Here is a 53,016-nt window from a genome sequence, read left to right on the forward strand (position 1 = left end):
GCCGAAACCCCGAGCAGTACGAGCAGAAGAGGAAGACGACATGAACAGGAAACTGGCCCTCGTCGCCGGTATTGCCGCCGCCCTTTCCGGCCTTGTCATCCCGTCCGCCCCCGCCTCGGCCGGCAGCCTCCAGTGCAACAGCGGCCGGGCCCCGGAGGACGGCTACGTCGGCCGGGCCGACTGCCACAACCCCACCGGACAGACCTGGGTGTACCGCGCCGTGATCACCTGCGGCTGGAGCCCGGACGTCGTCGGCCCGTGGGTCACTCTCGGCCCCGGCGGCTCGGGCAGGTCCGAGGGCAAATGCGCAAGCTGGGGCAGCGGCGTCGGCGCTGTCGGCGTCGACGAACGCCAGGCCTGACCCCGACGAACCAGCACTCCTCGCCAGGCCCGCCCGGCCCGATCTGACGCGGCCGCGATAAAGCGCGACGGGCGGGGGATCGGTTTCGTCGTGCAAGAGCCGGGACGCGGTCGAGGTGGGCGGCACCTCGCCGGACATCCGTGCGAAGCGCCCCCCTTGCGCGGCGCGCGGGTGTCCACCGCGTTCCCCCTTGCGCCACGCACGGGTGCGCACCGCGTTCCTTCGCGGGTCACCGCGTTTCTTTGCGTGGCGCAAAGGGTGTCCGCGTTCTCCTCGTGCGGTGGACGGGTGTCCGCCGCGCTCCCTTTGTCTGCCCCAGAGCTACCCGCTCTGTCCCTTTCGTCACTGCGCTGGCGCCGACTGCGCGACACCCCCTCTGGTGGTGCGCAGACGTCCGCGACGGACCTCCTCTGCCGCTGCGCCGGCGTCCGCCGCGGACACCCCTCCGTCGACTGCGCGAATGCCCGAAGCCGGGCGGCCTTTCCCTCGTTGCGTGCCTGGTCCAGGCGTTCGCGTGGGCAAAGGACGGCTGCTACTGTGGCGAGGGCCTCCGCAGGTGATTCCCCAGGCGAGACCTAGGTGGCATGATCGGATTTCGATTGTCGGAGGTACCTGGGGCATACTGGTGGCACCCGCCCGATCAGGTGAGTTACTAATGTGCTCCCAGCTTCGGGTATCCTCTACGGGCCGGGAGTTTCCGGCCAAGGCGGAGTAGCTCAGTCAGGCAGAGCAAACGGCTCATAATCGTTGTGTCGCCGGTTCAAGTCCGGCCTCCGCTACTACCCAATCCCAGGTCAGTCGGCCTGGGTACGGGTGTGTCCATGTCCCGAACGTAGAAAGGCACTCCCAAGTGGCTGCCACCGACGTTAGGCCGAAGATCACGCTGGCCTGCCAGGAGTGCAAGCACCGCAACTACATCACGCGGAAGAACCGGCGCAACGACCCGGATCGGCTTGAGCTGAAGAAGTACTGCCCGAACTGCCGCTGCCACCGCGCGCACCGTGAGACCCGCTAGCGGTACTTCTGCCTCCACATCGCGCAACCGGCGTCCCGTCTGGGGCGCCGGTTTGTCGTGTTCTCACTGCCTTGAGCGTCCTGCCTGGGCGCTTTCGCCCTGGTATGGGCGCCCATCCTGGGCACTGACCCAGGCCCCGGCAAAAAGCACGCCATGAGCGGCGACAGCCGAACCTTGTTCTGTTACCGTCTGCCTCAGCAGCGCTCGTTGAAGACATACGAGGGAGCACTGATGGCCTTGAACCGTGACTTCGTGGGCAGGACCTACCCATCCGCCGCCCCGTACGAGGTCAGCCGGGGGAAGATCAAGGAGTTCGCGGCCGCGATCGGCGACCACAACCCGGTCTACCGCGACAGGGAGGCCGCCAGGGCCGCCGGATACCCCGACGTGATCGCGCCGCCCACGTTCCCCATCGTGTTCAGCCTGCAGGCGGGCGGCGAGGCGCTGGTCGATCCCGAGCTGGGTCTGAACCTGGCGATGGTGGTCCACGGCGAGCAGCGGTTCGAGTACGTCAGGCCCATCTGCGCGGGCGACGAGCTGGTCACCACCGCGACGATCACCGACATCCGGAGCGCGGGACGCAACGAGCTGCTGACGATCAGGAGCGACGTGACGACGGCCGCCGGAGAGCCGGTCTGCACCACCTACAACACGATCGTCGAGCGCGGAGGGGCGGGCTGAGATGGCGGCCACGGTGAGGTACGACGAGGTCGAGGTCGGGCAGGAGCTCCCCGTCGTGGACTACAACGTCCGGCGGCTGAACCTGGTCATGTACGCCGGCGCCTCCGGCGACTTCAACCAGATCCACTGGAACGAGCGCTTCGCCAGGACGGTCGGGCTGCCCGACGTGATCGCGCACGGCATGTTCACGATGGCGCAGGCGGGCCGGTACGTCACGGACTGGGCGGGCGATCCGGGCGCCGTGGTGGACTTCGGCGTGCGGTTCTCGTCGATGGTGATCGTGCCGGACGACGACCACGGGGCGACGATCTCGGTCGGCGGGGTCGTGGAGGAGAAGCTTGAGGACAAGCGGGTGGTCGTCGGGCTGACGGCCAAGGCGGGCGACGCGGAGGTCCTGTCGAAGGCGCGCGCGGTGATACAGCTCTCCTGATGCCGTGATATGTCGGGCAGGTCGCGGGTAGCCCGTGTTGTTATGAGTGAAGTTGCGCGACAGGTCTGGCCCACCGTCCGTTCCATCCCCGTGTCGTCCGTGACCGACACCAAGCCGCCCGCTCACCTGCGTCCCGCGTCCCCTGAACAGGTGGGGGGCAGCAGCGGCAGCGGACGGGACACCACCGGCGGCTCCGCCACCGGGGTCGGCACCGGACGGGCCCGGCCCAGAGGCGTGGGCGCGCACGGGAACCCCGCCGCCGCGCTGGGCTTCTCGGGCGACCCCGGCCAGCACGGCGACCCCGACGACACGATGCTGCACGCCCAGCGCGTCTGGGACGCCACCCTCGCCACGAACCGCATGGATGACCTGGGCGTCAACACCGAGCGCCAGCGCGTCGAGACCAGGGACGTGACGGTCTCCGTCGGGCTGCTCGTGGACGGCCGGCCTGAGGACGTGCTGGCGTGCGTCCAGTCGGTGATCGACCACACGCACACCCGGATCCTGGCCCTCGACCTGGGGAACGTCGACGGCGCGGGAGACGTCCTGGACGAGCTGGCCGCGCGGTACCCGGAGCGGATCGCGGTGTGGCACGTCGCTGAGACCTCGCGGGCGGACGGGGGCACGGCGGGGTGGGGTGAGGGGCGTACCAAGCTGTTGCGGCTGGACGAGTCCGAGGTGCACGTGCTGATGGAGACCTCGCTCGCGCTGACCGGCGACGCGGTGACGCCGCTGGTGGCGGCCATCGTGGAAGGGGCGGTGGCGGCGGGCTGGCGGGCGGCCGAGGCCGAGGAGCCCGGCAGGGTCCAGGCGTTGCGCTGCGACCTGATGGCGGTGCGCAGGGCGGCGGCGCTGGGCGCGTTCCCCGAGGACGCGGAGCGCGGCGAGGACGCCGACCTGGAGTTCTCCCACGCGCTTGAGGGCAGCCTCGTGGTGCCCGAAGGTCCGCTCCCGGTCCTCCGGCTCGACTCCGAGCACCACGGCGAGCAGGCCCTCCACGGCTGAGCCCACCCCAAGCCCCTAACCTCCGAAGGCCCCCACCCCCGAACGGGCGGACGCCCCCACGGGAAGGGGGGCCGCCCGGATGGGGTGCTGGGTGGGCTGGGGGGCTCATAAGCTTGGGGCTCATGGAGATGCTCGCGCCGCACACCACCCTGGGCCTGGGCGGCCCCGCCCGCGACTTCGCCGAGGCAGTCACGGCGGAGCAGCTCGTGTCCCTCGTCGCCGAGGCCGACATGAACGGGGTGCCGACCCTGGTGCTCGGCGGCGGCAGCAACGTGGTGATCGGTGACGACGGCTTCGACGGGCTGGTCGTCAAGGTGGCCACCGAGGGCGTGACGGTCTCCAGGGACGGCGAGCAGGTGCTGCTCACGGTCGAGGCGGGCCAGGACTGGGATGTGCTGGTCGAGCGGGCCGTGGCCGAGGGATGGTCCGGCATCGAGTGCATGTCCGGCATCCCGGGCCTGGTGGGCTCGACCCCGATCCAGAACGTCGGCGCGTACGGCCAGGAGGTGGCGCAGACCATCAGGTGCGTACGGGCCTACGACCGGCTCACCCGGCAGGTGGTCGACCTGGAGGCGCGCCAGTGCGGGTTCTCCTACCGCGACAGCGCCTTCAAGCGAGACCTGTCGCGGCACGTGGTGCTCGCGGTGACGTACGCGCTGGACGTGTCGGACCTGTCCGGGCCGGTGGCCTACCAGGAGCTGGCCGGGCGGCTCGGGGTGGAGCTCGGCGGCCGCGTGCCTCTCGGCCTGGCCCGTGAGGGCGTCCTGGGGCTGCGGCGGGGCAAGGGCATGGTCTTCGACCCGGCGTCCGACCCCGACAGCCGCAGCGCGGGCTCGTTCTTCACCAACCCGATCCTGACCGCCGAGCACGCCGACGAGCTGGCCGGACGCGCGCCCGGCCACCCGCGCTGGGACATGCCCGACGGCCGCGTCAAGGTGCCGGCCGCCTGGCTGATCGAGCAGGCGGGCTTCCCCAAGGGCTACGAGCGCGGCCCGGTGCGCATCTCCACCAAGCACACGCTGGCCCTCACCAACCCGGTGGGCGCCGCCACCACGGCCGACCTGCTGGCGCTGGCCGCGGAGGTGCGCGACGGGGTGCGGGAGAAGTTCGGCGTCACGCTCGTCAACGAGCCGGTGCTGGTCGGCTGCACGCTGGCGGACGACCTGGGGGAATGACGGCTCTGCGTGGGCTGTTATGGTGTGTTGGTAATTCCGAAGGGGAGTAGTCCCAATCGTGTGATCGACATACTGGCGCGTGATCGCGCCCGGTCACACGGGCCTGAACGGGCGGACGAGACCTTCGGCCTGGCAGTCATGACACAAAGACGCTGCCGGGCCGAAAGTCGTGCCCGAAGATCCCCCGGGTGCCTGCTTCCGGTCTGGTCGCGCGGAAGAGGACCGGTTGGACGCGTTCTGGATCAGTCTCGCGGTCATTTTCGTGGCCGAGCTCGGTGACAAGAGCCAGCTCATGGCGATGACGTTCGCCACCCGTTTCAAGCCTTGGCCCGTGCTCGCGGGCATCACCATCGCCACCACGGTCGTGCACCTGCTGAGCGTGGGTGTGGGCGAGCTGGTCGGGAAGGCGCTGCCGACGACGGCCATCTCGATCGTGGCCGGCATCGCCTTCCTCGGGTTCGCCCTGTGGACGTTGCGGGGCGACGAGCTGACCAAGGAGGAGGAGGACAAGGCCCGCCGTACGACCAGGAACGTCCTGGTCGCGGTGACCGTGGCGTTCTTCCTGAGCGAGCTGGGCGACAAGACGATGCTCGCCACGATCACCCTGGCCACGCAGCACGGCTGGTTCGGCACGTGGATCGGCTCGACCGTCGGCATGGTCGCCGCCGACGCCCTGGCCATCCTCGTGGGCCGCCTGCTCGGCAAGCACCTCCCCGAGAAGGTCATCCGGTACGGCGCCGCCGCCGCGTTCGCGGTCTTCGGCATCGTGCTGCTCGTCGACGCGATCCTCTAGGAGTGCGGCGGCAGCGCCTGGTGGACGTCGGCGAGCAGGCCGAGCACGGGCTCCCTGCTCTCCCGGGCGAAGGCGGCCTCCACCGCGCGCGCCACGGGCCCGCCGGCGAGCCAGGCGAGGACCTGGGCGTGGGCGGGGGCGTCGCGGTCCCAGAAGGCGTTGGTCAGCCGCCGCCCGGACAGGCCGCCGGTGACGAAGTCGTGCAGGTGGGCGATCGCCGCGTCGCTCTCCAGCCCGGCCCAGGCGTCGAGGAAGGGCGCGAGGTCCACGCCGGTGGCGGCGACGGCGCACAGCACGGTGTCGGCCGGCGGGCGGGACGGATGGCGGTGCAGCGTGTCGTGCCACCACTCGTGCAGGAACGCGGTGACGGCCGTGCGTTCGGCGGCCGGCCAGTCGTGCCAGCCCGCGACGGCGAGCTTGCCGAGGACGATCTCCGGGTCGGGATAGGAGAAGGCGTCGGCCGCCGCGCATTCGAGCAGGCGCGGGAGGAAGTAGCGGAACCCGGGGACGTCACCCCACGTGGTGAGCGCCTTGGCCGCGTAACGGGCCAGCGAGCCGGCCTCGATCGCCGAGACCGGCCCGGACAGCAGGCACGCCTCCTCGCCCGGTTCCACGCAATGGGGGCAGCCGGACACGCTCGCGGGCCGGCCGACGGCTCCGAACACCTCGTAGAGCCGCCCGAGGGCCGTCACCCTCAGTCGAGGGTGAAGTAGTCGGGGCCCGCGTAGCGGCCGGTGGCGAGCTTCTCGCGCTGCATGAGCAGGTCGTTGAGCAGCGAGGACGCGCCCAGCCTGAACCAGTCGGGGGAGAGCCAGTCGTCGCCCGCCGTCTCGTTGACCAGCACCAGGTTCTTGATGGCGTCCTTGGTCGTGCGGATGCCGCCGGCCGGCTTGACGCCCACCTGGCGGCCGGTCGCGTCGCGGAAGTCGCGCACCGCCTCCAGCATGATCAGCGTCACCGGCAGCGTGGCCGCCGGGGACACCTTGCCGGTCGAGGTCTTGATGAAGTCGGCGCCCGCGATCATGGCCAGCCAGGACGCCCGGCGCACGTTGTCGTACGTCGCCAGCTCGCCCGTCTCCAGGATCACCTTCAGGTGCGCGGGACCGCAGGCGGCCTTGATCGCGACGATCTCGTCGTAGACCTTCATGTAGTCGCCGGACAGGAACGCGCCGCGGTCGATCACCATGTCGATCTCGTCGGCGCCCGCGCCCACGGCCAGCGCCGTGTCGCTCACCTTGACCTCCAGCGAGGAGCGCCCGCTGGGGAACGCGGTGGCGACCGAGGCCACCTTGACCCCCGACCCGGCCACCGCCTGGACGGCCACCGGCACCATGTCGGGATAGACGCACACCGCCGCCACCCTGGGGGCGCCGCCGCCCGGGTGCACGGCCTTGGTGCACATGGCCCGGACCTTGCCCGCCGTGTCGGCGCCTTCGAGCGTCGTCAGGTCGACCATGGAGATGGCCAGGTCGATGGCCTGGGCCTTGGCCGTGGTCTTGATGGAACGGGTGCCGAGCATGGCCGCCCGCTGGTCGGCGCCCACCCGGTCGACTCCGGGAAGGCCGTGCAGGAAGGCGCGCAGCGTCGCGTGGGACGAGGCGACGTCCGCGAGCGAGGTAGTCACAGTTGACACCTTCACAGCATCGCCGACCAGGGCCACTACCTCCAAACCGGACGGACGGAACGCCGCCTAAGGCGGGACGGGCCCCGATCTAGGTATGTCCCGCCCTGGGTGCGCCCGCAGATAGGGCATCCACCCGATGTGCCGGGCCGGGCCTTAGGCCGAACATTGAAGATGTCAGGGAAAAGCAGCACATGTTCAGGAGAACAAGATGAACCCCGAACTCGAGTACGAGCTCATGAAGTCCTACGCCAGCGAGCTCCGGCAGGCCGCCGCCGAGCACCGCCGAGTACGCGAGGCCATGAAGGGAAACAAGACCGAGCGGCGCTCGGTCTTCGGCAAGCGCCGTTCGTCATGACCGCCCCAAGAGTGCCCGGCCGCGTCATCGCATGTGGCGGCCGGGCCTCTGCACCCCCCTAAACCCGTCGAATGCGATTGATAGGGCATGGCATGCTGAACGACATGCTGGGACGTTCGGTGAGTCCCGTCTTCGTCGGGCGGGCGGAGGAGCTCGTCGCTCTCGGAGAGAGCTTCGACGAGGCGCGTAAGGGCACGGTGACGTCCGTGCTCATGGGCGGAGAGGCTGGGGTCGGCAAGAGCCGGCTCGTGCAGCGCTTCGCCGAGACCTGCGTGGCCGATGGCGCGCAGGTGCTGGTCGGTGGCTGCGTGGAGTTGTCGGCCGAGGGTCTGGCGTACGCGCCTTTCACCGCCGCGCTCAGGCAGCTCGTCAGAGAGCAGGGCCCCGCCGCGGTGGCCGCGCTGCTGCCCGAAGGGGGCCAGCGCGATCTGGCCAGGCTGCTGCCGGAGTTCGGCGAGCCCAGCGGCGACGGCGAGACCGACACGGGCCGCGCCCGGCTCTTCGAGCAGTTCCTCACCCTCCTCGAACGCCTCGCGGACAGCCGCCCCACGATCCTCGTCATCGAGGACATCCACTGGGCCGACCGGTCCAGCCGCGACCTGATCGCCTTCCTCAGCCGCAACCTGCACGCCCCGCAGGTGCTCATCGTCATGACCTACCGCTCCGACGACCTGCACCGGCAGCATCCGCTGCGCCCGGTGCTGGCCGAGCTCGGACGCGTCAACGGCGTCCACCGCCTGGACCTGCCCCGCCTGTCGCGCGACGAGGTGGCCGCCCAGATGGCCGGCATCCTCGGCGCCGCCCCCGAATACGTGAAGGTCCAGAAGGTCTACGAACGCAGCGAGGGCATTCCGCTGTTCGTGGAGGCCCTGCTCGACAGCGGCGAGGACTGCACGTTCCCCGAGTCGATGCAGGACCTCATCCTCAACGCCGTCGAACGGCTGCCCGAGGAGACCCAGCGCGTCCTGCGCATGGCCGCGGCGGGCGGCAACCGGGTCGGTCACGCGCTGCTGGCCGCCGTCAGCGGGCTGTCGGAGATCGAGCTGGAGGCGGCCCTGCGCCCCGCCATCGCCGGGAACGTGCTGCAGATCGCCGACAACCGCGCCTACGTCTTCCGGCACGCGCTGATCCGGGAGGCCGTGCACGAGGAGCTGCTGCCGGGCGAGCACCAGCGCCTGCACTCCAGGTACGCCGAGGAGATCTCCAAGGACCGCTCGCTCGTCCCGCCCGGTCGCGCCGCCGTCGAGCTGGCCCACCACTGGTACGGGGCCCGCAACGACCTCTGGGCCCTGGTGTCGGCCTGGGAGGCCGCGCAGAAGTCGTTCAAGGCGTACGCCTACACCGAGGCCGTGCCGCTGCTGGAACGTGTGCTCATGCTCTGGGACCGGGTCCCCGACGCCGCCCGGCGCATCGGCGTGGACCACACCGCCGTGCTCGAACGCGCCTCCGAGGCCGCGAACGCCGGCGGCGAGGTGGACAAGGGCGTGAAGTTCGTCAAGGCCGCCCTCGCCGAGCTGGACGAGAACGAGGAACCGGACCGGGTGGCCCAGCTCATCGTGCGCCAGGCGTCGTTCAAGGTGTCCAAGGGCCAGATGGGCGTCATCGAGCTGCTCCGGCACGCCCTGCGACTGGTGCCCGAGCCGTGCCCGGTGCGCGCGGAGGTCGTCATGACGCTGAGCAGGCAGCTCATGCTGCGCGGCCACGTCGCCGAGGCCGACGAGCTGATCGTCGAGGGCCTCGACCTGGTCAGGCGGTCCGGCGACCGGTGCCTCGAAGCCGACCTGCTGATGAACATGGCGCTCGGCCACTCGCTGCGGGGTGAGCTGGAGCGGGTCATCGCCGTCAACGAGCAGGCGATCGGCCTCGGCAAGGACGAGGGTTCGGGCCGGATCATCATCAGGGCGCTCGGCAACAACATCGACTCCCTGATCGACATGGGCCGCGCCGAGGAGGCCTTGCGCCTGTCGGAGGAGGCCTGGCGCTACGCCAAGAAGTACGGCCGGCTGCGCGGCAGCGGGCTGTTCATCCTCAACAACTGGGCCGAGGCGCTGGAGTCCCTCGGCCGCTGGGACGAGGCGCTCGACCGCGTGGAGAGCACGCTCAACTACGGGCCGGTCCTGCGCACCCGGTACGCCGTGCTGCGCGTCCGGGCCGACATCGGGCTGGCCAGGGGCGAGGTGCAGCTCGTCGAGGGCATCCTGTCGGAGATCGGCGTGCTCAAGGACCGCCCTGAGGACTTCGTCCAGGACGTCATCAGCAACGCGCGCCTGCACATCGGCTGGCACCTGCTCAAGGGCGAGCCGTGGGCGGCGCTGGACGTGGCCGAGCGGGCGCTGTCGCATCCGCGGCTGCCGAGCAAGGCCATGCTGGGCTGGCGGCTGCTCTCCCTGCTGCGCACGGTCTGCGACGCGGCGGAAGACCTCGAACCCGACCGGACCGCCGCCGTCCGGGCGCACGCCGCCGAGCTGGCGGCCGAGCTGACGATCAGCGGGCCGGTGGCGGATGCGTACCGGTTGTCCTACAGCGGTGACTTCGACGCCTCGGCGGCGGCGTGGGAGCGGCTGATGCGCCCGCACAACCAGGCCAAGGCCCTGCTGCGCGCGGCCGGCGCCGCGGCCAGGAGCGGCGACAGGGAGGGCGCGGCGACCCGGCTCCGGCAGGCGCGCCCGCTCGCCGTCGAGCTGCGCGCCACCCCGCTGGTCGAGGAGATCGAGGCGTTGTCGCGCCGCGTGGGCGGCGGCCAGCAGGCCCAGGAGACGGCGTCGGAGCTGCTGACGCCGCGTGAGCTGGAGGTTCTGCGCCTGGTGACCCAGGGCCGCACCAACAGGGACATCGCCGCCCAACTGTTCATCTCGGCGAAGACGGTCAGCGTGCACGTGTCGAACATCCTGGCCAAGCTGGGTGTCACCACGCGCGGAGAGGCCGCCGCGGCGGCGCATCGCCTGTCCCTCCTCGCATAGGAGCTCCAGGCCCCTCGGAGCACTCGGACCGACCGTCTACGCTGGCAAGGTGATGTCCCTATACCTCACCCTGGGCTGACGGCGATGTTCGACTACGCACCCGCGCCAGAGTCGCGCGACATTGTCGACCTCAAGCCGTCGTACGGGTTGTTCATCAACGGTGAGTTCGTGGACGGCTCCGGCTCTCCCTTCAAGACGGTCAACCCGGCGACGGAGGAGAAGCTGGCGGAAGTCGCCTCCGCCTCCTCCGACGACGTCGACCGGGCCGTGCAGGCGGCGCGCAAGGCGTTCGGCGTGTGGAGCGCCCTGCCGGGCGCCGAGCGGGCCAAGTACCTGTTCCGCATCGCGCGCCTGATCCAGGAGCGGGCCCGCGAGCTGGCCGTCCTGGAGTCGCTCGACAACGGCAAGCCGATCCGCGAGTCGCGCGACGTCGACCTGCCGCTGGTCGCGGCCCACTTCTTCTACTACGCGGGCTGGGCCGACAAGCTGGCCTATGCCGGGTTCGGCCGGAGGACGACGGATGGGCGCAGCGGTGACAAGCCGCTCGGGGTGGCCGGTCAGGTCATCCCGTGGAACTTCCCGCTGCTCATGCTGGCCTGGAAGATCGCTCCTGCGCTGGCCTGCGGCAACACGGTCGTGCTCAAGCCGGCCGAGACCACGCCGCTGACCGCGCTGCTGTTCGCGGAGATCTGCCGGCAGGCCGAGCTGCCGCCGGGCGTGGTCAACATCGTGACCGGCGCGGGCGACACCGGCGCCGCGCTGGTGGCCCATCCCGACGTCAACAAGGTGGCCTTCACCGGCTCCACCGAGGTCGGCCGGATCATCGCCCGCACGGTCGCGGGCACCGGCAAGAAGCTCACGCTGGAGCTCGGCGGCAAGGCCGCGAACATCGTCTTCGAGGACGCCGCCATCGACCAGGCGGTCGAGGGCATCGTCAACGGCATCTTCTTCAACCAGGGCCACGTCTGCTGCGCGGGCTCCCGGCTGCTGGTGCAGGAGTCCGTCCACGACGAGCTGCTGGAGTCGCTGAAGCGGCGGCTCGGCACACTGCGGCTCGGCGACCCGCTCGACAAGAACACCGACATCGGCGCGATCAACTCGGCCGAGCAGCTCGCCAAGATCCGCGAGCTGTCCGAGGCCGGGGCCGACGAGGGCGCCGAGCGCTGGTCGCCCGCGTGCGAGCTGCCCGACCGGGGCTACTGGTTCCCGCCCACCCTGTTCACCGGGGTCGCCCAGTCCCACCGGATCGCCCGGGAGGAGATCTTCGGGCCGGTGTTGTCCGTGCTGACCTTCCGTACCCCCGCGGAGGCCGTGGAGAAGGCCAACAACACCCCGTACGGGCTGTCTGCCGGGATCTGGACGGAGAAGGGCTCGCGCATCCTGTGGATGGCCGACCGGCTGCGGGCCGGGGTCGTCTGGGCCAACACGTTCAACAAGTTCGACCCCACCTCGCCGTTCGGCGGCTACAAGGAGTCGGGGTACGGCCGTGAAGGCGGTCTCGCGGGGCTGGAGGCCTACCTTGACGTGTGATCATCGCCGTGCCCGGCGGTCCGGGCGGCGTGCCCAGGCCACCGGCGGCCACGCCTTCGCCCGTGCCGGCCGGCCCGTACGCGTCGGCTGGTTCGCCCACCGCTGCGGCGTCAGCAGGTGCGGCCAGGTGTTCGCCCCGGTTCAGACGACGCAGGAGTCCACGTGGAGAGGTCGGGGCGATGAGTAGGTTGTCCGTCAGAAAGACCTACAAGCTGTACATCGGCGGGGCCTTCCCGCGCTCGGAGAGTGGGAGGTCCTATCCCGTGACCTCGCCCAAGGGCGACTTCCTCGCCAACGCCTCGCGCGCCTCGCGCAAGGACGCGCGTGACGCCGTGGTGGCCGCGCGCAAGGCGTTCCCCGGCTGGTCCGGCGCGACCCCCTACAACAGGGGGCAGATCCTCTACCGCGTCGCCGAGATGCTGGAGGGGCGGCGCGGGCAGTTCGCCGAGGAGCTGGGCACGGGCAAGAAGGCCGCCCTTGAGTCGGTGGACGCGGCGGTCGACCGGCTGGTCTGGTACGCGGGCTGGTCGGACAAGATCACGTCGGTGCGCGGGTCGGCGAACCCGGTGGCGGGGCCGTACCTCAACCTGTCCTCGCCGGAGCCGACCGGGGTCGTGGCCGTGGTGGCGCCCGCCGATCCGCTGCTCGGGCTGGTGTCCGTGGTCGCGCCGGTGATCGTCACCGGGAACACGTGCGTCGTGGTCGCCTCCGAGCCCTCGCCGCTCGCCTCGATCACGCTGGCCGAGGTGCTGGCCACGTCCGACCTGCCGGGCGGGGTGGTCAACATCCTGACCGGACGGCAGGCCGAGCTGGCGCCCTGGCTGGCCGCGCACATGGACGTCAACGGCCTCGACCTGACCGGCGTCGAGGACGCCGACCTGGCGCTGCGCTGCGAGCAGGAGGCGGCCGAGAACCTCAAGCGCGTGCTGCGTCCCGTGCGCGAGGACTGGACGGCCGATCCGGGGCTCGGGCGCATGACGCGGTTCCTGGAGACCAAGACTGTCTGGCATCCGGCCGGCGTCTAGGAGAAACCGGGCGGGCGCAGCGGCGGGTGGGCCGCCTGGAGCTGGGCTGCCAGGGCCAGCAGGTGCGGCTCGCCGCCCGGCGGCGCCACGAGCTGCACGCCGATCGGCAACGCGCTGGAGTGCGTGGCGACCGGCACGGTCATCGCCGGCCAGCCGCACAGGTTCCAGGGGCCGGTGGTGGGCGCGTACCTGACGTTGACCAGCAGGTTGGGCAGGAGGCCGCGCCCGGCCCAGCGGTCGGCGCGCGGCGGGAGCGCGGCGAGCGCCGGCGTGATCATCACGTCGGCGTCGCCGAACCAGGTGTCGGCGCCGTAGCCGCTCCAGCGCTCGCGGCCGCGCCGGCCGTCCAGGCCGATCCTGGTGAGCACGCGTCCGGCGCGGGCGAGTGCGCGGGTGCGGCGTTCCAGCCCGCGCGGGTCGAGGCCGTCCGCAGCGGCGGCGGCCCGGCCCAGCCAGGTGGCCACCGCGGCGGGGCCGAGCCAGGCGGGCAGGCGGTGCGGGTGCTCGACCACGGTGTGCCCGGCCTGCCGCAACGTCTCGGCCGCCGCTCGCACCGCCCCCTGGAACTCCCGGTCGACGGGCAGGCCCGGCGGCAGCGGCTGTGGGGCGTAGGCCACCCGCAGGTCGAACGGCTCCGGGCTGTCCTGGGGCGGCTGCGGCTCCCACACCTCGTCGTCGTCGGCCCACACCGAGCGGAGCATGCGCGGCTTCGGCTCGACCCGGTGGCCGGTACGCCACGCCTCGGCCAGCGCCGGGTCGGCGGCCAGCACGGACAGCGCGAGCGACAGGTCGGCCGCGGTCGTGGCCAGGGGGCCGTTCTCGGTGAGCCCGTCCCAGTCGTCGGCGGGCGGGGGGACCAGGCCGGTCCCCGGCTTGACGGCCAGCACGCCGCAGCAGGCGCCCGGGATGCGCAGCGACCCCATGCCGTCGTTGCCGAGCGCGATCGGGACCATCCCGGCCGCCACCGCCGCCGCGCTGCCCGAGGAGGAGCCGCCGGCGGTGCGGGCGAGGTTCCAGGGGTTGCGGACGACGCCGTACGGGCCGTCGCCGAAGCCGACCAGCCCCAGCTCCGGCAGGTTCGTCAGCCCGACGACCACCGCTCCCGCCGCGCGCAGCCGGGCCACGGCCGGATGGTCCTCCGGGGCGGGCGTGCCGGGGGTGGCGGCCGAGCCGCCGCGGGTGGGCTCGCCGGCCACCTCCAGGTTGTCCTTGACGGCCACCGGCACCCCGGCGAGCGGCAGGTCGGCCAGGTCGCGGCGGTCGTCCAGCGCCCGCGCCTCGTCCACCGCCCGCTGCCTGACCAGCCGGAACGCGCCCACCTGGGAATCCCGTTCGGAGATGCGGCGAAGGTGCTCCGCCACCACGGTCGTGGCCGTCACCTCGCCGCGCCGGACGGCCGTCGCGATCTCGATGGCGGTCCTGCCTGCCCACAACATGTCTAGAGTGTGCAGGTTTTCACTCTTCCTTGCGAGAGCTCCTGCCCGGCTCCCGCCCGGCCTCCTTCAACGCCAGCCGCAGCGCGAACTCGATCTGCGCGTTGATGCTGCGCAGGTCGTCGGCCGCCCACTTGGCGATGGCGTCGTAGACGGCCGGATCGAGGCGGAGCAGGAGCTTCTTGCGCTCAGGCATACAGACTGCCGGCGTTCACCACCGGCTGGGTCGCCCGGTCGCCGCACAGGACGACCAGGAGGTTGGAGACCATCTGGGCCTTGCGCTCCTCGTCGAGCTCCACGACCCCCTCCGCGGCCAGCCGGTCGAGCGCGAGCTGGACCATGCCGACCGCGCCCTCGACGATCCTGGTGCGGGCGGCGACCACCTGGCCGGCCTGCTGGCGCACGAGCATCGCCTGGGCGATCTCCGGCGCGTAGGCCAGGTGGGTGATGCGGGCCTCCAGGATCTCGATCCCGGCCAGCTCGGTGCGCTCGCGCAGCTCGGCGGTCAGCTCGCCGGCGACCTCGGCGCCGTCGCGCAGGCTGGTGCGCTCGGGCTCGTGCGAGTCGTACGGGTGGGTGGTCGCGAGGTGCCGCACGGCGGCCTCGGACTGGATCGCGATGTACTGCTCGTAGTCGTCGACGGAGAAGGCGGCCTTGGCCGTGTCGGTGACCTTGTAGACCACCACCGAGGCGATCTCGACCGGGTTGCCGTCGGCGTCGTTGACCTTGAGCTTGGCGGTCTCGAAATTGCGGACCCGGCGGCTGATCCGGCGCTTGGTGGTGAACGGCGCCACCCACTGGAGCCCCGCCACGTCGACCGTGCCGACGTAGCGGCCGAGGAACTGCACGACCTTCGCCTCGTTGGGGTTGACCACGGTGAAGCCGGAGGCCGTGAGCGCGAAGAGCACGATCCAGGCTATGCCGAGCGTCTCGAACGAGACCAGCGCCGCGCCGCCCGCCAGCAGGAGGAGGACGAGCAGGACCAGGAATCCGTTGATCCGGAAAGCACGACGTTCCATCGCGACTCCTTGCTATCGAAGTGATATCACCATGATAGCCATATAAACTCCATGCGCGTGAACGGATCTTCACTTGCCGTCGGCCAGCGCTCGCTGGGCGACCCCTCGATCGAGTTCCCGTTGTCCCCGCCGCTCACGAAGGGCTGTCCGCGTACCAGCACCGACGAGATCGCCTATCCGGTCGAGGTCGTCTACGACTACGGCCGCGTCGACAAGGGCCTGTTCGACCAGGAGCCGGGGCCGGACATCGCGCGCTGGTCGCCGCTGCTGCCGTCCCTGGAGGCGCCCACGCTGGGCGAGGGCGGCACCCCGCTGCTGGAGTTCGACGGGATCCACCTCAAGGACGAGTCCCAGAACCCGACCTGGTCGCACAAGGACCGGCTGAACCGCGTTGCGGTCAGCGCGGCCGTGGCGGAGGGGGCGGCCGGGGTGGTGGTGGCCTCGTCGGGCAACCACGGCGCCTCGGCCGCCGCGTACGCCGCCCGCGCCGGGCTGCCCGCCATCGTGCTGGCCTCGGCGGAGTCGCCGGCCGCGGTGCAGGCGTTCGTGCGGGCGTACGGGGCCAAGGTGTTCTCCATGCCGGCCGACGAGCGGTGGCCGCTGCTGCGGGAGATCGTGGACCGGCTCGGATACCACCCGGTCAGCAACCAGACCGTGACCCACACCGGCCATCCGTACGGGCCCGAGGGGTACAAGACGATCGCGTACGAGCTGTTCCTCCAGCTCGGACGGGTGCCCGCGGCGGTCTTCGCGCCCACGGGCTACGCCGAGTTGCTGTTCGGGGTGTGGAAGGGATTCACCGAGCTGCGGCTGCTCGGGCTGGCCGGGGGTGTGCCGCGGATGTTCTCCTGCGAGCCGGCCGCGGGCGGCCCCAATGCGCAGGCCCTGGCCGACGGGGCGCCCGCGGCGATCGTCGAGCTGGGGGCCAGCGCGGCGTACGGGATCGCGGGGTCGGTCGGCGGGCACCGGGGCGTGGTGGCGGTGCGCGACAGCGGCGGTGAGGCGGTGCTCGTGACGGACGACGAGATGCGCGCGGCCCAGCGGGACCTGGCGCGGCAGGGGGTGTGGCAGGAGCTGTCGGGGGCGGCGGGCCTGGCGGCCTACCGGAAGCTGCGCCGGGACTTCGACGGGCCGGTGGTGTGCGTGGGCACGTCGAGCGGGTTCAAGGACCTGGGGGTGGGCGAGGAGACCAACCCGGCCCGCACGGGTTTGACCCTGGCCGACCTGACGGACTGACGCCTCCTGCCCGCCGCCCCCTCGGCCCCCGGCCCTTGGCCCTCTTGCGCCCGGCCCTACCCCCTCAGGGCTTGAGCAGGATGCGGAGAGGGCCGAGGGTGGTGAAGCCGTGGGCGAGGGCGGCCGACGGGTCGCTCTCGTAGCCGACCAGCGGGCGGCCGGGGAACAGCTCGGCCGCCATCGCCACCGTGCCCTCCCAGGCGGCGGACTCGTCGCAGCCGGCCGCGAAGACGTTCGAGACGCCCGTCACCGTGCCGCTCGCGTTGAGCGCCGCGCCGCAGACCACGTCACCCCCGATCCGGCCGCACACCAGCCGCACGTCGGGATCGTCGAGCAGCGCGGGCGGGAACAGGCCGGGCGCGCCGCCGGAGAAGCAGGCCGCCGCCCACTCCTCCAGCGTTCGCGGGTCGCCGACCACTTCCCATACGACCGGGTCCCCGGTGGCCGCCCGGAGGGGACGCCGCGGCGCGTCCGGAGCGGGCCGGCCGATCCACTGGGCGGAGAACAGCACGTCGAAGCCGGGCAGGTCGAGCGTGCCGAAACTGTCCTTGACCGAGGCGCCCGAGCCCGCGTCGATGCCGTCGAGCACGTCGGCCGCCCCGGCGCCGGGGGAGAGCGTGACGGCGTCGGGATAGAGGACGGGGGTCCTGGCCGGGTTGGTCCAGGCGAGCGGGCCGAAGACGCCGGGACGGCCGTGCGCCCGGCACATCGTGTCGCACCAGGCGGCGTTGTTGCGGACGGCTTCGTCGATCAAGGTCGGCTCCGGTTGACGCGGCGGGTGGGCGGCGCGGTGAGTGGATCCTCCGGCCATGGGTGCTTAGGGTAACGTCCCCTCATTTCGGCCCGTACGGACCGGTAGGCGTCCCGCCAGAACGACGCCAGATCGGCGGTCACCGCCACCGGACGGCCCGCCGGGGACAGCAGATGGACCAGCAGGGGCACCCCGGCGATCCGCGGCGTCTCCTCCCAGCCGAACAGTTCCTGCAACTTCACCGCCAGCACCGGCTGCTCGCCGGAGTAGTCGACCCTGATCCGCGAGCCGCTGGGGACCTCGACGTGTTCGGGGGCCACGTTCTCCAGGCGTTCGCTCCACGGGATCAGGCGGCGCAGGGCGGCGGCCACGTCGATGCGCTCGACGTCGGCCCGGCGGCGGGCCCTGGACAGCTCCGGCTCCAGCCACTGGTCGGCCAGGGCGATCAGGTCGTCGGTGGCGGGCCATGGGGGGCCGATCGCGCGGTGGGCGAAGGTCAGGCGGTCCTTGAGTTCTCTGGCGGGTCTCGTCCAGGTCAGCAGGTCTTCGGTGCGGAGGCCGTGCAGGATGGCGGGGCGTACGTCGGCGTCCTTGAGCGGGGTGGACGACAGCTCGATCGCGCCCAGGCGTTCGACCACGCGGGCCGACACGTCGCCGCGCCGCTCGCCCGGCGGGACCCGCCAGGTGACCTCCTCCTCGACCGTCGTGGGCAGGGCCAGCCTGGCGATCTCCTCGTCGATCACCACGGCCTGGCGCACGCGGGCCGAGGCCGAACCCGTGGGCCTGTCGGCGACGGCGATCGCCAGCCACGGCGCGGTGGACAGCCTGGAGCCCTCGGCGAGCTGGGCCTGCGTGCCCGACGCCATGAGGTACCCGCCGCCGCGCCGCCGCGCCACCCGCTCCGGGAACGCCAACGCCACCGCCATCCCGGCCAGCACGTCGTCACTCACCTCCCGGCCGCCGGCCCCCTCACCGGAGGGGCGGGGGCCCGAGGGGGTCGGGGCGGCCGGGGGCTGCGTGGCGGCTCGGGTGAGGCGGGCGGTTTCCTGGCGCCAGCGGGCGGCGAAGCCCGTGCCGCCCCTCCGGGCCGTACGCCAGACCTCGGCGAGGTCGTCGCCCGCGTCCTTGGGCAGTTGCTCCGACAGCAGCGCCACCACCTCGGCGGCCCGAGGGCCGAGGTCGATCAGGGCCCTGGCCAGGCGGGGATGCACGCCCGCCAGCGCCATGCGCCGCCCGCGACCGGTCACCCGCCCGGCCTCCAGCGCGCCCAGAGCCTCCAGGGTGCGGACGGCGGCCGCCATCGCGGCGGGCGGCGGCCGGTCGAGCAGGGCCAGGCCGACCGCGTCGGCGTCGCCCCAGCAGGCCGCCTGGAGCGCGAACCCGGTCAGGTCGGCGAGTGCGATCTCCGGCCGCGCGTGGTCGGCCAGGCGCTCGTGCTCGGCCGCCGACCAGCAGCGGTACACGGCGCCCGGGGCCTCCCGCCCGGCGCGGCCGGCCCGCTGGTCGGCGGACGCCTTCGAGACCCTGACCGTGGTGAGCGACCCGAGCCCCCGGGCGTGGTCGGTACGGGGCTCGCGGGCCAGCCCCGAGTCCACCACCACGCGCACACCCGGGACCGTCAGGCTCGACTCGGCCACCGACGTGGCCAGCACGACCCGGCGTCCGGCCCCGGGTGACAGGACGGCGTCCTGCACGCGGGCGGGCGCCTGGCCGTGCACCTGGAGCACGTCGAGGTCGCCCAGCATGCCCGCGACCCTGCCGATCTCGCCCACCCCCGGCAGGAAGCACAGGACGTCGCCGTCGCGCTCGGCGTACGCCCGCCGGACGACCGCAGCCACGTGCGCCAGCAGCGCGGGATCGACGCGCAGGCCGTGGGGCGGCGCGACCGGACGCTCCGGCGGCGCCCACACGGTCTCCACCGGATGGGCCGAACCCGTGGCGGCCACCACCGGCCCGCCGAGCAGCAGCGACCAGGGGGCCGCGTCCGCGGTGGCCGACGTGGCCAGCAGCCGCAGATCGGGACGGAGGGTCTCGCGCACGTCGAGCAGGAACGCGAGGGCGGTGTCGGCGTCGAGGTGGCGTTCGTGGCACTCGTCGAGCACGACCGCGTCGACCCCGGCGAGCTCCTGGTCACGCTGGAGCCGCTGGAGCAGCACGCCGGTGGTGACGACCTCGACCATGGGGTTCGCCCCGGTGTGCCGCTCGCCGCGGATCGTGTAGCTGACGCCCATGCGTCGGGCCGCCGCGCGTACGGCCAGCCGCCGGGGCTCGGCGACCAGCACCCGCAGGCCGGTCTCGGCCAGCGCCAGGGGCACGACCGTGGTCTTGCCCGTGCCGGGCGGCGCGGTGAGCACCGCCGTGCCGTGCCGGTCCAGCGTGGCGAGCAGCTCGGGCAGCGCGTCGTGGATCGGCAGCCGGTCAGGTCGTGGCATGCGAGGCCGACAGCACGGAGTCGAGCAGGCCGGGGAAACGTGCGTCGAGGTCGCCGCGGCGCAGGCTGATGTACTTGAGCCGGCCCTCCTGCTTGGAGACGATCACGCCCGCCTCGCGCAGCGCGCGGTAGTGGTGGGAGGCCGTCGACTTGTGGACGCCGAGATGGTCGCCCGCGGCGGTGCACGTCATCTCGCCCAGGGTGGCCAGGCGGACCACGATCTCCAGCCGGACGGGGTCGGCGAGCGCACGCAGGACCTCGGTGAGCTGGATGTCCTCCTTCGCGGGGTGCGGTAGCAGGCGCATGGTGGCACCCTACCTCCCTCTCATTGTTTGACAACTATCCAACAATAATGACAGTTTGACAGGCGTCCAACTGTTTGACTGGAGGTTCCATGAGTTCCCGGCTCTATCCCCTTGCTGCCGGAAATTTCGCCATCGGTACTGGCATGTTCGTCACCGCTGGGCTGCTCACCCCGATCTCCCGAGACCTCGGGATCTCCACGTCCGCCGCCGGGCAGCTCATGACCGTGTTCGCCCTGGCGTACGCGGTGTTGTCGCCCTTGTTGGCCGCGCTCACCGCCCGGCTGTCGCGCAAGCGGCTGCTGCTGACGGCGCTGGCCGTGTTCGTCGCGGGCAACGTGTTGACCGCGCTGGCTCCGACGTACCCGCTGGTCATGGCCACGCGGGTGGTGGCCGCGGCCGGCGCGGCGATGTTCACGCCGACCGCCTCCGGCGTGGCCAACGCGCTGACCTCGCCCGACCGGCGCGGGCGGGCGCTGGCGCTGGTGATGGGCGGGCTGTCCGTCTCCTCGGCCGTCGGTGTGCCGCTGGGCACCTGGCTGGGCTCGGTCTCGGGCTGGCGGGCGACGTTGTGGCTGGTCGTCGGCCTGGGCGTGGTCGGGTTTGCCGGGGTGGCGGCCCTCGTGCCCGACGTCCGGATCGCCGTGTCGGGACGGCTCGGCGAGCGGTTCGCGCCGCTGGCCGACCGGCGGGTGCTGGTGGTGCTGGTCACGCAGCTGCTGATGTTCGGCGCCGGGTTCACCGCCTACACCTACATCGGGTCGCTGTTCGACCTGCCGCTGCCGGCCGTGCTGTGGGCGTGGGGGCTCGGCGGCATCGTGGGCAACCAGCTCGGCGGGCGTCTCACCGACGCGTACGGGCCGCGCAGGATGGTGCTGATCGGCCTGGCCGCCTCCACGGTGTTCCTGGCCCTGATCCCCGTCGCCAACCTGGCCCTGCCGATCGCCCTGGTCTGGGCGCTCCTGTGGGGCGCGCTCGGCTGGCTGATCGCGCCGGCCCAGCAGTTCAGGACGGTGGCCGCGGTGCCGGGCAACGTCTCGATCGGGCTGGGCCTGCTGGCCTCCGCCCAGTACGTGGGCCTGTTCGCGGCCGGCATCGCGGGCGGCGTGGCCCTGGACGCCTACGGCAGGACCGGGGTGGTCGTGCTGGCCACCGGGCTGGGCCTGGCGGCGCTGCTGTTCACCCTGGTCACCTACCCCCGGGTGGCGGCGGTCTCGTCGAGCGGGAGTGTGCCCGTCAAGTAGTGCTGGACGTTGGGCGCGGTCAGGGCCGCCACCTGGCGGGCGGGCAGCGAGGCCAGCGGGTCGAGCTTGAGCATGTAGCGGATCATGGCCAGGCCGAGCAGTTGCGAGGCCGCCAGCAGCGCGCGGACCTCGGGCTGTCCGCCGGGCAGCCGGCGGGCGATCGGGGCGAGCAGTTCCCTGCCCAGCAGCTCCTTCAGCAGCGCGGCCGTGGCCGGGGTGGCGGCGGCCGCGTGCAGCAGGGCCGAGAGCCGGGGGCCGTGCTCCGGGTGCTCCCACAGCTCCAGGTAGCGGGTCACCAGCCGCTCGCCCATGCCCGGCACGTCGCCGTCGGTCGCGCCGACCATCAGCGCGACCGGCATGCTGGCCTTGATCGCGGCCTCGAACAGGCCGTCCTTGCTGCCGAAGAAGTGCATCACCAGGGCCGGATCGACGCCCGCGGCCCGCGCCACGGCCCTGATCGTGGTGCCGCCGTAGCCGTGAGCGGCGAAGGACTCCATGGCCGCTTCCAGGATCTCGTGCCTGGTCTGCGGGTTTCCCGGTCGTCTTCCGCGTTCCTCGGCCATGGGGCTATTCAACCACGTGGAATTCATCTACCCTCAAATTCAACATCGATGAACTCATCAGGTGGTGAAAAATGCGCAGGATCATTGGCCTCGTCATCGGGGTCGCCCTGCTCGGGATGCTCTTCGCCGGGTCGTTCCTCGGGGCCTTCCACGCGCCCGAACCGCACGGCGTCCCCGTCGCCGTCGTCGCGCCCGCCGAGCAGGTCGGGCAGCTCCAGGGCGGCATCGACGGGCGGCGGGCCGGGGCGTTCACATTGAGGGCGTACGGCTCGGCCGCGGCCGCGCGGGCCGCGCTGCTGGACAGGGAGGTCGACGCCGTGCTGGTCCCGGCGGAGGGCCGGCTGGTGGTGGCGAGCGCGGGCGGCCGCACCGGGGCGACGGTGATCACCGCGGCCTTCCAGGCGGCCGCGCAGGCGCAGGGCCGCACCCTGAAGGTCGAGGACGCCGTGCCGCTGCCGCCCGGAGACGCCGGCGGCATCTCCGGCATGTTCTACGTGCTCAGCGTGATCCTGCCGGGGATCGCGCTGTCCGTCCTGCTCGCCCGGGTCGCGCCGGGGCTGGGCCTGGCGGCACGGGCCGGCGTCCTGCTGGCGGGCTCGCTGGTGGCGGGCACGGCGAACGCGTGGCTGGCCGACGTCGTGTTCGGCGCGCTGCCGGGCAGCTTCGGCCCGCTGGTGGCGGTCTCGGCGGGCATCGCGCTCGCGGTCGGCCTGGTGGTCGCCGGGCTGGTCAAGGTCATCGGCACGCCGGGCGTCGGGGTGGCGGCGCTGCTGTTCGTCCCCATCGGGCTGCCGGCGAGCGGCGGGCCGCTCGGCGCCCGCTACATCCCCGAGTGGTACGCCGCCGTCGGCCGCGTCCTGCCCGTCGGCCCGGCCGCCGAGGCGGTGCGCAACACGGTGTTCTTCGGCGGGGCCGCCCTGTGGACGCCGATCGGGGTGCTGGCCCTGTGGTCGCTGCTCGGCCTGGTCCTGCTCGCCCTGCCGGGACGCCGGGCGCAGGCGGCTCCCGCCGTCCCGCGCACGCCGGTGACGGCCTGATCTTCTCCGCCTCGGAGCTGACCTCCGGTCGCCCAGCAGGCGGACGACGGGTGGCGGCGGCGGCACGTACCGTCGCCGGCATGTTCAGGAATCAGGTGACCTTCCGCCGCGTCGCGGCGGGCACGCTGCTCATCGTGGCCCCGCTCCTCCAGACCGTGGCCGTCGTCCTCGACCCCGGCACGTGGGGCGACTCCCGGGAGGCGGTCAGCTACGGCGACAACCCCGCCCTCGCCCAGGCCGAGTCCGCGCTCTACCACTGGAGCTGGCTGCTCATGGCCCTGGCGGCCCTCGGCCTGGTGCACCTCACCAGGCGCCGGGTCACGGTGCTCGGGCACATCGCGGGCGCGGCCACGGTCGTCGGCTACATCTCGATGTCCGCCCTGCTGATGATGGACCCCGTCGAGTGGTGGCTGGGCCGCCACAACCCGCCGGACCAGGCGCAGAAGATCCTCGACGAGATGCTGAACCTGCCCGGCGTGATCTTCGGCTTCCAGATCCCGTGGATGTTCTTCGGGCTGCTCGGCCTGCCGCTGCTGGTGGCCGCCGTGTGGCGGACCGGGTTCGTCGGCTGGTGGGTGCCGCTGCTCGTCCTCGTCGGGTACGTCGTCTCCTTCCCCATCGAGTACGGCCCCCTGACCGTGCTGTTCTGGGCCCTGCCCGTCGTCGGCCTCGGCTGGACCGGCCTGAAGGTGCTGCGCATGGGCGACGAGGCCTGGGCGTCCTACTACCCTTCGCCCGCCCTCGACCGGACGGCGGTCCCGGCCCAGTCGGCCTAGATCGACTAGGCCGGGATCCAGTTCAGGGTGACCGCCAGGATGACGAAGAAGCCCAGGAGGATGCGGTAGATCACGAACGCGGTGAAGCGGTGGGTGCTGATGTACTTCAGGAACCACGCCACCGCCGCGTAGCCGACGGCGAACGAGATCAGCGTCGCCAGGATGGTGGGCCCCCAGGCGGGGGCCTGGTGCTCGCCGATGTCCTTGAGCTCGAACGCTCCTGAGGCCAGCACGGCGGGGACGGCCAGCAGGAACGAGTATTTGGCGGCGTCCTCGCGGCGGTAGTCGAGCAGCAGGCCCGCCGTGATCGTGCCGCCCGAGCGGGAGACGCCCGGGATGAGGGCCAGCGCCTGCGCGAAGCCGTAGACGACGGCGTGGGTGAAGCTGAGGTGCTTCTCCAGGGTGAGCTTGTTGCGCGCGGTGCGGTCGGCGAACCACAGGATGCAGCCGAAGACGATCAGCGTCGTGCCGACCACGCGCAGGTCGCGGAAGACGGTCTCGATCTGGTCCTTGAACGCCAGGCCGAGCACGCCGATCGGGAGCGTGCCGACGATGACGTACCAGCCCATGCGCGCGGCCCAGTGGCCGCGCAGCTCTCTGTCCCACAGGGAGCGGACCCAGGTGGAGACGATCTCCCACAGCTCCTTGCGGAAGTAGATGAGCACCGCGGCCTCGGTGCCGAGCTGGATGACCGCCGTGAAGGCCGCCCCCGGGTCCTGCCAGCCGAAGAAGGCCGAGACCACACGGATGTGGGCGCTGGAGGAGATCGGCAGGAACTCCGTGAGCCCCTGGACGAGCCCCAGCACCACCGCTTCGAGCCAGCCGATCACGACTACACCTTCCGGTTACGGGAGTGACCAGGGTGAGGTTAGCGGAAACGGAGGCCGCGCAGTTGCCCGCCCGGAACGTTGAGCAGGGTCGGCCGGAGCCGGCCCGCCCTCAGCGTCCGGCCCACGCCGCGGCGTTGGCCCCGGCGTAGTCGGCGAAGTCGCGGGCGGGACGCCCCAGCGCCTCCCGGACGCCGTCCGTCAGGTGGGCGTTGCGGCCGTCGAGCACCTCGGTGAACAGCCCGGTCAGGCCCTCGGCCTCCTCCTTCGGCACGCCCGCCGCCACCGCCCCGGCCACGTACTCCTCCGGCGTGACCTGGATCGAGATGATCGTGCGGCCCGTGGCCCGCGACAGCTCGGCCGCCGCGTCGGCGAACGTCAGCAGCCTCGGGCCGGTCAGCTCGTACAGGCGGCCCGCGTGCCCGTCCTGGGTGAGGGCGGCCACGGCCACGTCGGCGATGTCGTCGGCGTCCACGAACGGCTCGGCCACGTCGGCCACCGGGATCGCCAGCACGCCGTCGAGGACCTGGTCGAAGAGGAAGCCCTCGCTGAAGTTCTGCATGAACCAGCCGCAGCGCACGATCGTCCAGTCCAGGCCGGAGTCCCGCACGGTCTGCTCGCTCGCCTCGGCGCCCGGCTCGCCCCGGCCCGACAGCAGCACCAGCCGCCGCACTCCGGCCTCCGCGGCGAGCCGGGTGAGCTCCCGGACGTCCTCGTACGCGCCGGGCAGGGCCAGGTCGGGGTAGTAGGCGACGTACACGGCCTCGACGCCGTCGAGCGCGGCGGCCCAGGTGGAGCGGTCGGCCCAGTCGAAGGACGGGGTGGCCGAGCGGGAGCCGATCCGCACGGGAAGGCCGAGAGAGGTGAGCCGGTCAGCGATGCGGCGGCCGGTCTTGCCGGTTCCGCCCAGAACCAAAATCGTCATGCATCTAGTAAGCCGTCATACCCATAAGACTCTCCATGGTTGAGAAGCGCGTTGCCATATGCGATCGTCTAGCCCATGGATCAGCTCGCGGCATTGCTCGACGGACCGAGAGCGCGGAGCGCCTTCCTGCTCCGGTCGGTCCTCGACCCGCCGTGGTCGATGCGCATCCAGGACGAGGCCCCGCTCACGCTCGTGGCGCTGGTGTCGGGCGAGGCGTGGGTGCTGCCGGACAAGGGCAGGCCTACCCGCCTCGACCCCGGGCAGGTGGCCATCCTGCGGGGGCCCGAGCCGTACGTGGTGGCCGACGACCCCGGCACCGCGCCGCAGATCGTCATCCACCCCGGCCAGCGCTGCGCCACCGTCGACGGGGAGTCGCTGTACCAGTCGATGGACCTCGGCGTGCGCACCTGGGGCAACGACGCCGAGGGCGGCACCGTGCTGATCACCGGCACGTACACGATGGAGGGCGAGGTCAGCAGGCGGCTGCTCGACGCGCTGCCCCAGCTGCTCGTGCAGCCCGGCGGGCCGATCATCGCGCTGCTCGGCGCCGAGATCGTCAAGGACGACCCGGGCCAGTCGGCGGTGCTCGACCGGCTGCTCGACCTGCTGCTGATCGCGGTGCTGCGGTCGTGGTTCGCCACGCACGAGGCGCCCGCCTGGTACCGCGCGATGGGCGACCCGATCGTGGGCAGGGCCATGCGGATGTTGCACAACAACCCCGCCCACCCCTGGACGGTCGCCGCGCTCGCCGCCGAGGTGGGGGTCTCCAGGGCGGCGCTGGCCAGGCGGTTCACCGACCTGGTGGGGGAGCCGCCGATGTCCTTCCTCACCGACTGGCGTCTGGCGCTGGCCGCCGACCTGCTGCGCGAGCCCGACGCCACGATCGGCTCGGTGGCCAGGAAGGTCGGTTACGGCAGCCCGTTCGCGCTCAGCGCGGCCTTCAAGCGCGTACGCGGCGTCAGCCCCCAGGAGCATCGCACCGGAGCGGTGAGATGAAGCCCCTGCTGCTGCTCGACGTCGACGGCGTGCTCAACCCGATGGGCCGCCCCACGCCCGACTTCCGGCGCTACCGCTGCACGATCGGCACCGACGTCTACACCGTGCACCTCAACCCCCGCCACGGCCGCAGGCTCCTCGACCTGGCCCTGACCACGGGCGCCGAGCTGGTCTGGGCCACCACCTGGGAGCACCACGCCAACGAGTGGATCGCCCCCAGGATCGGCCTGCCCGCGCTCCCGGTCATCACCATGAACCCCGACCAGCCCCGGACCGAGCACGGCGAGATGTTCAAGACGCCGTACGTCGCCGCGTACGCCGGGCGGCGGCCGTTCGTGTGGTTCGACGACCAGGTGTGGGCCCAGGATGAGGAGTACCTCAGGGTGCATCAGGGTCTGGAGAATTTCCTCCTGATCCACGTCGACCCCAGACATGGACTGACCAGGGAACATCTGGGAATGGCACATGAGTGGCTGACCCTTACAGGGTTTTCTCAGGGTCCCTAGCGGGATATCGGCGGCACTGCTGTCCGTTTCACCGGTAGGTCATCACGACACGGAGGAACAGCATGTACCGCTCAAGGGAGCACAGGATTCTGGCCGGCGTCTGCGGCGGGCTCGCCGACAAGATGGGCCTGCCCCCCACCCTCGTCCGGATCCTCTGGCTGCTGCTGTCGCTCATCCCCGGGCCGCTGTGGGTGGTCTACGTCGCCATGTGGATCCTCATCCCGGAGGAGCCGAGGGGCTACTCCGCCCACTGACGCCTCGGCCGGGCCGCCGAACCACCGCGTGAGCGCCGCCTCGGCGGGCTCCGCGCAGGGTTCGGCCCAGGCCACGTAACCGTCGGGGCGCACCAGCAGTCCGCGGTCACCGCGAACGACGTCCACCCGATCGGCCCAGCGCGCCCCGGCGGCGAGCAGGGCCGGGTCGGAGGTGACGAGCAGCCCGCGCCCGTCGTCCAGCCGCAGTCCCTCGGGCATGAAGGCGCCGACGAGCGGGTTCGGGCCCGGCGCGTACCGGACCGACACCGCGCTCACGTCCTCGGCCAGCTTCCTGTTGGCCTCCGGCACGGTCATGAGCTGGGCGAACAGGTCGCGCAGCCGGGTCGTCCCGGCGTCCGGCGCGGCCAGCTCGACCTGCTGGAGCGTGTTCGCCAGCACGTCGGCGGCGACCGGGTGGCGTTCGGCGTGATAGCTGTCGAGCAGCCCGGCGGGGGCCGTCCCGCGCACCGCCAGGGCCAGTTTCCAGCCCAGGTTGACGGCGTCCTGGAGGCCGGTGTTCATCCCCTGGCCGCCGAACGGCATGTGCACGTGGGCCGCGTCCCCGGCCAGGAACACCCGGCCGGCCCGGTAGCGCTCGGCCTGCCTGGCCGCGTCGGAGAAGCGGGACAACCAGGTCGCGCCGGTGATCTCGGGTGCGGCGTCCCCGAGGTGCCGGCGTACGCCTGCCGCGAACTCCTCGATCGTCACGGGCGCGTCCCTGTCCTCGTGCACCCGGCCGTAGTCGACGGTCAGCATCCTGGTCGAGCCGTCGGGCCGGACGAACGGCCACTGGAACAGGCCGTGGCCGGTGCGGAGCCAGCCGGTCGGCGTGCCGCCGACGACCGTGACGTCCCCGACGTAGGCGGCCACGGTGGCGGGGGTGCCGGGGAAGGCGATCCCGGCCAGCTTGCGCACCGCGCTCCGGCCGCCGTCGCAGCCGACGAGCCAGCTCGCCCGGTACGTCGTGCCGTCGCCGGTCTCGGCCGTCACGCCCGACCCGTCCTGCGCCAGCCCGGTCACCGCCCGGCCCCGGACGATCTCCGCGCCCAGCTCCAGCGCCCGCGCCTCCAGGATCTCCTCCACCCGCGACTGTGGGACCAGCAGCCCGTACGGGTGCGGGGTCCGTGTGGCCGTGAGGTCGAGCACCCGCATGCCGGCGAAGTGTTGTAACGCCAGCTGGGGCGCGTCTTCGAGCCGGTCGAGCAGCCCGCGCATGGCGAAGGTGTCGACCGAGCGGGGGTGCAGGTTGAGCGCCCTGGACAGCCCGGTGGGCGCGGCGAGCCGTTCGAGCACGAGCGTGCGCACACCGTGCAGGCGCAGCTCGCAGGCCAGCATCAGCCCGGCCGGGCCGGCCCCGGCGATGACGACGTCCATCCACGTCTCCTTATCAACGATAAATGCTTATCACTGATAAAGCCTTATCTTTGATAAGTTGTCAAGCGTGGAACGGCGGACGGCGGTACGCGCGGCCCTGCGGCTGCTCAACGAGGTGGGCATCGACGGGCTGACCACCCGCAGGCTGGCCGAGGAGCTGGGCGTGAAGCAGCCGGCCCTCTACTGGCACTTCAAGAACAAGCAGGAGCTGCTCGACGAGATGGCCGAGGAGATGCTCGCCGACACCCTGGAGCGTCTCGACGTGCCGGAGCCGGGCCAGGAATGGGACAACTGGCTCATGTCCCGCGGGCGGGTGATCCGCCGCACGCTGCTGTCGTACCGGGACGGCGCGCTCGTGCACGCGGGCTCCCGGCCCACTCCGCGCCGGCTGGCGGAGGTCCCGGAGCTCATCAGGCCGCTGACCGAGGCGGGTTTCACCGGGGAGCAGGCGATCAGGGCCCTGATCTCGGTCGGCAGGTTCGCGCTCGGCTCGGCGATCGACGAGCGCGGCGCCGCCGTGCCGCTCGACGCGCGGCCGGAGGAGGACCCCGACGGCGACTTCGAGTTCGGGCTGCGTGCGCTGGTGTCCGGGATGCGTCTTATCCTCGAAGGATGAGGGCAAGGCCGCTGACACTCGTCCAGGACGATCTCGTCGACTACGACACGGCGATGGAGCGCATGACCGACCTCGTCGGGCAGCGCCAGCAGGACGAACGGCCGGACACGCTCTGGCTGCTCAGCCACCCGCCGGTCTACACCGTCGGCCGGCGCACGCCCGCCGAACACCTGCCCGACCCCTCGCGCGGCATCCCCGTGCTGGAGACCGGGCGCGGCGGGCAGCTCACCTACCACGGCCCCGGCCAGCTCGTCGGCTATCTCATCGTCAAGCTCGGCGACGACCAGGGCATCGTCGACTACGTGCGCGAGGTGGAGCTGCGCCTGGTGGAGGCGCTGGGCAAGCTCGGCCTGGCCGCCGAGCGGCGCGACACCCCGCCGGGCTCGGAGCTGCTGACCGGCGTCTGGACGTCCGCGACCGGCCGCAAGATCATCTCGATCGGCATGCGCCAGAGCAGGGGCGTCACCAGCCACGGGTTCGCGCTCAACGTCGACGGCGACCTCACGCCCTGGAACTGGGCGGTGGCCTGCGGCATGCCCGACGTGGACATGACCTCGCTCAAGCGCGAGCTGGGCGACATCACCATGCACGACGTGCGGGCCGCCGTGGCGGCCGCCTTCGAGGCGTCCTGACCCGTCAGCGGGGGGTGGTCAGCCCGGCCACGACCATGTGCTTGAGCAGGCCGTAGCTCTCGTCGAGCAGCTCCGGCAGGCCGAACGCGCCCGACGCCTCCAGCACCGCGAACCCGTGCGCCGCCGCGCGCAGGCAGCGGGCCGCGTGGATCGCGTCGGAGCCGGCCAGCCCGTAGCCGCGCAGCGCCGCGAGCATGATGTCCACCAGGCGCTCGCCCGACGCCCGCATGGCCGGGTGCGGCTGCTGGATGACCATCGCGTAGCGGTGCGGATGGCGGGTGACGTAGGCGCGCCAGGCGTCCATGAGCGCGCCGACGGCCTCGTCGCGGGAACGGCCCAGCACCGCCTGGCCCAGCTCGCCGGCGATCTCGTCGGCGATCCGCACCGACAGCAGCTCGCGCAGCTCGGCCAGGTTGCGCACGTGCTTGTACAGCGACGGCGTCGCGACCCCGGCGCGAGCCGCCAGCGCCGAGAGCGTCAGAGCCTCGGGGCCGCTCTCGTCCACGATGCACACCGCCAGGTCGACCACCGCGTCCGGGGACAGCGCCGCCCTAGGCATGGACGCGCCCCTTGACGAACGACAGCACCTCGGCGGCCACCTGAGCCGGGAACTGGGTGTGCGGGTAGTGGCCCGCGCCCTCGATCATGGCGACCCGGCCGCGCCCGGCGGGCATGGCGGCCACGACGCCCTCCGCCTCGGCGCGCGGGTCGGCCCAGTCGGGGTCGAGCGTGCCCATCACGACCAGCACGTCACGCGTCAGGTCGGGAAGCCTGTCGCCGGCGTCGGTGGGGGCGGACTGGCCCATCTTGGAGACCACGGCCATCCGGCCGGGCCGGCGCAGGTCGGCTTCGAGCGCCGCGATGTGCTCCGCGTGGTCGGCGGGCTTGGCGCCGGGCATGGCGTGGTCGAGGTACTTCTTCCACATCCCGATGTTGCGCAGGATCGCCGCGCCGAGCAGCAGCAGGGCGCCCTTGCGATGGTGGGCGTTGCGCAGCAGGCCACCGCCGTCGATCTTCTGCGCCCGGGTGAACGGGCCGATCTCCACCACGGCGCTGACCAGCTCGGGCGCCTGCGCGGCGGCGATCGTGACGGCCCCGCCCGCGAACGAGTGGCCCACCAGGACCGCCGGGCCGCCCAGGTGGCGGACCAGCGCGAGGAGGTCGTCCGCGACGTCGGCGCGGGTGTAGGAGGGCCAGTCGAGGCTGGACTCGCCATGGCCGCGCAGATCGGTGGTCGCCACCCGGAAGCCCGCCGCCACCAGCTCGGGCACCAGGAACCTGAACGACTGCCGCCCGACGCCCATGCCGTGCGCCAGCACCATCAGAGGCCCTTCGCCGGTCACGTCGTAAGCGAGCTGCCCGCCCTCGACCGTCAGGAACTCCGTCATGTCCAACCCCTCTCGGCTAATTCTTATAGCCGCAAAGCTAAAGCCTTTAGCCGATAGGTGTCAAGCGTCAAAAAGGCGGGCACGGCTGGATCAGCCGTGCCCGCCGAGGGGGAGTTCAGGAGATCGGGACCTCGTCGATCGTGCGGCGCGGGCCGGTGAACCAGTGCCTGGCCGACAGGCTCCACCACAACCAGATGCCGATCAGCACGATCCCGACCGCGATCGGCGCGTAGTTGACCGACGTCCAGGCGAAGTCCTTGTTGCCCGGCACGCCGGCCGGGGAGAACGGCATGATGAAGTAGATCGACACGATGACGATCTCGACGCAGGCGATCCAGCCCAGCACCCGGTACTTGCGGCCCAGCGTCCACGGTCCGGGCCTGAAGGCGTCGCCCATGCGCAGGCGCAGCCAGATCGGGATGAGGAACGCCAGGTAGAGGCCGATGACCGCGATCGACACGACGGCGTAGAAGGCGACCGGGGTCGTCGAGCCGGCCGGGGCGTACAGGGCGGGGAGGGTGATCAGGGCGGCGATGAGGCAGCCGGCGAGGATCGCGTTGACCGGGGTGCGGTTGCGGTCCACCTTCGACCACAGCCGCCAGCCGGGCACCGCGCCGTCGCGCGAGAACGCGTACGTCATGCGCGACATCGAGGTCACGCAGCTCATCCCGCAGAAGAACTGGCCGATCGTGGAGATCGCGAAGATCGCGGTGGCCAGCGGGGAGGAGAGCGCGGTCTCGAAGATGGCGCCGACGAAGCCGGACTGCTTGTTGATCTCGTCCACGTTCGTCGCGGCGAACAGGAAGGCCAGCAGCAGGACCCAGCCGCCGATCGCCGAGTAGAAGATCGACTGCCACAGGCCGCGGGCGGCCGTCCTGGCGGCGCCCTGCGTCTCCTCCGACACGTGGGCACAGGCGTCGAAGCCGGTGATCGTGTACTGGGTGAGCAGGAAGCCGAGCGGGAGCACGTACAGCCAGAAGGGCAGGCCGCCGTCGCCGTCGCCGAATCCGGAGTTGTTGATCGTGCCGCCGAACACGAAGCCGAGCGACTGGTGCTCGGACGGCGCGAAGACCAGGATCGCGACGATGACGACCGCGCCCGCGACGTGCCACCACACGCTGATGTTCTGCAGCAGCGAGATGAGCCGGTGGCTGAAGATGTTGATGAGCGCGTGCAGGATGAGGATGATCACGAACAGCAGGAACGCCTGGGGGAGCGTGCCCTCCCACGCGCCGCCGGTCAGGCGGCTGATCGTGATGTTGAGGAACGTGGCGCAGCCGTAGTCGACCGACGCGGTGACCGCGATGAGGCCGATCAGGTTGAGCCAGCCGGTGAACCAGCCGTGGATCGGCTTGCCCATGGTGGCGGCCCACCAGTAGATGCCGCCCGCCGTCGGGAACGCCGAGACCAGCTCCGACATGCAGAAACCGATGATGAGGATGAACACGGAGATCAGCGGCCAGCCCCACGAGATGGCGATGGGGCCGCCGTTGTTCCACGCCTGCCCGAAGGTCGTGAAGCAGCCGGCGAGGATCGAGATGATGGAGAAGGAGATCGCGAAGTTGGAGAAGCCGCTCCAGGTCCGGGCCAGCTCCTGCTTGTAGCCGAGCTCGGCGAGTCGCCTGGAATCCTCTTCGAGTGACATGAGGTCTCCCTGGGGGGCGCGGAGGACGCTCTGTTTGGTCTAGGTCTAGACCATTTCTCCCCGAGGGACAAGGCGTGACAGATGAGTTTCGATGTGGTCAGGAAAGAACGTGGCCCGCCGGGACGACGTCCAGCACGACCTTGCCGGTGACCGTGCGGTCGAGCTGGGCCGCGGCGGCCTCCTCCAGGCGTTCCCACGGCAGGCGCCGGCCGATCTCGACGGACAGGTCGCCCGCCGCCACGAGGCCGAGCAGGAAGGCCAGGTCGGGGCCGGGGGAGTCGACGTCGCCGAACGAGTTCATCGAACGCGCGGGGCCGAGGGAGAAGGTCGAGCCGGGCGGGAAGACGGCCGGCTGCCCGGAGGCCCAGCCGATGCTCTGGAGGTTGCCGCCCGGTGCGAGCAGGCCCCACGCCGCCACCAGGGTCGGGCCGCCGACCACCTCGATGACGACGTCCACGGGGGTCACGCCGTCCAGGCCGGTCACGACCTCCACGTCCGTGCCGAGGGCCAGGGCGCGGGCGCGGTCCGGCGTGCTCACCGAGGCGACGACGTGCGCCCCGGCCAGCCCGGCGAGCTGCACCGCCAGCCTCCCCACCGCCCCCGATGCCCCGGTCACGAGCACCCGCGATCCCGACGCCCCGGTCACGAGTCCGCGCGGCCCCGACGGCGGGCTGACGATGAGTCCGTGCGGTTCCGGCGGGACGTCGGTGGGGAGTCCGCGTGGCCCGGGGGAGACGCCGGCGGCGCGTAGTGAGCGGAGGGCGGTCAGGCCGGGCATCGGCAGGGCCGCGGCCGTCGACAAATCCACCCCGTCGGGCACCACGGCGAGCGCGCCGGTGTCGAACGCCGCCCGCTCCGCCCACGCTCCCGCCCCGAACGCCGCCACCCGCGCGCCCTCGGCCGGGCCCGTGCCGTCCGCGGCGGGCCGCAGCACCACCCCGGCGGCGTCGTAGCCGAGCACCGTGCCCTCCGGCAGTCGGCCCATGTGCCGCAGCTCGCTGAAGTTGACCGACGTCCTGTGCACCTCGACGAGCGCCTGCCCGGCTTCCGGAACGGGTTCGGGAACGTCGGCGAGCCGTCCTGCGGCCCCGGGGCCGACCACCAATGCGTGCATGGGAAGTCCTCCTGCAACCATGCGGACCGGCGGTCCGCTTCGTTGCCGGGATACTATGGGGACCGACAGTCCGTTTGCAAGGGAGGGGCGTTGGTGCGATCAGACGCGACCCGCAACAGGGAGGCGATCCTGCGGGCCACCGAAGAGCTCCTGGCCGCCCACGGCGCCGAGCACATCTCGCTCGACCGGGTGGCCGCGGCGGCGGGGGTGGGCAAGGGCACGCTGTTCCGGCGCTTCGGCAGCAGGACCGGCCTGTTCCAGGAGCTGCTGGCCGAGCGGGCCGCCGCCCTGGCCGAGGCCATCGAGTCGCCCGACTCGCCGCTCGGCCCGGGGGCGCCGCCACGGGATCGGCTGCTCGCGTTTCTGGACGAGCTGGCCGGGCTGGCCGAACGCAACCTGGCGCTGTTCGCCGCGCACGAACGGGCCTGCGCGGCCGACAAATACCGCGATCCCACCTACCTGCGCTGGCACGCCCACGTGACGGCGCTGGTCGCGGCGGCGGCGCCGGGGCTCGACGCCGCGTTCGCCGCCCACACCCTCCTGGCCTCCTTCGACGCCGACCTCGCCCGGCACGTGATGGCCGAGGGCGGGGCCGACCGGCTCAGGGCCTCTGTGCGCGGCGTCGCCGAAGCCCTGCTGCGCGGCTGAGGCGGTCTCAGGCGGGCTCGCGCGGCCCGGGCGGGATCGGCGCGGGCTCGCGCGGGCTCGCGTGGTCAGGCCGAGAAGGCGTCCGTCGCGGCCTGGCAGAAGGCTTTGAGGTCGTCCGGTTTGCGGCTGGTGACCAGGGTGTTCGGGCCGTCCGTGCAGACGACGACCTCCTGGTCCTTCCAGGTCGCGCCCGCGTTGCGCAGGTCGGTCTGAAGGCTCGGCCAGGACGTGAGCGTACGCCCGCGGACGACGTCCGCCTCGATGAGCGTCCAGGGGGCGTGGCAGATGGCGGCCACCGGTTTGCCGGCGTCGAAGAAGGCCCGCGCGAACTCCACGGCCGGCGGCGCCGTACGCAGGAAGTCGGGGTTGGCGACACCGCCGGGGAGCAGCAGGGCGTCGAAGTCGCCGGGGTCGGCGTCGTCCACCGTGGCGTCCACGGTGAAGGTGTCGGCCTTGTCCAGATGGTTGAACGCCTGGATCTTCCCCGAGGACGTGGAGACCAGCCGGGGCGTGCCGCCCGCCTGCTTGACCGCCTTCCACGGCTCGGTGAGCTCCACCTGCTCGACCCCTTCCGGAGCGACCAGGAACGCGATGGTCTTGCCGTTCAACATGACGGTCCCCTTCGTGTTTTCCCTTCCCTCTATCCGGGCGATCAGGAAGTATGCGTTCTTACCCCCCGGGGGTATATAGTGGCCGGGAAGCCGGGACAGTGAGGAGTTCGGACATGGTGATCACCGCGTACCAGGTCGAGGGCATGACCTGTGGCCACTGCGTCAGCTCGGTGCGGGCCGAGGTCGGCAAGGTCGACGGGGTCCAGGCCGTCGAGGTCGACCTCGCGGCCAAGGAGATGGTCGTGACCAGCAGCGCCCCGATCGACGCCGCCGTCATCGAGTCGGCCGTGGTCGAGGCCGGCTACGAGCTGGGCGGGGGCCGGGAGCTGCTGCCGCAGGCCGGGTCGTGCTGCGGCTCGGGCGGCTGCCACTGATCCCTCAGGGGGATCGGCGCCGGGAGCTCCACAGGGTGTGCGCGGCGCATGCGGTGGCCGCGCCGACGGCGTACCAGAGCAGGTCGGGCGGGTTGAAGGTGCTGCCCAGCAGTGGCCGCAGGACTGCCGGGATCTCACCGAGCTGGGCGAACTCGATCGCCCAGCTCAGCCCGCCCGACCCCACCGCGGCGACCCAGGGCCGCACGCGCGGCAGGGCCAGGACGACGAGCGCGTAGATCAGCACGGTGTAGAGCGCGTCGCCCGCGTACTTGGGCACGGGCCCGTCCCACAGCAGCCGGACGCCGAGCCCCGCCACCACGGTCACGACGGCAGCGAGGAGAACGGGCAGGCGAGGCACCAGATCACGGTAGCGCCAGGGCTGCTGAAAATTTACACCGCAAAATGAAACGAGAATGAAACAATTCTCCGTGCTGCGTTGACACGCGGTCTCTCTATGGTGTGCCTTCATCTACACAGGAATCCCCCGCCTGAAGGTGAGGCATCATGAGGAAATGGTTCGCACGCCTGGCTGTGCTAGGCGTCGCGATGTTGGTGGCCGGCCAAGGCGCCACGGCGGCCCAAGCCCAGGAACCTGCGGCGGGGAAGAAGGTCCTACGCGTCGGCGCCACCCAGGCGATGGATTCGATGAACCCGTTCCTGGCGGTCCGGCTGGTCTCCACCGCGATCCACCGCACGATGTACGGCTACCTCACGGTCCCCGACTCCAAGACGCTCCAGCCCAGCCCCGACCTGGCCGAGTCGTGGACGACGTCCGACGACGGGCTCACGTGGACGTTCAAGATCCGTAGCACCAAGTGGTCCGACGGCCAGCCGGTCACGGCCGAGGACGCCGCCTGGACGTTCAACAAGATCATGACGGACGAGGCGGCCAAGACGGCCAACGGCCCCGCCGTGGAGAACTTCGAGAGCGTCACCGCCAACGGCCAGGACCTGGTCATCAAGACCAAGGCCCCGCAGGCGTCCATGCTGGAGAACCCGATCCCGATCATGCCCAAGCATGTGTGGGAGAAGGTCACCGACATGGCCAACTACGACGCGGAGACGTACCCGACGGTCGGCAGCGGCCCGTACATCGCGGTCGAGCAGAAGAAGGACCAGTTCGTCAAGCTGGAGGCCAACCCCAACTACTGGCGGGGCAAGCCGAAGGTCGACGAGCTCCAGTTCATCTTCTACGACAACCCGCAGGCCGCCATCGCCGGGCTGAAGAAGGGCGACATCGACCTGCTCGGCCGTATGACGCCGCCGGAGTTCCAGGCCATCGAGAACGACCCGAACATCGAGGCGTGGAACACCCAGGGCCGCCGGGCCGCGTACCTGCAGATCAACCACGGCGCCACCACCACCGACAACAAGCCCATCGGCGACGGCCACCCGGCGCTGAAGGACCCGAAGGTGCGTCAGGCGATCCACTTCGCCATCGACAAGCAGAAGCTGGTCGACGAGGTGCAGGGCGGCCTGGCCAAGCCGGCCGACGGCTCGATCATCCCGCCCATGTTCAAGGACTTCTTCTGGGAGGCCACGGGCGACGAGAAAGTCACCTACGACGTGGCCAAGGCGAACAAGATCCTCGACGACGCCGGTTACAAGAAGGGCGCCGACGGCGTCCGCACGATGCCCGACGGCAAGCGCAAGCTGGAGTTCCGCTTCAGCATCCACACCGACACGCCGATCGAGGACAAGCTCGCCGAGTACCTGACCGGCTTCTTCAAGGAGGTCGGCATCACGCTGACCACCCAGAAGCTCGACTCCAGCAAGTTCACCGAGGAGACCGGCGTCACGGCGCTGTTCGACATCGCGATCAGCGGCTGGTCGGTCAACCCCGACCCCGAGGAGATCCTGGCCACCCACCTGTGCAGCCGTCGGCCGGCGCCGGGCGGCGAGGGCGGCGGCACCGAGTCGTTCTACTGCGACCCGACCTTCGAGAAGCTCTACCAGGAGCAGCTCAAGGAGCTCGACCGGCCCAAGCGCGCCGAGATCATCAAGCAGATGGAGCAGCGGCTCTACACCGACGCCCCCGTGATCGCGATCTACTACCCCAACGACCTTGAGGGTTACCGCAAGGACCGGATCACCAGCATCACCCCGATCCCCGAGGACAAGGGTCTGCTGTACGGCGGCAGCGGCTACTGGCCGTTCTACACGGCCGACGTCAAGGCGTCCGCGGCCGGCGGCTCCGGCGCGGGCGGCGACTCCGGCTCCAACACCGGTCTCATCGTCGGCGTGGTCGGCGGCGTGGTCGTCATCGGTCTGGCGGCCTTCTTCCTGACCAGGCGGCGTAAGAGCGTCGCGGACGAGCGCGAATGACAACACCGCTCGAAGCGGCAGAGCCCGCCGCCGTCCAGGCGGCGGGCCCTGCTGAGGACCGCCCCGCTCGCCGCGGCACGCTGAAGTACGCGTTGTCGAAGGCGGGCGGGGCGCTGTTCAGCATCGCCGCGGTGATCGCCGGGACGTTCTTCGTCTTCCGCCTGCTGCCCGGCGACCCGGTGCGGAACCTGGCGCAGGGCCGCAACATGACCCCGGCGCAGCTCGACATGGAACGTCACAGGCTCGGTCTCGACAAGCCGGTGCTCGACCAGTTCATCGACTTCGTCGGCAAGACGCTCAGGCTCGACCTGGGCACGTCGTACGAGTACAAGCGGCCGGTGCTCGACCTCATCGGCGAGCGCATCGGCCCGACGCTGCTGCTGGCCGGGACCGGCCTGGTCATCGCGGTCAGCCTCGGCCTCTGGCAGGGCACCAGGGCGGGCTGGCAGCGGGGGAGCCGGTTCGACCGCTTCTCCACCGGTCTGTCGCTGGTGCTGTGGTCGGTGCCGACGTTCTGGCTCGGCCTGCTGCTGATGATGGTGCTCGGCGTCGGCATCGGCCCGATCCCCGGCATCCTCCCGTTCCGGGGCATCGAGAGCGTCGACGCGCCCGACGGGTTCGCGTACCTGCTCGACGTGGCCTCGCACATGGTGCTGCCGTGCCTGACCCTCGTGGCGGTGATCTACGCCCAGTACCTCCTGGTCATGCGGTCGTCGCTGCTGGAGGAGGTCAGCCAGGACTACATCACCGTGGCCCGCGCCAAGGGCCTGCGCGACGACGAGGTACGCCGCCGCCACGCGGTGCCCAACGCCCTGCTGCCCACGGTGACGCTGGTCTTCATGCGCATCGGCTTCGTGGTCGGCGGCGCGGTCACCGTGGAGACGATCTACACCTGGCCGGGCCTCGGGCAGCTGTTCTACCGGGCGGTCCGGGTGCCGGACTTCACGCTCATGCAGGGCACGTTCATGCTCATCACCGTGGCCGTCATCCTCATGAACACGCTGGCCGACGTGCTCTACCACGTTCTCGACCCGAGGGTGAGGTCGGCATGACGAGTGTCGCTGCCACGCGCAGGCGGCAGGCGCTGGGCAACTTCTGGACCGACTTCCGCCGGCATCGCGCGGGCGTGATCGGGACGGTCGTCCTGCTGGCCGCCGTCGTGCTCGCGCTGGTCGCCCCGCTGTTCATCGACGAGGGCGTGACCAGCGTCATCGACGCGCCGGGCGAGAAGTTCCAGGCCCCCGGCCTGGACTTCCCCTTCGGCACCGACGAGTCGGGCCGGTCGATCCTGCTGATGATCTGGTGGGGGTCGCGTGCCTCGCTGCTCATCGGCTTCCTGGCCGCGCTGCTCAGCATCGTGATCGGCATGGTCATCGGCATCGCCGCCGGGCACTTCGGCGGCTGGGTCGGCGGCACGCTGATGCGGGTCACCGACTGGTTCCTGGTGCTGCCCTCGCTGGTGACCGCGCTGGTGCTGGCGGCCATCCTCGGCGGCAGCACGTTCACCATCATCATGGCGATCGGCGTCACCACCTGGCCGTCCACGGCCCGGCTGATCAGGGCGCAGACCTTCGCGGTCGAGGCCAGGCCCTACATCGAACGTTCCAAGGCGCTCGGCGGCGGCCACTGGCACATCACCACCCGGCACGTGCTGCCCAACGTGGCGCCGCTGCTGCTGGCCAGCACCACCCTGGAGGTGGCCAGCGCGATCGTCACCGAGTCCACGCTGGCCTTCCTCGGCGCCAGCGCGAACAAGACGTCGTGGGGCACCATGCTGCGCGGCTCCTACGACTACGGCGCGGCCAACGAGGGCGCGTGGTGGTACATCATCCTCCCCGGTCTGGCCATCCTCGTGGTCGTCATGGCGTTCACCCTGGTGGGACGGGCGCTGGAGGCCGTGCTGAACCCAAGGCTCAGGAGGGCGGCATGAGTCTCCTCGAACTGGACGACCTGTCGGTGACCTACCGCATCGCGTCGGGCGAGGTGCCCGCGGTGCGCGGTGTGTCGCTGACCCTCGACTCCGGAGCGGCGCTCGGAGTCGCCGGCGAGTCGGGGTCCGGCAAGTCGACGCTGGCCATGGCGCTGCTCAGGCTCCTGCCCAAGAGCACGCGTGTCGGCGGCCGGATCCTGCTCGACGGCGACGACGTCCTCACCATGAAGTGGGGACGCATGCGGGCCGTGCGCTGGGCCGAGGCCTCGATCGTGTTCCAGGGCGCGCAGCACGGGCTCAACCCCGTGCGCAGGATCGGCGAGCAGATCGCCGAGCCGCTGCTCGTCCACGGCCTGGCCAAGCCGGACGGCGCCCGCAAGCGCGTCGGCGAGCTGCTCGAACAGGTCGGCCTGCCCGCCTGGCGGGCCCGCAGCTACCCGCACGAGCTGTCCGGCGGCCAGCGGCAGCGCGTGATGATCGCGATGGCGCTGGCCTGCTCGCCGCGCCTGATCATCGCCGACGAGCCGACCACCGCGCTCGACGTGATGGTCCAGGCGCAGGTCCTCACGCTGATCAAGGAACTGATCGCCGAGCACGGCATCTCCCTGATCATGATCTCGCACGACCTGTCGGTCCTGGCCGACGTCTGCGACCAGCTCGCGGTCATGTACGCCGGCCGCGTGGTCGAGCACGGCCCCTCCCGCGAGGTGTTCCACGACGCCCGGCACCCCTACAGCCGGGCCTTGGCCGCCGCGTTCCCGACCGTGGGCGACCCGGTCTCGCGGCTGGCCCCCAAGGGGCTCGGCGGCGACCCGCCGGACCCGATGCAGCTCCCGACCGGCTGCGCGTTCCACCCGCGCTGCCCGGTCGCGCTGGAGGAATGCGCGCTTCTCGACGTCGAGCTGTGGCCCGCCGGCCCCCGCCACGCCGCCGCCTGCGTGCACGTACGCTCCAAGGAGGAGGTCGAGGCTTCATGACCGAGACGCAGACCGCCGCCGAGACCGTCTCGACGGGCAAGGGCGCGCTGCTGGAGGCCCGTGACCTGCACGTCGCGTTCTCCTCAAGGGGCCGCAGCGCCCGCGCCGTCGACGGCGTCAACCTGGCGATCGGCCAGGGCGAGATCGTGGCCCTGGTCGGCGAGTCGGGCTGCGGCAAGACCACCCTGGCCCGCACGCTGCTCGGCCTCGAACGCCCCACGTCCGGCGAGGTCCGCTTCGACGGCTCCCCGCTGAACTACGGCTCCAAGGCGCTCAAGGCCTACCGCCGCCAGGTCCAGCTCGTCCTCCAGGACCCGATGGGCTCGCTCAACCCCCGCCAGACCGTCTACGAGGCGGTCGCCGAGGGGCCGCGCATCCACGGCCTGCCCGACGAGGAGGAGCTGGTCGCCTCCGCCCTGTCCAGGGCCGGGCTGCGGCCGCCCGAGCGCTTCTTCCTGCGCTATCCGCACGAGCTGTCCGGCGGGCAGCGGCAGCGGGTCGTGATCGCCGGCGCGCTCGCCCTGAACCCCAAGGTGCTGATCGCCGACGAGCCCGTGGCCTCGCTCGACGCCTCCGTACGCGGCGAGATCCTGGCGCTGATGCTCAAGCTCAGGGCCGACCTCGGCCTGTCGGCCCTGGTCGTCACCCACGACCTCGGCCTGGCCTGGAACATCGCCGACCGGGTCGCGGTCATGTACCTCGGACGGATCGTCGAGTCCGGGCCGGTCGAACAGGTGCTGACGGCGCCGCGGCATCCGTACACGCAGGCGCTGATGTCGGTGCTGCCGGAGTCGCCCGAGCGGATCGTGCTGACCGGTGAGCCGCCGGACCCGACCAGGGTGCCGAGTGGCTGCCGGTTCCACCCCCGTTGCCACGTGCTGGCCTCGGGCAGGGCGGCGGAGGCGGGCGTGGACGCGGCCTGCCGATCGGAGGTGCTGAAGATCCTCCCCGCCGTGCCGGACGCCCAGGCCGCCTGCCACTACGCGGCGGTCTCCGGGTAGGTCACCCGCGGAACGCGTCGGCGTGCTCGCGCGCCCACTCGGCGAAGTCACGCGCGTCCCGGCCGGTGACCTCCCGGACGGTCGGGACGACCGTGTAGCCGACCTCCGGCGTGTTGCCGAGCGCGCCGACGAGGAACTCGATGGTCTGCTCGCCCATGCCGTCGGCGCGCCACTTGGCCCGCGCCTCGTCCACGGTGAGCTCGACGAACTCGACGTCCTTGCCGATGGCCTCGCCCAGGACGGCGACCTTCTCCTTGAGGGTGATCGCGCGCGGGCCGGTCAGCACGTACGTCCGGCCGCCGTGCCCGCCCTCGGTCAGGACCTTGGCGGCCACCGCGGCGATGTCGCGCTCGTGCACCAGCGCGCTCAGCCGGTCGCCGAACGGCTCCTTGATGACGCCCTCGGTCTTGATGGTGTGCGCCCACCACTGGAGCGTGTTGGACATGAACTCGACCGGGTGGAGCAGCGTCCACTCCAGGTCGGTGGCGGCGAGCGCCTGCTCCAGCTCGCCGTCCTCGCGCCCGCCGAGCACGGTGACCCGGCGCACGCCCGCCTTGACGGCCAGCTCGGCGAGCCCGGCGCCGTCGGGGAGCGGCGCGTAGTCGTCGCCGGCGAAGTTGATGAAATGCGCCGCGGTGACGCCCTCGAAGGCGGCGGCCAGGGAGGCGGGCTCGGCGAGGTCCCCGCCGACGACCTCGACGCCCTCGGGGAGGGCGGCCTTGGCGGGGTTCCTGGTCAGGGCGCGGACCTGCTGCCCGGCCAGGAGGAGCTCCTCGACGACGAGGCGGCCGACGGTTCCGGTGGCACCGGTGACGAGGATGGTCATGTTGAACCCCACTTCTTTCGGAACGGAACGTTCTGCTCCTACTGTAGCAGAACGGAACACTTCATTCCATGTAGCTCTTGAGCCGGATCGCCGTGGCCGCCCGGTGGATCGCCCCGGCGACGCGCTCGATGACCTTGTCCTTGCCCGGCAGGTGCGGCATCAGCTTGAGCATCCTGAGCTGGAACCACAGCGCCAGGCGTGAGCCGATCACCATGCCCCGCACGTTCGCCGGACCGAGCTCCTGGTTGACCCGGACGAACTCGCGCATCTCCCGCTCGTAGCCCGCCGCGCCGCCACCCCGGGCCAGCTCGCCGGCCAGCACGTACGCCCCCACGATCGCCAGGCTCGTGCCCTGTCCCGAGGCCGGCGAGGCGCAGTACGCGGCGTCCCCGAGCAGCACGACCCGGCCCTTCGACCACTGGTCCATGTGCACCTGGCTGACCGAGTCGAAGTAGAAGTCGTCGGCCTCGCGCACCGCGCCGAGCAGCGCGGGCACCTCCCACTCGACGCCCGTCATGGCCTCGGCCAGCAGGTCCTTCTGGCGGCCGACGTCGCGGTGGTCGTAGGACAGCGGCTGCGACGCCCACATGAACAGGGCCTTGGCGGCGCCGTCCCGGCGGGTGCTGTAGACGTTGGCGGTCCGGCCGGGGGCGGCGTGCACGGCCTCCTCGCGGTCCAGGCCGAGCGTGTTGGGGACGGTGGAGATCGAGACGTAGTAGCCCAGGTCGCGGACGTACTGGTCGTCCGCCCCGAAGGCGATCCTGCGGATGTTGGAGCGCATGCCGTCCGCGCCCACGACCAGGTCGAACCGGCGCGGCTCGGCGTGCTCGAAGGTGACCAGGCCGTCGTCGGCGACGGCGGTGACGGAGTCGCCGAAGAGGTATTCGGCGTCGTCGCGGGTGAGGTCGTACAGGAGCTCGTTGAGGTCGCCGCGCATGATCTCGGCGTCTTCGCCCTCGCGGCCGCCGAACAGGTCGGCGTCCATGGTGGCCACCGGGCTGCCCTTGCCGTCGTAGTGGGTGGCGACGCGCATGCCGGTGGCGCGGGCGGTGACCGCGTCCAGCAGGCCCATGCGCCGGATCACGTCGAGGGCGGCGCCGCGGATGTCGACCTTGTAGCCGCCCGTACGGATGGCGGGGGCGCGCTCGACGACGGTGACGGTGAAGCCGTGGCGGCGCAGCCAGTAGGCCAGCGAGGTGCCGGCGATGCTCGCGCCGGAGATGAGGACGTTCTTCATGCCGTGAACGGTACACATGTCTAAGACGCTTGTCTAGGACGGATTTTTCAGACGTTTGTGCTACGGTCTGGGCATGGGAAACAGGGAAGACCTGATGGCCGGGGCGAAGCGCTGCCTGATCGAGAAGGGCTACTCGCGTACCACCGCGCGCGACATCGCCAACGCGTCGGGCGTGAGCCTCGCGGGCATCGGCTACCACTTCAGGTCCAAGGACGCGCTGATGAACGAGGCGCTGTTCGAGGTGATGAAGGAATGGGGCGACGACCTGGCGCTGACGCTCACCGCCGACGTCAAGGAGGGCGCGTCACCGCTGGAGCGGTTCGCGGCGGCGTGGGACCGGGTGGTGGAGTCGTTCGACCGGCTGCGGCCGCTCTGGATCACCCAGCTTGAGCTGCTCGGGCAGATCGATCACCTGCCCGAGGTGCGGGAGCAGCTCGTCTCGGCGATCACGGACGCGCGCGTGGGGCTCGCCGAGCTGTTCCAGGACGTGCGGGCCGATACCGACCCGGAGCGGGCCCGGCTGGTGGGCTCGCTCTACCAGGCCATGCTGACGGGGTTCCTGGCGCAGTGGCTGCTCGACCCGGACAGCGCGTTGTCGGGGCGCGAGGTGGCCGAGGCGCTGCGCATGGTGGGCGGCGGGTCGTAGGACGGCCCGTGGGGGAAGGTCAGAAGGCGCTTATCGTGGCAGGCGCGCGTTCGGCCCTGCTGAGGGTGCGGATGACCGCCGTCGCGCCGTGCCGGTGCACCGCCAGGCGGGCCAGCAGTTCCACGACGGGCTCGATGATCGCCGGCGGCAGCTCCGGCGTCTCGATGCCCACGCTGGCGGCCAGGTCGTCGGAGTGCACGACCAGCTCCATCACCCTGGTGAGCAGGAAGTCGTCGAGCAGCAGCGACCAGCCCGCCCACGGCAGCCGCACGACCCGGTCCGCCGGCTCGGCGGGCAGCTCGACGAGGAGGCGGTCCAGCAGCGCCTGCGTGTGGTCGACCAGCGTGGCGTGCCCGTCCGCGGCGGCCGCCTGGCCGCCCCGCCGGATGCTGACGTTGCTCTCGTGGTCGAGGCCGGCCTGCACCCACGGCGACCTCGTGTAGTGCTCGATGAGCGGGATCGCCTCCCCGGGCTCCTCGCCGGTGTCGAGCACGTCGACGACCCTGACGATCTGGTGGGCCAGGTGCCCGGCCAGGCCCGCGACGCTGAACTCGGTCAGCGCGCTCGGCTTCTCCCACGCCGCCCGTACGGCCGGGTCGCGCAGCAGCGACATCGCCGACGCCGCGGCCACCAGATAGGACTGCCTGATCTCCCCCATATGCCGCCCTTTCCCCGGTTCAGGTGGTAGCTCGGGGCCAAGACTATCCCTCGCCGATCCGCCGGGGGCCGCCGTCCTGCCCACTGAGACGGGGGTGCGCTCAGGTCCCTTCGTGGCCTTCCGCCAGCACCTTCCCGATGGCGGACCTGACGAAGGCTCTGGTCAGCGTGCCCCTTCTGAAGCGGCTCAGCACGGGACGCGGGGTGTCGTAGCGGCGCGCGCGCACGTCGGCCAGCACGACCTCCGGCGCGCCCATCCCGGCCAGCACGTCGAGGGCCTCCCGCTTGGTGATCAACCGGCCCTCCCGCAGGGTGACCGACGCCCTGGCGACGGTCAGCAGGCCGAGGTCCACCCAGACCTCCCGCAGCCAGCGCCGGCGCCCTCTGGTCTTGTCCAGCCAGAACTCGCGCAGGTCCGTACGGACGAAGTCGGCCAGGACGCCGTCGGAGACGGACGGCAGCAGCTCGGCGGGCGGCGGCCCGTGCAGCACGAGGGGAGCCGTGTGCAGCTCGCGGCGGGTCACCGCCGTCACCGGGCGGCGGAAGATCTGCTCGTGGGCCCACGTCACGTGCTCGACCCCCGGGTCCGCCAGCTCCTCCACCGGCAGGTAGGAACAGTGGAGCAGGTCGGCGAGCGGCAGGTCGAGCCCCCGGTGCAGCGCCTTGATCCGGCGCCACTGCTCCATCGTGACCGGCGTCTCGACGACCGCGATCAGGTCGAGGTCGCTGCGCCCCGGCTGGTAGTCGCCGGCGCCCAGCGAGCCGTGCGCCCACAACGACACCAGGGGCACGACCTCCCCCACGCCGTCACGGAACCGCCGGAGCAGGACGTCTGTGGCCGCATGCATGATGTCCACTATGATCCATTCCCGGCCGTCCCGGAAGATCACCGGGCGAGCCGTCAGGACGTGCTGAACAGAGCGCTCACCGACTCGCCGTCGTGGATCCGGCGCATGGCCTCGGCCAGCGCGGGGGCGATCGACAGCACGGTCAGCTTGTCACTCGGCTTGGGCGGCGGCACGGTGTTCGTGCAGACGATCTCCATGACCTCGGGGAACGCGCTCAGCCGCTCGATCGCCCCGCCCGCGAACAGCCCGTGCGTGCACGCCAGGCGGACGGAGTTGACGCCCTGCTCGCGCAGCCGTCCCAGCAGCTCGATGACCGTGCTGCCCTTGGCGATCTCGTCGTCCAGGATGATCACGTCCTTGCCCGCGACCTCGCCGATGACCGAGCTGATCACCACGCGGTCGTCGGGGAAACGTTGCTTGGCGCCCATCGCGACGCCGGTGCCGAGCAGCCGGGCGAAGTGCGCGGCCTCCTTGGCGTTGCCCAGGTCGGGGGAGACGACGACGGTGTTCGACAGGTCGTAGCGGCGGAAGTGCGCGGCCAGCTCGCGCAGCGCGTGCAGGTGGTCGACGGGCACGCTGAAGAAGCCGTGGACCTGCGGCGAGTGCAGCGTCATGGCCAGCACCCGGTTCGCGCCCGCGGCCACCATCAGGTCGGCGACCAGCCGGCCGCCGATGGAGATGCGTGGCGCGTCCTTCTTGTCCGACCGGGCGTAGGCGTAGTGCGGCAGGACGACGGTCGTCCTGGCCGCGGACGCGCCGCGGGCCGCGTCGATCATGAGCAGCAGCTCGACCAGGTTCTCCTGGGTCGGCGGCACGAGAGGCTGGATGAGGAACACGTCGCGCTCGCGGCAGTTGGCCTGGAGCTGCACCTCAAGCGCGTCGTTGGCGAAGCGGGCGACCTTGACGGGGTGGAGCGGGGTGCCGAGGTGGGAGCAGATCTCCTCGGCCAACTCGGGGTGGGCGCTGCCACTGAAAACCGTGATGTCTCGCACGATTTCCAAAGGATAGCTTCACGGGCTGACGTAGTGGTGGAGCAGGGCGGGTTCGCCCGCGGCGTTGAGCCATCGCGCGCGGGTGCTGCCGACGCGACGCCAGCCCAGCCGCTCGTAGAGCGCGACGGCCGCCCGGCCCTCGTCGGAGACCTCCAGCAGGACGGGCCCGTCGGCGGCCTTCCGCACGGTGTCCAGCAGGAGGGGGGCCAGCCCGCGGCCCCGGGCGGCGGGCGCGACGAAGAGCCGGGTGACCTCCGGGCCCTCGGGGGTGTCGGCCAGGCCGACGTGGCCGAGCACCTGGTCCTCCGTGACCGCCACCCAGGCGCTCAGGAGGCCCTGCGGGGTCAGCCAGCCGTGGGGGTCGGCCGGCCAGTCGACGGGGTAGCGGTCGGCGTTGTGGACCAGTCTCAGGGCCGCGGCGCAGGCGTCCAGATCGGCCGGCGTCCGTAGGCGGACGCTCATGCCGTCGGTCGTCACGCCAGCGCCTCCACCGTGAGTGCGTCGAGGTCGGGGAGGACCTGCCAGGCGAGGGCGAGGGCGTCGTCGTCGGGCGGGTAGCCGGGATGCGGCACGGCGATCACCCGCATGCCGGCCGCGTGCGCCGAACGCAGCCCGTTGCTGGAGTCCTCGACCGCCACGCAGTCCTTCGGGTAGATCTCCAGCCGCCTGGCCGCCTCCAGGTAGCCGTCGGGGGCGGGCTTGCCACGCGCGACCTCCTCGGTGGAGACCGTGGTGACGAAGTACTCGCGCAGCTCGGACGCGTCCAGCACCACGTCGATCAGCCGCCGGGGCGACGAGCTTGCCAGGCCGAGCGTGAACCGTGCGGCCAGCCGGCGAACGGCCTCGCGGGCGCCCGGCAGCAGCGGCACGCCGTCCTGGTAGCGCTCGGCCATCTGGTCGACCACGCCCTCGGCGATCTCGTCGGGCGTCAGGCGCACCCCCAGCTCGTGCAGGTAGGCCGCCCACTCGCCGGTGCTCATGCCCATCAGCCTGGACTGCGTGTCGGGCTGCCAGGTGCCGCCGTGGTCGGCGACGAAGGCGCGCCGCACCTGCTCCCAGACGGGCTCGGAGTCGACGAGCACGCCGTCGAGGTCGAACACGCATGCTTCCATGGCCACCCCCAAGAGATCAGACTGGATCCACCCAATCACACCGCCCGAGCCGCTGCGCCGACGTTTCCTGCCCTTATTGCCCGAGTTTCATGCTATTGGGGCTGGTTATTGAGCTACGAGCGTCCATTCAGGGGCATGCGAGCAGACATGGCAGACCTTCCATTTCATGACACGGGCGACTTCGAGGATGCGGATCGCGGCTTCATCGCGAAGCTGACCCCCGCCGTGGTCAAGTCGAGGAACGGCCAGGTCGTCTGGGACAACGACTCCTATGCCTTCCTCAACGCCGAATGCCCCGAAACGGCTCACCCCAGCCTGTGGCGGCAGAGCCAGCTCTGCGCCAAGCAGGGCCTGTACGAGGTCGCCGACGGCATCTACCAGGTACGCGGCCTGGACCTGTCGAACATGACCCTGGTCGAGGGCGACACCGGCGTCATCGTCATCGACCCGCTGGTCTCCACCGAGTGCGCCGCCATCGCGCTCGCGCTCTACCGCCGCCACCGCGGCGACCGCCCGGTCACGGGGGTCGTCTACACCCACAGTCACGTCGACCACTTCGGCGGCGTACGCGGCGTCACCGACGGGAACGTGCCGATCCTGGCCCCGGCCGGCTTCATGGACCACGCGGTCTCCGAGAACGTCTACGCCGGCCCCGCCATGAACCGCCGCGCCGGCTACATGTTCGGTCTCACCCTGCCCCATGCCCCGGACGGCCAGATCGGCTGCGGCCTCGGCATGACCTCCTCCACCGGCACCACGTCCCTCATCCCGCCCACCCTGGACGTCAGCCGCACCGGCCAGGAGGAGATCGTCGACGGCGTGCGGTTCGTCTTCCAGCTCACTCCCGGCACCGAGGCCCCCGCCGAGATGAACTTCCTGTTCCCCGACCGCGGCGCCCTCTGCCTGGCCGAGAACGCCACCCACAACCTGCACAACATCCTCACGCTGCGCGGCGCCCAGGTGCGCGACGCCCGCATCTGGGCCCGCTACCTGTCGGAGACCCTCACGCTGCTCGCCGACCGGGCCGACGTCGCCTTCGCCTCCCACCATTGGCCCACCTGGGGAAAGGCCAACATCGTCCGGTTCCTCCAGGAACAGCGAGACCTGTACGCCTACCTGCACGACCAGACCCTCCGCCTGCTCAACAAGGGCCTGACCGGCGCCGAGATCGCCGAGCAGATGCGCGTGCCGCCCGCGCTGGAGCAGGTCTGGCACACCCACGGCTACTACGGCTCGGTCAGCCACAACGTCAAGGCCGTCTACCAGCGCTACCTCGGCTGGTACGACGGCAACCCCGCCCACCTCTGGGAGCACCCGCCCAGGGAGAGCGCGATCCGGTACGTCGAGTGCATGGGCGGCGGCGCGGCCGTTGTCGCCTTCGCCCGCAGGTACGTCGAGGAGAACGACCTGCGCTTCGCGGTCCAGCTTCTGAACCACGCCGTCTTCGCCGACGAGGGCAACAAGGCGGCCAGGGACCTGCTGGCCGAGGTCTACACCCGGCTCGGCCAGGGCGCGGAGAACGGGACCTGGCGGAACTCGTACCTGACGGGGGCCATGGAACTGACCGACGGCATCGTGCCCACCCCGGTCACCACCACCGCGCCCGACCTGCTCGCGGCCCTGACCGTGGAACAGATCTTCGACTCGCTCGCCATCCGCGTCGACGGCCCCAAGGCGTGGCACGAGAGCCTGTCGATCGACTGGCACCTGACGGACCTGGGGGAGCTGCACCGCACCACCCTGTCGAACGGCGTGCTCGTCCAGCGGCTGAACCCGCCCGAGGAGCCCGTGGACCTGACGCTCCGCCTGACCCGGGCGCAGCTTCTCGGCCTGCTGGCGGGGAAGGGCGTGGAGGGGGTGGAGCGTGAGGGTGACATCACGGTGCTGCAGCGGCTGGTCGCCGTGCTCGACTCACCGAGCCGCGACTTCGCCATCGTGACCCCATGAGCCATGAGCCCGATCGTGCTCATGACGACGGGCACCATGACGGGCACCACGACGGGCACGGCCGCGAGACCGCGGCCCTGCTTGGTGTGGTGGATGTCACGACGACGGGTCCCGCCCATGCGGCCGTCATGGCACACGGGCGTCCGGACCGGTTGTCAGAGTTTGTACAGCTTGTTGAACGGCGTAGTGATCCTCTCCTGCCGGGATCCGAAGTCGACCAGAACGGCGACATCGTCCTCCACCCCGATGACGACACCGAGGCCGTATCGGTCATGGCTCACCCGGTCGTTCATGTCGAACTGCTCGGCGGGTGGCGCCGGAGGCGGCGGTTTGAAGGGACTTGTGGGCAGGTGACGACGAGAATCGCCGCTGGCTCGCTTCATCTCTTCCAGTATGCGCCCACTGCGTGAATACTTTGTGGCGTTCACACCTGTATGGACTCGACACGTGCGCGTGGCGCGGTCGTCGTGGGCAGGCGTACGAACCGCAGAAAGGCCGGCAGCAGCCACGGACGCCGCCCCCAGACCGCCACTTTGCCCGTGAGCGCGGCCCGCGTCCTGGACATCCGGCCGAACAGTAAAAGGTTCAGTGCCGCCGGGTCGAACCCCACGTGCGCGTCCACCCGCGCCCCCGCCTCCGCCACCGACACCCGCCCGCGGTCGAGCACCAGGGCCGCCGGCGCGGTGTGCGCGGAGTGGAACCCGACGGTGATCCGGCGGGCCGGGGCGGGCGAGCCGGTGTCCATCAGGCGCCCATAGTCGTTCCTGATCATCCCGATGAGGAACAGGTCGAAGAACAGGCCGGCGTCCCGCGCGGGCACCGACCAGGGGGTACGGGTCGCGCGGGCGACGTCCCAGCCGTGCAGCAGCAGCTCGTTCAGCAGGTGGGCCAGCACGCCCGCGACGGGCACCCGCGCGTCGCCCAGCCACGGGACCGGCGTCGCCGGATCGACCTCCACGCCGGCGCTCAGGATCTCCCGGACGTCGGCGCGCAGCCGCTCGGCCAGGACGAGCGGGTCACGCTCGGCGAAATGCCCGAACGCCAGCTCGTTCAACGCGCTGACCGTGTCGACGTTGGCCTGGAGTATCGCCTCCGCCAGCTCCGGGAACGGGGAGGCCACGTCGCCGCGCACCACGGAGGTGTAGAGCGAGGCGATCGCGGTGACGTGGGCCGCGGTCTCGGCGACCGTCCACTCCCTCGTCGCCATGGCCTGGGGATCGACGATGGAGATCAGCTTCGCGAACCGGTCGGCGGTCGTCTTGAGCGAGCCGCGTACCGACGCCCATTTGCCGTACGTGATGAGCTCGTCCATGTTCTCTCCAGGGGTCCACGATCACGCTAACCCGTGCCGGGCCGGGAGCCTTCTCCAGGAATGCCTTGCCGGAGCCTGTCGTCCGCACCCGTCGAAAAGCAGTGGCGTCACGTCGCGTGCCGGCAGTTCACTTTGATCACTTGTCCTGCTCGGAGGGAGCTCCATGATCGTGATCTCGGCCGCATCGGGCGCGCTCGGCCGGCTGGTCGTCGACCGGCTGCGTACCAGGGCGGACGTCGTCGCCGCCGTCCGCGACCCCGCCCGCGCGCCCGAGGGCGTACCGGCGCGGCGCGGGGACTACGACGACCCGGCGGGCCTGCGTACGGCGTTCGAGGGGGCCGACCGGCTGCTGCTGATCTCCTCGCCGGAGCTCGACCCCGGACGCAGGATCGGCCACCACCTGGCCGCCCTCGCCGCCGCCGTGGACGTGGGCGTCGGCGCCGTCGTCTACACCAGCTTCCTGGACGCCGACACCGTCGCCACCGGCATGACCGAGGCACACCACGCCACCGAGCAGGCCCTCCTGCGCAGCGGCCTGCCGTACACGATCCTGCGCCACCCGTTCTACGGCGACGCGTTCGTCCCCAGGGTCTCGGACGGCGAGCTGACGGGCAGCGCCGGAGGGCGCGGACTGAACACCGCGTTCCGGTCCGACCTGGCCGAGGCGGCGGCCAACGTGCTGACCGGCGAAGGCCACGAGGGCCGCGCCTACGACTTCACCGGACCGCTGTGGACCCATCCGGAGATCGCCGAGGCGCTGGGCGTGCCCTACCGCGAGGTCCCCGACACCGCCCCCGGCCCGATGGCCTGGCTGAACGCCCAGATCCGCGCCGGCTCCCTGGAACGACAGACCCCCGACCTGGAGCACATCCTCGGCCACCCGGCCCGCACAATGCTCTCCCACCTCCAGGACACACCCTGACGAGCGTCCCTACTTCCGGCGGAGTTCTGACAGCCCGCTGTTTCAAGCGTTGATCATCATGGGGCCGGCAGGTAACGTCAACCCTCGGTGGCGATCGTATGTTCGAAAAGTCGCCCCCTAAGTAGTGGAGAGGGCAAGATGAAGACAACACTGGGCGTGTTAGCCGTCGGCCTCCTGACCTCCGGCCTCATGGCCGCGCCGGTTGCCGCGTCGGCCAGCACGGACTTCTATCTCCTGGCCACCACACAGACGTCCGCCGTCGAAGTGGCGGAGTTCTGGCTGGGCGACAGCGGCGCCAACCTGACGAACGCCACCCCCTACAGTGTCCAGACCGTCATCGACATGGTCATTCTCGGCGGGCCGCACAGCGCCGACGGCAAAGCCGGCGTCGTCCCGCCGGTACTCCCACCCGACGACGGCGGAGGCACCGGCGACGGGCCCGCCGGCACGGGCAAGGTCTTCTTCGTCGGCGCCGACGGCCAGCCGCACTGGTGCACCGGCACGGCCGTACAGTCGCAGTACCGCAACCTCGTGGCCACCGCCGGGCACTGCGCGTACGACACACAAGGACCCGGCGGCGGCCTCGACAAGTGGGTCTTCATCCCCGGATACTCCGCCGGCACGGCCC

At 71.5% G+C, this 53,016-nt stretch carries 57 protein-coding genes, 1 tRNA gene and 1 pseudogene (1 of these 59 cut by a window edge); 33 read left to right on the plus strand and 26 right to left on the minus strand.

What is annotated here, in order from left to right:
• Positions 1-40 precede the first annotated feature (40 nt).
• From ABZ815_RS39500 to ABZ815_RS39535, 8 genes are all read left to right on the plus strand, one after another.
• Positions 41-361 carry a hypothetical protein gene (locus ABZ815_RS39500; RefSeq protein ID WP_357706334.1) on the plus strand — a complete coding sequence of 107 codons (321 nt, stop codon included), beginning with the start codon at positions 41-43 and terminating at the stop codon, positions 359-361.
• A gap of 705 nt (positions 362-1,066) precedes the next feature.
• Positions 1,067-1,140, plus strand: a tRNA-Met gene (locus ABZ815_RS39505).
• 71 nt (positions 1,141-1,211) lie between these two features.
• Positions 1,212-1,376: a 50S ribosomal protein L33 gene (rpmG, locus tag ABZ815_RS39510; protein WP_019632658.1), complete on the plus strand. Its 165-nt coding sequence runs from the start codon at positions 1,212-1,214 to the stop codon at positions 1,374-1,376.
• Positions 1,377-1,607: 231 nt separating this feature from the next.
• Positions 1,608-2,057: a MaoC family dehydratase N-terminal domain-containing protein gene (locus ABZ815_RS39515; protein ID WP_357706335.1), complete on the plus strand. Its 450-nt coding sequence runs from the start codon at positions 1,608-1,610 to the stop codon at positions 2,055-2,057.
• 1 nt (position 2,058) lies between these two features.
• On the plus strand, positions 2,059-2,487 hold the full coding sequence (locus ABZ815_RS39520; protein WP_357706336.1) for a MaoC family dehydratase: 429 nt from the start codon (positions 2,059-2,061) through the stop codon (positions 2,485-2,487).
• Positions 2,488-2,586: 99 nt separating this feature from the next.
• Positions 2,587-3,492: a hypothetical protein gene (locus ABZ815_RS39525; protein ID WP_357706337.1), complete on the plus strand. Its 906-nt coding sequence runs from the start codon at positions 2,587-2,589 to the stop codon at positions 3,490-3,492.
• A 122-nt stretch (positions 3,493-3,614) separates the two neighbouring features.
• A complete protein-coding gene (locus ABZ815_RS39530; RefSeq protein WP_357706338.1) occupies positions 3,615-4,667 on the plus strand; it encodes a UDP-N-acetylmuramate dehydrogenase in 1,053 nt (350 codons plus the stop codon).
• Between the two features lie 226 nt (positions 4,668-4,893).
• Positions 4,894-5,460, plus strand: coding sequence for a TMEM165/GDT1 family protein (locus ABZ815_RS39535; RefSeq protein ID WP_357706339.1), 567 nt, complete (start codon positions 4,894-4,896; stop codon positions 5,458-5,460).
• Here the strand turns inward: ABZ815_RS39535 and ABZ815_RS39540 are convergent.
• Positions 5,457-6,152: a hypothetical protein gene (locus tag ABZ815_RS39540; RefSeq protein ID WP_357706340.1), complete on the minus strand. Its 696-nt coding sequence runs from the start codon at positions 6,150-6,152 to the stop codon at positions 5,457-5,459. The genes ABZ815_RS39535 and ABZ815_RS39540 overlap by 4 nt on opposite strands.
• A 2-nt stretch (positions 6,153-6,154) precedes the next feature.
• Positions 6,155-7,084, minus strand: a complete 930-nt coding sequence (deoC, locus tag ABZ815_RS39545; protein WP_357706341.1) for a deoxyribose-phosphate aldolase — start codon at positions 7,082-7,084, stop codon at positions 6,155-6,157.
• Positions 7,085-7,292: 208 nt separating this feature from the next.
• Between deoC and ABZ815_RS39550 the strand changes: the two genes are divergently transcribed.
• The 4 genes from ABZ815_RS39550 to ABZ815_RS39565 all read left to right on the plus strand — a co-directional run bounded on the left by ABZ815_RS39550 (position 7,293) and on the right by ABZ815_RS39565 (position 12,954).
• Complete coding sequence (locus tag ABZ815_RS39550) at positions 7,293-7,439, plus strand: hypothetical protein (RefSeq protein ID WP_357706342.1); 147 nt, start codon at positions 7,293-7,295, stop codon at positions 7,437-7,439.
• Between the two features lie 104 nt (positions 7,440-7,543).
• The gene (locus tag ABZ815_RS39555; RefSeq protein ID WP_357706343.1) at positions 7,544-10,399 is read left to right on the plus strand and encodes an AAA family ATPase; all 2,856 of its coding nucleotides are present in this window, start codon (positions 7,544-7,546) and stop codon (positions 10,397-10,399) included.
• A gap of 84 nt (positions 10,400-10,483) precedes the next feature.
• Complete coding sequence (locus ABZ815_RS39560) at positions 10,484-11,929, plus strand: aldehyde dehydrogenase family protein (RefSeq protein ID WP_357706344.1); 1,446 nt, start codon at positions 10,484-10,486, stop codon at positions 11,927-11,929.
• A 179-nt stretch (positions 11,930-12,108) separates the two neighbouring features.
• The gene (locus tag ABZ815_RS39565) at positions 12,109-12,954 is read left to right on the plus strand and encodes an aldehyde dehydrogenase family protein (RefSeq protein ID WP_357706345.1); all 846 of its coding nucleotides are present in this window, start codon (positions 12,109-12,111) and stop codon (positions 12,952-12,954) included.
• On the opposite strand, the gene ABZ815_RS39570 is transcribed toward ABZ815_RS39565, so the two are convergent.
• The 3 genes from ABZ815_RS39570 to ABZ815_RS39580 are packed head-to-tail and all read right to left on the minus strand — an operon-like array spanning position 12,951 to position 15,406.
• Entirely contained in the window at positions 12,951-14,390 is a 1,440-nt protein-coding gene (locus tag ABZ815_RS39570; RefSeq protein ID WP_357706346.1) for an amidase, read from the minus strand. The genes ABZ815_RS39565 and ABZ815_RS39570 overlap by 4 nt on opposite strands.
• 19 nt (positions 14,391-14,409) lie before the next feature.
• Positions 14,410-14,583, minus strand: coding sequence for a hypothetical protein (locus ABZ815_RS39575; RefSeq protein ID WP_357706347.1), 174 nt, complete (start codon positions 14,581-14,583; stop codon positions 14,410-14,412).
• Positions 14,576-15,406 carry an SPFH domain-containing protein gene (locus tag ABZ815_RS39580; protein WP_357706348.1) on the minus strand — a complete coding sequence of 277 codons (831 nt, stop codon included), beginning with the start codon at positions 15,404-15,406 and terminating at the stop codon, positions 14,576-14,578. Before ABZ815_RS39580 ends, ABZ815_RS39575 begins: the two co-directional genes overlap by 8 nt.
• Positions 15,407-15,463: 57 nt before the next feature.
• On the opposite strand from ABZ815_RS39580, the gene ABZ815_RS39585 reads away from it, so the two are divergent.
• Positions 15,464-16,642 carry a pyridoxal-phosphate dependent enzyme gene (locus ABZ815_RS39585; protein WP_357706349.1) on the plus strand — a complete coding sequence of 393 codons (1,179 nt, stop codon included), beginning with the start codon at positions 15,464-15,466 and terminating at the stop codon, positions 16,640-16,642.
• A gap of 64 nt (positions 16,643-16,706) precedes the next feature.
• Here the strand turns inward: ABZ815_RS39585 and ABZ815_RS39590 are convergent, their stop codons facing one another.
• The 3 genes from ABZ815_RS39590 to ABZ815_RS39600 are packed head-to-tail and all read right to left on the minus strand — an operon-like array spanning position 16,707 to position 20,129.
• A complete protein-coding gene (locus ABZ815_RS39590) occupies positions 16,707-17,396 on the minus strand; it encodes a hypothetical protein (protein ID WP_357706350.1) in 690 nt (229 codons plus the stop codon).
• Positions 17,393-19,825 carry an ATP-dependent helicase HrpB gene (hrpB, locus tag ABZ815_RS39595; protein WP_357706351.1) on the minus strand — a complete coding sequence of 811 codons (2,433 nt, stop codon included), beginning with the start codon at positions 19,823-19,825 and terminating at the stop codon, positions 17,393-17,395. The genes ABZ815_RS39590 and hrpB overlap by 4 nt, the downstream gene beginning before the upstream one ends.
• Complete coding sequence (locus ABZ815_RS39600) at positions 19,812-20,129, minus strand: helix-turn-helix transcriptional regulator (RefSeq protein WP_357706352.1); 318 nt, start codon at positions 20,127-20,129, stop codon at positions 19,812-19,814. The genes hrpB and ABZ815_RS39600 overlap by 14 nt, the downstream gene beginning before the upstream one ends.
• Positions 20,130-20,218: 89 nt before the next feature.
• Between ABZ815_RS39600 and ABZ815_RS39605 the strand changes: the two genes are divergently transcribed.
• Positions 20,219-21,370: an MFS transporter gene (locus ABZ815_RS39605; RefSeq protein ID WP_357706353.1), complete on the plus strand. Its 1,152-nt coding sequence runs from the start codon at positions 20,219-20,221 to the stop codon at positions 21,368-21,370.
• On the opposite strand, the gene ABZ815_RS39610 is transcribed toward ABZ815_RS39605, so the two are convergent.
• Entirely contained in the window at positions 21,319-21,933 is a 615-nt protein-coding gene (locus tag ABZ815_RS39610; RefSeq protein ID WP_357706354.1) for a TetR family transcriptional regulator, read from the minus strand. The genes ABZ815_RS39605 and ABZ815_RS39610 overlap by 52 nt on opposite strands.
• 71 nt (positions 21,934-22,004) lie before the next feature.
• Between ABZ815_RS39610 and ABZ815_RS39615 the strand changes: the two genes are divergently transcribed.
• Positions 22,005-22,970 carry a hypothetical protein gene (locus ABZ815_RS39615; protein WP_357706355.1) on the plus strand — a complete coding sequence of 322 codons (966 nt, stop codon included), beginning with the start codon at positions 22,005-22,007 and terminating at the stop codon, positions 22,968-22,970.
• Positions 22,971-23,050: 80 nt separating this feature from the next.
• A complete protein-coding gene (locus ABZ815_RS39620; protein ID WP_357706356.1) occupies positions 23,051-23,746 on the plus strand; it encodes a hypothetical protein in 696 nt (231 codons plus the stop codon).
• 5 nt (positions 23,747-23,751) lie between these two features.
• Here the strand turns inward: ABZ815_RS39620 and ABZ815_RS39625 are convergent, their stop codons facing one another.
• Both ABZ815_RS39625 and ABZ815_RS39630 read right to left on the minus strand, forming a co-directional pair.
• Positions 23,752-24,576, minus strand: a complete 825-nt coding sequence (locus tag ABZ815_RS39625; RefSeq protein WP_357706357.1) for an undecaprenyl-diphosphate phosphatase — start codon at positions 24,574-24,576, stop codon at positions 23,752-23,754.
• A 109-nt stretch (positions 24,577-24,685) separates the two neighbouring features.
• On the minus strand, positions 24,686-25,498 hold the full coding sequence (locus tag ABZ815_RS39630) for an NAD(P)H-binding protein (protein WP_357706358.1): 813 nt from the start codon (positions 25,496-25,498) through the stop codon (positions 24,686-24,688).
• Positions 25,499-25,573: 75 nt separating this feature from the next.
• On the opposite strand from ABZ815_RS39630, the gene ABZ815_RS39635 reads away from it, so the two are divergent.
• From ABZ815_RS39635 to ABZ815_RS39645, 3 genes are all read left to right on the plus strand, one after another.
• Positions 25,574-26,494: an AraC family transcriptional regulator gene (locus tag ABZ815_RS39635; RefSeq protein WP_357706359.1), complete on the plus strand. Its 921-nt coding sequence runs from the start codon at positions 25,574-25,576 to the stop codon at positions 26,492-26,494.
• Positions 26,491-27,000, plus strand: coding sequence for an HAD domain-containing protein (locus tag ABZ815_RS39640; protein ID WP_357706360.1), 510 nt, complete (start codon positions 26,491-26,493; stop codon positions 26,998-27,000). Before ABZ815_RS39635 ends, ABZ815_RS39640 begins: the two co-directional genes overlap by 4 nt.
• Positions 27,001-27,062: 62 nt before the next feature.
• Positions 27,063-27,254, plus strand: coding sequence for a PspC domain-containing protein (locus ABZ815_RS39645; protein ID WP_125643413.1), 192 nt, complete (start codon positions 27,063-27,065; stop codon positions 27,252-27,254).
• Between the two features lie 21 nt (positions 27,255-27,275).
• Here ABZ815_RS39645 and ABZ815_RS39650 read toward each other — a convergent pair.
• A pseudogene (locus ABZ815_RS39650) lies at positions 27,276-28,628 on the minus strand (FAD-dependent monooxygenase); the annotation flags it as partial.
• A 67-nt stretch (positions 28,629-28,695) separates the two neighbouring features.
• On the opposite strand from ABZ815_RS39650, the gene ABZ815_RS39655 reads away from it, so the two are divergent.
• Positions 28,696-29,244 carry a TetR/AcrR family transcriptional regulator C-terminal domain-containing protein gene (locus ABZ815_RS39655; RefSeq protein WP_357706362.1) on the plus strand — a complete coding sequence of 183 codons (549 nt, stop codon included), beginning with the start codon at positions 28,696-28,698 and terminating at the stop codon, positions 29,242-29,244.
• A complete protein-coding gene (gene lipB / locus ABZ815_RS39660; RefSeq protein WP_357706363.1) occupies positions 29,241-29,876 on the plus strand; it encodes a lipoyl(octanoyl) transferase LipB in 636 nt (211 codons plus the stop codon). The genes ABZ815_RS39655 and lipB overlap by 4 nt, the downstream gene beginning before the upstream one ends.
• Before the next feature lie 4 nt (positions 29,877-29,880).
• Here the strand turns inward: lipB and ABZ815_RS39665 are convergent, their stop codons facing one another.
• The 4 genes from ABZ815_RS39665 to ABZ815_RS39680 all read right to left on the minus strand — a co-directional run bounded on the left by ABZ815_RS39665 (position 29,881) and on the right by ABZ815_RS39680 (position 34,023).
• The gene (locus tag ABZ815_RS39665; RefSeq protein ID WP_357706365.1) at positions 29,881-30,435 is read right to left on the minus strand and encodes a TetR/AcrR family transcriptional regulator; all 555 of its coding nucleotides are present in this window, start codon (positions 30,433-30,435) and stop codon (positions 29,881-29,883) included.
• Positions 30,428-31,264 (minus strand): alpha/beta hydrolase, encoded by an 837-nt coding sequence (locus ABZ815_RS39670; RefSeq protein ID WP_357706366.1) that lies wholly within the window; start codon positions 31,262-31,264, stop codon positions 30,428-30,430. The genes ABZ815_RS39665 and ABZ815_RS39670 overlap by 8 nt, the downstream gene beginning before the upstream one ends.
• 115 nt (positions 31,265-31,379) lie before the next feature.
• On the minus strand, positions 31,380-32,909 hold the full coding sequence (locus tag ABZ815_RS39675; RefSeq protein ID WP_357706367.1) for an amino acid permease: 1,530 nt from the start codon (positions 32,907-32,909) through the stop codon (positions 31,380-31,382).
• Between the two features lie 97 nt (positions 32,910-33,006).
• Positions 33,007-34,023: a zinc-binding dehydrogenase gene (locus tag ABZ815_RS39680; RefSeq protein WP_357706368.1), complete on the minus strand. Its 1,017-nt coding sequence runs from the start codon at positions 34,021-34,023 to the stop codon at positions 33,007-33,009.
• Positions 34,024-34,116: 93 nt separating this feature from the next.
• Here ABZ815_RS39680 and ABZ815_RS39685 point away from each other — a divergent pair, with 93 nt between their 5' ends.
• Positions 34,117-34,671: a helix-turn-helix domain-containing protein gene (locus ABZ815_RS39685; protein ID WP_357706369.1), complete on the plus strand. Its 555-nt coding sequence runs from the start codon at positions 34,117-34,119 to the stop codon at positions 34,669-34,671.
• Positions 34,672-34,736: 65 nt separating this feature from the next.
• Here ABZ815_RS39685 and ABZ815_RS39690 read toward each other — a convergent pair whose 3' ends face one another.
• Positions 34,737-35,282: a type 1 glutamine amidotransferase domain-containing protein gene (locus ABZ815_RS39690; RefSeq protein WP_357706370.1), complete on the minus strand. Its 546-nt coding sequence runs from the start codon at positions 35,280-35,282 to the stop codon at positions 34,737-34,739.
• Between the two features lie 113 nt (positions 35,283-35,395).
• On the opposite strand from ABZ815_RS39690, the gene ABZ815_RS39695 reads away from it, so the two are divergent.
• Positions 35,396-35,656, plus strand: coding sequence for a heavy-metal-associated domain-containing protein (locus tag ABZ815_RS39695; protein ID WP_357706371.1), 261 nt, complete (start codon positions 35,396-35,398; stop codon positions 35,654-35,656).
• Positions 35,657-35,660: 4 nt separating this feature from the next.
• On the opposite strand, the gene ABZ815_RS39700 is transcribed toward ABZ815_RS39695, so the two are convergent.
• The gene (locus ABZ815_RS39700) at positions 35,661-36,014 is read right to left on the minus strand and encodes a DUF2809 domain-containing protein (protein ID WP_357706372.1); all 354 of its coding nucleotides are present in this window, start codon (positions 36,012-36,014) and stop codon (positions 35,661-35,663) included.
• A gap of 146 nt (positions 36,015-36,160) precedes the next feature.
• Here ABZ815_RS39700 and ABZ815_RS39705 point away from each other — a divergent pair, with 146 nt between their 5' ends.
• The 5 genes from ABZ815_RS39705 to ABZ815_RS39725 are packed head-to-tail and all read left to right on the plus strand — an operon-like array spanning position 36,161 to position 41,889.
• Positions 36,161-37,981 (plus strand): ABC transporter substrate-binding protein, encoded by a 1,821-nt coding sequence (locus ABZ815_RS39705; protein WP_357706373.1) that lies wholly within the window; start codon positions 36,161-36,163, stop codon positions 37,979-37,981.
• Positions 37,978-39,033 carry an ABC transporter permease gene (locus tag ABZ815_RS39710; RefSeq protein WP_357706375.1) on the plus strand — a complete coding sequence of 352 codons (1,056 nt, stop codon included), beginning with the start codon at positions 37,978-37,980 and terminating at the stop codon, positions 39,031-39,033. Before ABZ815_RS39705 ends, ABZ815_RS39710 begins: the two co-directional genes overlap by 4 nt.
• Positions 39,030-39,911, plus strand: a complete 882-nt coding sequence (locus ABZ815_RS39715; protein ID WP_357706376.1) for an ABC transporter permease — start codon at positions 39,030-39,032, stop codon at positions 39,909-39,911. The genes ABZ815_RS39710 and ABZ815_RS39715 overlap by 4 nt, the downstream gene beginning before the upstream one ends.
• Complete coding sequence (locus ABZ815_RS39720; protein WP_357706378.1) at positions 39,908-40,888, plus strand: ABC transporter ATP-binding protein; 981 nt, start codon at positions 39,908-39,910, stop codon at positions 40,886-40,888. The genes ABZ815_RS39715 and ABZ815_RS39720 overlap by 4 nt, the downstream gene beginning before the upstream one ends.
• On the plus strand, positions 40,885-41,889 hold the full coding sequence (locus ABZ815_RS39725; RefSeq protein ID WP_357706380.1) for an ABC transporter ATP-binding protein: 1,005 nt from the start codon (positions 40,885-40,887) through the stop codon (positions 41,887-41,889). Before ABZ815_RS39720 ends, ABZ815_RS39725 begins: the two co-directional genes overlap by 4 nt.
• A gap of 1 nt (position 41,890) precedes the next feature.
• Here the strand turns inward: ABZ815_RS39725 and ABZ815_RS39730 are convergent, their stop codons facing one another.
• The gene (locus ABZ815_RS39730) at positions 41,891-42,715 is read right to left on the minus strand and encodes an NmrA family NAD(P)-binding protein (RefSeq protein WP_357706381.1); all 825 of its coding nucleotides are present in this window, start codon (positions 42,713-42,715) and stop codon (positions 41,891-41,893) included.
• A gap of 61 nt (positions 42,716-42,776) precedes the next feature.
• Complete coding sequence (locus ABZ815_RS39735; protein ID WP_357706384.1) at positions 42,777-43,952, minus strand: FAD-dependent monooxygenase; 1,176 nt, start codon at positions 43,950-43,952, stop codon at positions 42,777-42,779.
• A 73-nt stretch (positions 43,953-44,025) separates the two neighbouring features.
• On the opposite strand from ABZ815_RS39735, the gene ABZ815_RS39740 reads away from it, so the two are divergent.
• A complete protein-coding gene (locus ABZ815_RS39740) occupies positions 44,026-44,598 on the plus strand; it encodes a TetR/AcrR family transcriptional regulator (RefSeq protein ID WP_357706387.1) in 573 nt (190 codons plus the stop codon).
• 19 nt (positions 44,599-44,617) lie between these two features.
• Here ABZ815_RS39740 and ABZ815_RS39745 read toward each other — a convergent pair whose 3' ends face one another.
• From ABZ815_RS39745 to ABZ815_RS39765, 5 genes are all read right to left on the minus strand, one after another.
• Positions 44,618-45,256, minus strand: coding sequence for a maleylpyruvate isomerase N-terminal domain-containing protein (locus ABZ815_RS39745; protein ID WP_357706389.1), 639 nt, complete (start codon positions 45,254-45,256; stop codon positions 44,618-44,620).
• 100 nt (positions 45,257-45,356) lie between these two features.
• On the minus strand, positions 45,357-46,103 hold the full coding sequence (locus ABZ815_RS39750; RefSeq protein ID WP_357706390.1) for a nucleotidyltransferase domain-containing protein: 747 nt from the start codon (positions 46,101-46,103) through the stop codon (positions 45,357-45,359).
• A 53-nt stretch (positions 46,104-46,156) separates the two neighbouring features.
• Entirely contained in the window at positions 46,157-47,095 is a 939-nt protein-coding gene (locus ABZ815_RS39755; RefSeq protein ID WP_357706392.1) for a ribose-phosphate pyrophosphokinase, read from the minus strand.
• An 18-nt stretch (positions 47,096-47,113) separates the two neighbouring features.
• On the minus strand, positions 47,114-47,572 hold the full coding sequence (locus ABZ815_RS39760; protein ID WP_357706394.1) for a GNAT family N-acetyltransferase: 459 nt from the start codon (positions 47,570-47,572) through the stop codon (positions 47,114-47,116).
• A complete protein-coding gene (locus ABZ815_RS39765; protein WP_357706396.1) occupies positions 47,569-48,195 on the minus strand; it encodes an HAD family phosphatase in 627 nt (208 codons plus the stop codon). Before ABZ815_RS39765 ends, ABZ815_RS39760 begins: the two co-directional genes overlap by 4 nt.
• A 159-nt stretch (positions 48,196-48,354) precedes the next feature.
• On the opposite strand from ABZ815_RS39765, the gene ABZ815_RS39770 reads away from it, so the two are divergent.
• Entirely contained in the window at positions 48,355-50,154 is a 1,800-nt protein-coding gene (locus ABZ815_RS39770; RefSeq protein WP_357706397.1) for an alkyl sulfatase dimerization domain-containing protein, read from the plus strand.
• Positions 50,151-50,564 carry a hypothetical protein gene (locus tag ABZ815_RS39775; protein WP_357706400.1) on the plus strand — a complete coding sequence of 138 codons (414 nt, stop codon included), beginning with the start codon at positions 50,151-50,153 and terminating at the stop codon, positions 50,562-50,564. Before ABZ815_RS39770 ends, ABZ815_RS39775 begins: the two co-directional genes overlap by 4 nt.
• A gap of 14 nt (positions 50,565-50,578) precedes the next feature.
• Here the strand turns inward: ABZ815_RS39775 and ABZ815_RS39780 are convergent, their stop codons facing one another.
• Positions 50,579-51,466 carry a maleylpyruvate isomerase N-terminal domain-containing protein gene (locus tag ABZ815_RS39780; RefSeq protein ID WP_357706402.1) on the minus strand — a complete coding sequence of 296 codons (888 nt, stop codon included), beginning with the start codon at positions 51,464-51,466 and terminating at the stop codon, positions 50,579-50,581.
• A 163-nt stretch (positions 51,467-51,629) separates the two neighbouring features.
• Between ABZ815_RS39780 and ABZ815_RS39785 the strand changes: the two genes are divergently transcribed.
• Both ABZ815_RS39785 and ABZ815_RS39790 read left to right on the plus strand, forming a co-directional pair.
• The gene (locus ABZ815_RS39785) at positions 51,630-52,388 is read left to right on the plus strand and encodes an NAD(P)H-binding protein (protein ID WP_357706404.1); all 759 of its coding nucleotides are present in this window, start codon (positions 51,630-51,632) and stop codon (positions 52,386-52,388) included.
• 138 nt (positions 52,389-52,526) lie between these two features.
• A protein-coding gene (locus ABZ815_RS39790; protein WP_357706406.1) for a hypothetical protein crosses the window boundary here: on the plus strand, positions 52,527-53,016 show its beginning. The gene runs 560 nt beyond the window's last position; the window shows 490 of its 1,050 coding nt (coding positions 1-490); its start codon is at positions 52,527-52,529; its stop codon lies beyond the right edge, outside the window.

It is taken from the genome of Nonomuraea sp. NPDC047529 (assembly GCF_040642995.1).
Classification (GTDB): Bacteria; Actinomycetota; Actinomycetes; order Streptosporangiales; family Streptosporangiaceae; genus Nonomuraea.

Excerpts from the sequence above, each read along its gene's own strand:
- ABZ815_RS39600 (WP_357706352.1), bottom strand. The coding sequence starts at position 20,129 with ATGCGCCTGCTACCGCACCCCGCGAAGGAGGACATCCAGCTCACCGAG.
- ABZ815_RS39730 (WP_357706381.1), bottom strand. The coding sequence starts at position 42,715 with ATGACCATCCTCGTCACCGGTGCCACCGGAACCGTCGGCCGCCTCGTC.
- lipB (WP_357706363.1), top strand. The coding sequence starts at position 29,241 with ATGAGGGCAAGGCCGCTGACACTCGTCCAGGACGATCTCGTCGACTAC.
- hrpB (WP_357706351.1), bottom strand. The coding sequence starts at position 19,825 with ATGCCACGACCTGACCGGCTGCCGATCCACGACGCGCTGCCCGAGCTG.
- ABZ815_RS39670 (WP_357706366.1), bottom strand. The coding sequence starts at position 31,264 with ATGACGGAGTTCCTGACGGTCGAGGGCGGGCAGCTCGCTTACGACGTG.
- ABZ815_RS39615 (WP_357706355.1), top strand. The coding sequence starts at position 22,005 with ATGCGCAGGATCATTGGCCTCGTCATCGGGGTCGCCCTGCTCGGGATG.
- ABZ815_RS39550 (WP_357706342.1), top strand. The coding sequence starts at position 7,293 with ATGAACCCCGAACTCGAGTACGAGCTCATGAAGTCCTACGCCAGCGAG.
- ABZ815_RS39675 (WP_357706367.1), bottom strand. The coding sequence starts at position 32,909 with ATGTCACTCGAAGAGGATTCCAGGCGACTCGCCGAGCTCGGCTACAAG.
- ABZ815_RS39715 (WP_357706376.1), top strand. The coding sequence starts at position 39,030 with ATGACGAGTGTCGCTGCCACGCGCAGGCGGCAGGCGCTGGGCAACTTC.
- ABZ815_RS39690 (WP_357706370.1), bottom strand. The coding sequence starts at position 35,282 with ATGTTGAACGGCAAGACCATCGCGTTCCTGGTCGCTCCGGAAGGGGTC.
- ABZ815_RS39740 (WP_357706387.1), top strand. The coding sequence starts at position 44,026 with ATGGGAAACAGGGAAGACCTGATGGCCGGGGCGAAGCGCTGCCTGATC.
- ABZ815_RS39775 (WP_357706400.1), top strand. The coding sequence starts at position 50,151 with ATGAGCCATGAGCCCGATCGTGCTCATGACGACGGGCACCATGACGGG.
- ABZ815_RS39555 (WP_357706343.1), top strand. The coding sequence starts at position 7,544 with ATGCTGGGACGTTCGGTGAGTCCCGTCTTCGTCGGGCGGGCGGAGGAG.
- ABZ815_RS39575 (WP_357706347.1), bottom strand. The coding sequence starts at position 14,583 with ATGCCTGAGCGCAAGAAGCTCCTGCTCCGCCTCGATCCGGCCGTCTAC.
- ABZ815_RS39570 (WP_357706346.1), bottom strand. The coding sequence starts at position 14,390 with ATGTTGTGGGCAGGCAGGACCGCCATCGAGATCGCGACGGCCGTCCGG.
- ABZ815_RS39735 (WP_357706384.1), bottom strand. The coding sequence starts at position 43,952 with ATGAAGAACGTCCTCATCTCCGGCGCGAGCATCGCCGGCACCTCGCTG.
- ABZ815_RS39630 (WP_357706358.1), bottom strand. The coding sequence starts at position 25,498 with ATGACGATTTTGGTTCTGGGCGGAACCGGCAAGACCGGCCGCCGCATC.
- ABZ815_RS39665 (WP_357706365.1), bottom strand. The coding sequence starts at position 30,435 with ATGCCTAGGGCGGCGCTGTCCCCGGACGCGGTGGTCGACCTGGCGGTG.
- ABZ815_RS39720 (WP_357706378.1), top strand. The coding sequence starts at position 39,908 with ATGAGTCTCCTCGAACTGGACGACCTGTCGGTGACCTACCGCATCGCG.
- ABZ815_RS39565 (WP_357706345.1), top strand. The coding sequence starts at position 12,109 with ATGAGTAGGTTGTCCGTCAGAAAGACCTACAAGCTGTACATCGGCGGG.
- ABZ815_RS39750 (WP_357706390.1), bottom strand. The coding sequence starts at position 46,103 with ATGCATGCGGCCACAGACGTCCTGCTCCGGCGGTTCCGTGACGGCGTG.
- ABZ815_RS39580 (WP_357706348.1), bottom strand. The coding sequence starts at position 15,406 with ATGGAACGTCGTGCTTTCCGGATCAACGGATTCCTGGTCCTGCTCGTC.
- ABZ815_RS39530 (WP_357706338.1), top strand. The coding sequence starts at position 3,615 with ATGGAGATGCTCGCGCCGCACACCACCCTGGGCCTGGGCGGCCCCGCC.
- ABZ815_RS39780 (WP_357706402.1), bottom strand. The coding sequence starts at position 51,466 with ATGGACGAGCTCATCACGTACGGCAAATGGGCGTCGGTACGCGGCTCG.
- ABZ815_RS39710 (WP_357706375.1), top strand. The coding sequence starts at position 37,978 with ATGACAACACCGCTCGAAGCGGCAGAGCCCGCCGCCGTCCAGGCGGCG.
- ABZ815_RS39635 (WP_357706359.1), top strand. The coding sequence starts at position 25,574 with ATGGATCAGCTCGCGGCATTGCTCGACGGACCGAGAGCGCGGAGCGCC.
- ABZ815_RS39605 (WP_357706353.1), top strand. The coding sequence starts at position 20,219 with ATGAGTTCCCGGCTCTATCCCCTTGCTGCCGGAAATTTCGCCATCGGT.
- ABZ815_RS39745 (WP_357706389.1), bottom strand. The coding sequence starts at position 45,256 with ATGGGGGAGATCAGGCAGTCCTATCTGGTGGCCGCGGCGTCGGCGATG.
- ABZ815_RS39610 (WP_357706354.1), bottom strand. The coding sequence starts at position 21,933 with ATGGCCGAGGAACGCGGAAGACGACCGGGAAACCCGCAGACCAGGCAC.
- ABZ815_RS39695 (WP_357706371.1), top strand. The coding sequence starts at position 35,396 with ATGGTGATCACCGCGTACCAGGTCGAGGGCATGACCTGTGGCCACTGC.
- ABZ815_RS39645 (WP_125643413.1), top strand. The coding sequence starts at position 27,063 with ATGTACCGCTCAAGGGAGCACAGGATTCTGGCCGGCGTCTGCGGCGGG.
- ABZ815_RS39725 (WP_357706380.1), top strand. The coding sequence starts at position 40,885 with ATGACCGAGACGCAGACCGCCGCCGAGACCGTCTCGACGGGCAAGGGC.
- ABZ815_RS39770 (WP_357706397.1), top strand. The coding sequence starts at position 48,355 with ATGGCAGACCTTCCATTTCATGACACGGGCGACTTCGAGGATGCGGAT.
- ABZ815_RS39705 (WP_357706373.1), top strand. The coding sequence starts at position 36,161 with ATGAGGAAATGGTTCGCACGCCTGGCTGTGCTAGGCGTCGCGATGTTG.
- ABZ815_RS39620 (WP_357706356.1), top strand. The coding sequence starts at position 23,051 with ATGTTCAGGAATCAGGTGACCTTCCGCCGCGTCGCGGCGGGCACGCTG.
- ABZ815_RS39560 (WP_357706344.1), top strand. The coding sequence starts at position 10,484 with ATGTTCGACTACGCACCCGCGCCAGAGTCGCGCGACATTGTCGACCTC.
- ABZ815_RS39515 (WP_357706335.1), top strand. The coding sequence starts at position 1,608 with ATGGCCTTGAACCGTGACTTCGTGGGCAGGACCTACCCATCCGCCGCC.
- ABZ815_RS39500 (WP_357706334.1), top strand. The coding sequence starts at position 41 with ATGAACAGGAAACTGGCCCTCGTCGCCGGTATTGCCGCCGCCCTTTCC.
- ABZ815_RS39785 (WP_357706404.1), top strand. The coding sequence starts at position 51,630 with ATGATCGTGATCTCGGCCGCATCGGGCGCGCTCGGCCGGCTGGTCGTC.
- ABZ815_RS39520 (WP_357706336.1), top strand. The coding sequence starts at position 2,059 with ATGGCGGCCACGGTGAGGTACGACGAGGTCGAGGTCGGGCAGGAGCTC.
- ABZ815_RS39640 (WP_357706360.1), top strand. The coding sequence starts at position 26,491 with ATGAAGCCCCTGCTGCTGCTCGACGTCGACGGCGTGCTCAACCCGATG.
- ABZ815_RS39680 (WP_357706368.1), bottom strand. The coding sequence starts at position 34,023 with ATGCACGCATTGGTGGTCGGCCCCGGGGCCGCAGGACGGCTCGCCGAC.